55 protein-coding genes and 2 tRNA genes (2 of these 57 only partly in view) are annotated in these 56,394 nt (G+C 58.5%); 34 read left to right on the top strand and 23 right to left on the bottom strand.

All coding sequences use genetic code 11. From position 1 onward, the window contains the following. The 6 genes from DARO_RS15370 to DARO_RS15345 all read right to left on the bottom strand — a co-directional run. A protein-coding gene (locus DARO_RS15370; protein WP_011288728.1) for a hypothetical protein crosses the window boundary here: on the bottom strand, positions 1-794 show its start. Its footprint begins 829 nt before the window's first position; 794 of the gene's 1,623 nt are visible here — the first part of the coding sequence; its start codon is at positions 792-794; the stop codon falls past the left edge of the window. Between the two features lie 60 nt (positions 795-854). After that, entirely contained in the window at positions 855-1,079 is a 225-nt protein-coding gene (gene rpmE / locus DARO_RS15365; RefSeq protein WP_011288727.1) for a 50S ribosomal protein L31, read from the bottom strand. Between the two features lie 98 nt (positions 1,080-1,177). Then, entirely contained in the window at positions 1,178-2,437 is a 1,260-nt protein-coding gene (gene rho / locus DARO_RS15360; protein ID WP_011288726.1) for a transcription termination factor Rho, read from the bottom strand. Positions 2,438-2,594: 157 nt separating this feature from the next. Next, a complete protein-coding gene (gene trxA, locus DARO_RS15355; protein ID WP_011288725.1) occupies positions 2,595-2,921 on the bottom strand; it encodes a thioredoxin TrxA in 327 nt (108 codons plus the stop codon). Positions 2,922-3,028: 107 nt separating this feature from the next. Beyond that, positions 3,029-3,625: a response regulator gene (locus tag DARO_RS15350; protein WP_011288724.1), complete on the bottom strand. Its 597-nt coding sequence runs from the start codon at positions 3,623-3,625 to the stop codon at positions 3,029-3,031. Continuing rightward, a complete protein-coding gene (locus DARO_RS15345; RefSeq protein WP_011288723.1) occupies positions 3,622-5,610 on the bottom strand; it encodes a PAS domain S-box protein in 1,989 nt (662 codons plus the stop codon). The genes DARO_RS15350 and DARO_RS15345 overlap by 4 nt, the downstream gene beginning before the upstream one ends. A gap of 151 nt (positions 5,611-5,761) precedes the next feature. Here DARO_RS15345 and DARO_RS15340 point away from each other — a divergent pair, with 151 nt between their 5' ends. The 21 genes from DARO_RS15340 to DARO_RS15240 all read left to right on the top strand — a co-directional run bounded on the left by DARO_RS15340 (position 5,762) and on the right by DARO_RS15240 (position 26,585). Further along, positions 5,762-7,111 (top strand): dicarboxylate/amino acid:cation symporter, encoded by a 1,350-nt coding sequence (locus DARO_RS15340; RefSeq protein ID WP_011288722.1) that lies wholly within the window; start codon positions 5,762-5,764, stop codon positions 7,109-7,111. 157 nt (positions 7,112-7,268) lie between these two features. Continuing rightward, positions 7,269-8,273 carry a TRAP transporter substrate-binding protein gene (locus tag DARO_RS15335; protein ID WP_011288721.1) on the top strand — a complete coding sequence of 335 codons (1,005 nt, stop codon included), beginning with the start codon at positions 7,269-7,271 and terminating at the stop codon, positions 8,271-8,273. Between the two features lie 60 nt (positions 8,274-8,333). Beyond that, positions 8,334-9,116 (top strand): TRAP transporter small permease, encoded by a 783-nt coding sequence (locus tag DARO_RS15330; RefSeq protein WP_011288720.1) that lies wholly within the window; start codon positions 8,334-8,336, stop codon positions 9,114-9,116. Further along, positions 9,113-10,396 (top strand): TRAP transporter large permease, encoded by a 1,284-nt coding sequence (locus DARO_RS15325; protein WP_011288719.1) that lies wholly within the window; start codon positions 9,113-9,115, stop codon positions 10,394-10,396. Before DARO_RS15330 ends, DARO_RS15325 begins: the two co-directional genes overlap by 4 nt. 104 nt (positions 10,397-10,500) lie before the next feature. Continuing rightward, positions 10,501-11,187: a hypothetical protein gene (locus DARO_RS15320; RefSeq protein ID WP_041224444.1), complete on the top strand. Its 687-nt coding sequence runs from the start codon at positions 10,501-10,503 to the stop codon at positions 11,185-11,187. A gap of 72 nt (positions 11,188-11,259) precedes the next feature. After that, complete coding sequence (gene ndk / locus DARO_RS15315) at positions 11,260-11,688, top strand: nucleoside-diphosphate kinase (RefSeq protein WP_011288717.1); 429 nt, start codon at positions 11,260-11,262, stop codon at positions 11,686-11,688. A gap of 9 nt (positions 11,689-11,697) precedes the next feature. Continuing rightward, positions 11,698-12,792, top strand: coding sequence for a dual-specificity RNA methyltransferase RlmN (gene rlmN / locus DARO_RS15310; RefSeq protein WP_011288716.1), 1,095 nt, complete (start codon positions 11,698-11,700; stop codon positions 12,790-12,792). Beyond that, the gene (gene pilW, locus DARO_RS15305) at positions 12,789-13,589 is read left to right on the top strand and encodes a type IV pilus biogenesis/stability protein PilW (RefSeq protein ID WP_011288715.1); all 801 of its coding nucleotides are present in this window, start codon (positions 12,789-12,791) and stop codon (positions 13,587-13,589) included. The genes rlmN and pilW overlap by 4 nt, the downstream gene beginning before the upstream one ends. After that, complete coding sequence (locus DARO_RS15300) at positions 13,586-14,521, top strand: RodZ domain-containing protein (protein ID WP_011288714.1); 936 nt, start codon at positions 13,586-13,588, stop codon at positions 14,519-14,521. The genes pilW and DARO_RS15300 overlap by 4 nt, the downstream gene beginning before the upstream one ends. A gap of 3 nt (positions 14,522-14,524) precedes the next feature. Beyond that, a complete protein-coding gene (gene ispG, locus DARO_RS15295; RefSeq protein ID WP_011288713.1) occupies positions 14,525-15,754 on the top strand; it encodes a flavodoxin-dependent (E)-4-hydroxy-3-methylbut-2-enyl-diphosphate synthase in 1,230 nt (409 codons plus the stop codon). Next, entirely contained in the window at positions 15,751-17,040 is a 1,290-nt protein-coding gene (gene hisS / locus DARO_RS15290) for a histidine--tRNA ligase (protein ID WP_011288712.1), read from the top strand. The genes ispG and hisS overlap by 4 nt, the downstream gene beginning before the upstream one ends. Before the next feature lie 5 nt (positions 17,041-17,045). Further along, positions 17,046-17,684 carry a tetratricopeptide repeat protein gene (locus DARO_RS15285; protein WP_011288711.1) on the top strand — a complete coding sequence of 213 codons (639 nt, stop codon included), beginning with the start codon at positions 17,046-17,048 and terminating at the stop codon, positions 17,682-17,684. Then, positions 17,684-18,844, top strand: a complete 1,161-nt coding sequence (bamB, locus tag DARO_RS15280) for an outer membrane protein assembly factor BamB (protein WP_011288710.1) — start codon at positions 17,684-17,686, stop codon at positions 18,842-18,844. The genes DARO_RS15285 and bamB overlap by 1 nt, the downstream gene beginning before the upstream one ends. Beyond that, positions 18,841-20,172: a ribosome biogenesis GTPase Der gene (gene der / locus DARO_RS15275; RefSeq protein ID WP_011288709.1), complete on the top strand. Its 1,332-nt coding sequence runs from the start codon at positions 18,841-18,843 to the stop codon at positions 20,170-20,172. The genes bamB and der overlap by 4 nt, the downstream gene beginning before the upstream one ends. An 80-nt stretch (positions 20,173-20,252) precedes the next feature. Continuing rightward, complete coding sequence (gene hfq / locus DARO_RS15270; RefSeq protein WP_011288708.1) at positions 20,253-20,489, top strand: RNA chaperone Hfq; 237 nt, start codon at positions 20,253-20,255, stop codon at positions 20,487-20,489. Positions 20,490-20,552: 63 nt separating this feature from the next. Beyond that, a complete protein-coding gene (gene hflX, locus DARO_RS15265; RefSeq protein ID WP_011288707.1) occupies positions 20,553-21,707 on the top strand; it encodes a GTPase HflX in 1,155 nt (384 codons plus the stop codon). A gap of 36 nt (positions 21,708-21,743) precedes the next feature. Continuing rightward, positions 21,744-23,054, top strand: coding sequence for an FtsH protease activity modulator HflK (gene hflK, locus DARO_RS15260; protein ID WP_011288706.1), 1,311 nt, complete (start codon positions 21,744-21,746; stop codon positions 23,052-23,054). Then, entirely contained in the window at positions 23,054-23,941 is an 888-nt protein-coding gene (hflC, locus tag DARO_RS15255) for a protease modulator HflC (protein WP_011288705.1), read from the top strand. Before hflK ends, hflC begins: the two co-directional genes overlap by 1 nt. Further along, positions 23,938-24,123, top strand: coding sequence for a DUF2065 domain-containing protein (locus DARO_RS15250; RefSeq protein WP_011288704.1), 186 nt, complete (start codon positions 23,938-23,940; stop codon positions 24,121-24,123). Before hflC ends, DARO_RS15250 begins: the two co-directional genes overlap by 4 nt. Beyond that, the gene (locus DARO_RS15245; protein ID WP_011288703.1) at positions 24,120-25,274 is read left to right on the top strand and encodes an ATP phosphoribosyltransferase regulatory subunit; all 1,155 of its coding nucleotides are present in this window, start codon (positions 24,120-24,122) and stop codon (positions 25,272-25,274) included. Before DARO_RS15250 ends, DARO_RS15245 begins: the two co-directional genes overlap by 4 nt. Positions 25,275-25,277: 3 nt before the next feature. After that, positions 25,278-26,585 (top strand): adenylosuccinate synthase, encoded by a 1,308-nt coding sequence (locus tag DARO_RS15240; RefSeq protein ID WP_011288702.1) that lies wholly within the window; start codon positions 25,278-25,280, stop codon positions 26,583-26,585. 52 nt (positions 26,586-26,637) lie between these two features. Here DARO_RS15240 and DARO_RS21870 read toward each other — a convergent pair whose 3' ends face one another. The 3 genes from DARO_RS21870 to DARO_RS15225 form a co-directional block, all read right to left on the bottom strand. Continuing rightward, complete coding sequence (locus DARO_RS21870; protein WP_011288701.1) at positions 26,638-27,021, bottom strand: hypothetical protein; 384 nt, start codon at positions 27,019-27,021, stop codon at positions 26,638-26,640. Positions 27,022-27,207: 186 nt separating this feature from the next. After that, positions 27,208-27,292 (bottom strand) — tRNA-Leu (locus DARO_RS15230). A 170-nt stretch (positions 27,293-27,462) separates the two neighbouring features. Beyond that, positions 27,463-27,547, bottom strand: a tRNA-Leu gene (locus DARO_RS15225). A gap of 40 nt (positions 27,548-27,587) precedes the next feature. Between DARO_RS15225 and rnr the strand changes: the two genes are divergently transcribed. Further along, complete coding sequence (gene rnr, locus DARO_RS15220) at positions 27,588-30,005, top strand: ribonuclease R (RefSeq protein WP_011288700.1); 2,418 nt, start codon at positions 27,588-27,590, stop codon at positions 30,003-30,005. Positions 30,006-30,020: 15 nt separating this feature from the next. On the opposite strand, the gene DARO_RS21865 is transcribed toward rnr, so the two are convergent. Continuing rightward, positions 30,021-30,812 (bottom strand): HDOD domain-containing protein, encoded by a 792-nt coding sequence (locus DARO_RS21865; RefSeq protein WP_157037230.1) that lies wholly within the window; start codon positions 30,810-30,812, stop codon positions 30,021-30,023. Positions 30,813-31,008: 196 nt separating this feature from the next. Here DARO_RS21865 and DARO_RS15210 point away from each other — a divergent pair, with 196 nt between their 5' ends. After that, positions 31,009-31,572 carry a hemerythrin domain-containing protein gene (locus DARO_RS15210; protein WP_011288698.1) on the top strand — a complete coding sequence of 188 codons (564 nt, stop codon included), beginning with the start codon at positions 31,009-31,011 and terminating at the stop codon, positions 31,570-31,572. Between the two features lie 91 nt (positions 31,573-31,663). Continuing rightward, entirely contained in the window at positions 31,664-32,395 is a 732-nt protein-coding gene (gene rlmB, locus DARO_RS15205; RefSeq protein WP_011288697.1) for a 23S rRNA (guanosine(2251)-2'-O)-methyltransferase RlmB, read from the top strand. A gap of 76 nt (positions 32,396-32,471) precedes the next feature. Here the strand turns inward: rlmB and rarD are convergent, their stop codons facing one another. Next, positions 32,472-33,359 carry an EamA family transporter RarD gene (rarD, locus tag DARO_RS15200; protein WP_011288696.1) on the bottom strand — a complete coding sequence of 296 codons (888 nt, stop codon included), beginning with the start codon at positions 33,357-33,359 and terminating at the stop codon, positions 32,472-32,474. A gap of 6 nt (positions 33,360-33,365) precedes the next feature. Further along, on the bottom strand, positions 33,366-34,058 hold the full coding sequence (locus DARO_RS15195; protein WP_041224440.1) for a DUF599 domain-containing protein: 693 nt from the start codon (positions 34,056-34,058) through the stop codon (positions 33,366-33,368). Positions 34,059-34,215: 157 nt separating this feature from the next. On the opposite strand from DARO_RS15195, the gene DARO_RS15190 reads away from it, so the two are divergent. The 3 genes from DARO_RS15190 to DARO_RS15180 all read left to right on the top strand — a co-directional run bounded on the left by DARO_RS15190 (position 34,216) and on the right by DARO_RS15180 (position 36,135). Continuing rightward, a complete protein-coding gene (locus tag DARO_RS15190) occupies positions 34,216-35,352 on the top strand; it encodes a GGDEF domain-containing protein (protein WP_011288694.1) in 1,137 nt (378 codons plus the stop codon). A gap of 69 nt (positions 35,353-35,421) precedes the next feature. Then, positions 35,422-35,736, top strand: a complete 315-nt coding sequence (locus tag DARO_RS15185; protein ID WP_011288693.1) for a hypothetical protein — start codon at positions 35,422-35,424, stop codon at positions 35,734-35,736. 156 nt (positions 35,737-35,892) lie between these two features. Further along, positions 35,893-36,135 (top strand): hypothetical protein, encoded by a 243-nt coding sequence (locus DARO_RS15180; protein ID WP_011288692.1) that lies wholly within the window; start codon positions 35,893-35,895, stop codon positions 36,133-36,135. Between the two features lie 22 nt (positions 36,136-36,157). On the opposite strand, the gene DARO_RS15175 is transcribed toward DARO_RS15180, so the two are convergent. From DARO_RS15175 to DARO_RS15125, 11 genes are all read right to left on the bottom strand, one after another. After that, complete coding sequence (locus DARO_RS15175) at positions 36,158-36,730, bottom strand: DUF1415 domain-containing protein (RefSeq protein WP_011288691.1); 573 nt, start codon at positions 36,728-36,730, stop codon at positions 36,158-36,160. A gap of 50 nt (positions 36,731-36,780) precedes the next feature. Then, positions 36,781-37,299, bottom strand: a complete 519-nt coding sequence (locus DARO_RS15170) for a cysteine hydrolase family protein (protein WP_011288690.1) — start codon at positions 37,297-37,299, stop codon at positions 36,781-36,783. Between the two features lie 25 nt (positions 37,300-37,324). Next, positions 37,325-38,797: a M17 family metallopeptidase gene (locus DARO_RS15165; protein WP_011288689.1), complete on the bottom strand. Its 1,473-nt coding sequence runs from the start codon at positions 38,795-38,797 to the stop codon at positions 37,325-37,327. 11 nt (positions 38,798-38,808) lie between these two features. Continuing rightward, a complete protein-coding gene (locus tag DARO_RS15160; protein WP_011288688.1) occupies positions 38,809-39,381 on the bottom strand; it encodes a response regulator in 573 nt (190 codons plus the stop codon). 188 nt (positions 39,382-39,569) lie between these two features. Continuing rightward, positions 39,570-40,145, bottom strand: a complete 576-nt coding sequence (locus DARO_RS15155; protein ID WP_011288687.1) for a DUF4124 domain-containing protein — start codon at positions 40,143-40,145, stop codon at positions 39,570-39,572. 56 nt (positions 40,146-40,201) lie between these two features. Next, positions 40,202-43,291: an efflux RND transporter permease subunit gene (locus DARO_RS15150; protein WP_011288686.1), complete on the bottom strand. Its 3,090-nt coding sequence runs from the start codon at positions 43,289-43,291 to the stop codon at positions 40,202-40,204. 10 nt (positions 43,292-43,301) lie between these two features. After that, positions 43,302-44,471 carry an efflux RND transporter periplasmic adaptor subunit gene (locus DARO_RS15145; RefSeq protein WP_011288685.1) on the bottom strand — a complete coding sequence of 390 codons (1,170 nt, stop codon included), beginning with the start codon at positions 44,469-44,471 and terminating at the stop codon, positions 43,302-43,304. A gap of 228 nt (positions 44,472-44,699) precedes the next feature. After that, on the bottom strand, positions 44,700-45,368 hold the full coding sequence (locus DARO_RS15140) for a sulfite exporter TauE/SafE family protein (RefSeq protein WP_011288684.1): 669 nt from the start codon (positions 45,366-45,368) through the stop codon (positions 44,700-44,702). Beyond that, positions 45,358-46,416, bottom strand: a complete 1,059-nt coding sequence (locus DARO_RS15135) for a 4Fe-4S binding protein (protein WP_011288683.1) — start codon at positions 46,414-46,416, stop codon at positions 45,358-45,360. Before DARO_RS15135 ends, DARO_RS15140 begins: the two co-directional genes overlap by 11 nt. Beyond that, positions 46,416-47,246 (bottom strand): hypothetical protein, encoded by an 831-nt coding sequence (locus DARO_RS15130; RefSeq protein WP_011288682.1) that lies wholly within the window; start codon positions 47,244-47,246, stop codon positions 46,416-46,418. Before DARO_RS15130 ends, DARO_RS15135 begins: the two co-directional genes overlap by 1 nt. 9 nt (positions 47,247-47,255) lie before the next feature. Further along, positions 47,256-49,358, bottom strand: a complete 2,103-nt coding sequence (locus DARO_RS15125) for a TonB-dependent receptor (RefSeq protein WP_011288681.1) — start codon at positions 49,356-49,358, stop codon at positions 47,256-47,258. Positions 49,359-49,705: 347 nt separating this feature from the next. Here DARO_RS15125 and DARO_RS15120 point away from each other — a divergent pair, with 347 nt between their 5' ends. From DARO_RS15120 to DARO_RS21860, 7 genes are all read left to right on the top strand, one after another. After that, entirely contained in the window at positions 49,706-51,700 is a 1,995-nt protein-coding gene (locus DARO_RS15120; protein ID WP_497462984.1) for a TonB-dependent receptor, read from the top strand. 7 nt (positions 51,701-51,707) lie between these two features. Further along, complete coding sequence (locus DARO_RS15115; RefSeq protein WP_011288679.1) at positions 51,708-52,247, top strand: YfiR family protein; 540 nt, start codon at positions 51,708-51,710, stop codon at positions 52,245-52,247. Positions 52,248-52,389: 142 nt separating this feature from the next. Further along, entirely contained in the window at positions 52,390-52,932 is a 543-nt protein-coding gene (gene sigZ, locus DARO_RS15110; protein ID WP_011288678.1) for an RNA polymerase sigma factor SigZ, read from the top strand. Positions 52,933-53,004: 72 nt separating this feature from the next. Then, on the top strand, positions 53,005-54,060 hold the full coding sequence (locus tag DARO_RS15105) for a permease (protein WP_011288677.1): 1,056 nt from the start codon (positions 53,005-53,007) through the stop codon (positions 54,058-54,060). 10 nt (positions 54,061-54,070) lie between these two features. Further along, positions 54,071-54,310: a thioredoxin family protein gene (locus DARO_RS15100; protein WP_011288676.1), complete on the top strand. Its 240-nt coding sequence runs from the start codon at positions 54,071-54,073 to the stop codon at positions 54,308-54,310. A 402-nt stretch (positions 54,311-54,712) separates the two neighbouring features. Then, positions 54,713-55,816, top strand: coding sequence for an ABC transporter substrate-binding protein (locus DARO_RS15095; RefSeq protein ID WP_011288675.1), 1,104 nt, complete (start codon positions 54,713-54,715; stop codon positions 55,814-55,816). Beyond that, on the top strand, positions 55,813-56,394 hold the 5' portion of the coding sequence (locus DARO_RS21860; protein ID WP_011288674.1) for a hybrid sensor histidine kinase/response regulator. The gene runs 1,752 nt beyond the window's last position; 582 of the gene's 2,334 nt are visible here — the first part of the coding sequence; its start codon is at positions 55,813-55,815; the stop codon falls past the right edge of the window. Before DARO_RS15095 ends, DARO_RS21860 begins: the two co-directional genes overlap by 4 nt.

Raw genomic sequence — 56,394 nt, 5'->3', positions numbered from 1 at the left:
AGGAAACGGCTGCCGCCGCCGAAGGAGAACGGGGTCTTCAGCGGCGCCAGTTCAGTGGCTAGCCAGCCATGAAAACGTGCTGGTTCAAGGGTCAGCAGTAACAGTGGCCATGGCAGAATCAGCACCGTCGCGATGCCAAAACCGATGAGCAGTGTGTGCAAGGCCTTGGGGCGGTCAGGGGATAACCACCAGGCGACCGGGGCGATGGCAAGTAACGGCAGGGTTGGGGCAATGCCGGTGCCGAGCAGGCAACCGGCAACGGCCAGTCCGTAGTAGATGCCGGTCAGTCGTGGCTTGCGCCCAATCGCGGCCAAGCCACCCAGAGCGCCACTATAGGCGGCAAGCGCAATCAGCATCGGCTGCGCATCGTGGGCATGGAAGAGCAGGCCGGCGCAACCTGCCAGCAACATCGGGCTCGCGGCTGCAGAGTCCTCGCCGTACAGCTCGCGGCTGGCGTAGTACAGGCCCATCAAGGCCAAGGTGACCCAGATGCCGCTGGCGAGACGCATGGCCTCGTGGAGAGGGAGCAGCCAGCCGAATGCCTTGCCGGTCAGCGCGGCACTCCAGTAGTACAACGGCGGTTCGTGGAATGGCCGGCCGGCCAGGTCGGGAGACAGCCAGTCGCTGAAGTGCAGCATGTGCCATGCTGCACCGATGTGAATGGCGTCTTCGCCCTTCCACGGATCGCGGCCGAACAGGCCGGCCAGCACGTAGAAGGCGAGCATGGCGGCAAGCATCCAGCCGGCCGGAGGCAAGCGGATACCGCGACGGAGCAGGGTGCTTAATTCAGACATATTGGCCGGAAATGAAAAAGGCAGCCAGTCGGCTGCCTTTTATAACGCATTTCGGGCAGATCAGGCAGCAGACTTGCCGCGCATGGCACCGAACTTCTGGTTGAACTTCTCGACGCGACCGGCCGTGTCGACAATCTTCTGCTTGCCGGTGTAGAACGGGTGGCAGGCGGAACAGACTTCAACGTGGAAAGCATCCTTGCTCATGGTCGACTTGGTCGTGAAGGTGTTGCCGCAAGAGCAATTAACCTGGATTTCTTTGTAATTCGGGTGGATATCGGCTTTCATCTTTTGTCCTTTAATCTAGCGACCGGCGGATTTGGCCGATCTGGGAAGCCCGTGATTATCTTCGAAAAATCACGCGCTTGCAATAGTTTTTGTGCGGCTTAACCCCGACGCATGGCGTCAAAGAACTCCTGGTTACCCTTGGTCGATTTGACCTTGTCGAGCAGGAATTCCATAGCTTCGAGGTCGTCCATCGGGTAGCAGAGCTTGCGCAGCACCCACATTTTTTGCAGGACGTCCGGCTTGAGCAGCAGTTCTTCGCGACGGGTGCCGGAACGATTGACGTTGACCGCCGGGTACATCCGCTTTTCGGCCATGCGACGGTCGAGATGGATTTCGGAGTTGCCGGTACCCTTGAATTCTTCGTAGATGACTTCATCCATGCGCGAACCGGTGTCGATCAACGCAGTGGCCAGGATGGTCAGCGAGCCACCTTCCTCGATGTTGCGCGCCGCACCGAAGAAGCGCTTCGGCTTCTGCAGGGCATTGGCGTCGACGCCACCGGTCAGCACCTTGCCGGAGGCTGGCTGGACGGTGTTGTAGGCGCGGGCGAGGCGGGTGATCGAGTCGAGCAGGATGACGACATCCTTCTTGTGCTCAACCAGGCGCTTGGCTTTCTCGATGACCATTTCGGCGACGGCGACGTGACGGGATGCCGGTTCGTCGAAGGTCGAGGCGACGACCTCGCCCTTGACGGTACGGGTCATTTCGGTGACTTCTTCCGGACGCTCGTCGATCAGCAGCACGATCAGCACGACTTCCGGATGATTGGCCGTGATGGCGTGGGCGATGTTCTGCAGCATCACCGTCTTGCCGGTCTTCGGCGGCGCAACGAGCAGGCCGCGCTGGCCGCAGCCGATCGGGGCAATCATGTCGATGACGCGGCTGGTGATGTTTTCTTCGGACTTGATTTCACGTTCGAGTTTGAGGTGACGCGTCGGGTGTAGCGGCGTCAGGTTCTCGAACATGATCTTGTTCTTGTTGGCTTCCGGCGAGAAGCCGTTGATACGGTCGAGCTTGGTCAGTGCGACGTAGCGTTCGCCATCCTTCGGGGTACGGATTTCACCTTCGACCGTGTCGCCAGTGCGCAGATTGAAACGGCGGATCTGCGACGGGGAGACATAGATGTCGTCCGGGTTGGCCAGGTAGGAAGTGTCCGAGGAACGGAGGAAACCGAAACCGTCAGGCAGAACTTCCAGGGTGCCATCGCCGTAGATGGTGTCGCCATTTTTTGCCTTGGCCTTCAGGATGGCGTAAATCAGCTCCATCTTGCGCATGCGGTTGGCGTTTTCGATGACCAGTTCGGTGGCCATGTCCAGCAGTTTGCTGACGTGTAGTGTCTTTAGTTCGGAAAGTTGCATGTGGGGAGTGTGTGGCGCCGGATACAGAACGGGCGGTTGCCCGGTGGCCAGGGCGCAGATGCGGAGATCTTGGGGAGGAGAATGTGACGCCGGACGGTTGCCTGTCGCGTCTGCCTGAAGGCGCAGAACGCACCCTCAGGCCAGGAGACTACGGAGATTACAGGTTGCTGTCAATAAAAGCCGCGAGTTGGGACTTGGACAGTGCGCCAACCTTGGTGGCTTCGACGTTACCGTTCTTGAAGATCATCAGGGTCGGGATGCCGCGGATGCCGAATTTGGCAGGGGTGGCCTGGTTGTCGTCGATGTTGACCTTGGCGACCTTCAGTTTGCCGGCGTATTCGGTGGCAACTTCATCGAGGATCGGTGCAATCATCTTGCACGGACCACACCATTCGGCCCAGTAGTCGACGAGCACGGGTTGCTGCGATTGCAGTACTTCCGCTTCAAAAGTGTCGTCGGTTACGTAATGGATGTGCTCGCTCATGGTTGCCTCATGGGATGGTGAAACGACTGGGGGATATTGCGCCTGGGGGGGCGACGGGAATATTTTGTGATGCTAGCGAAAAAAGAAGCCGTAGGGAAGCATTGGCATCAGGGTTTGAGTAGATTGGCCAGCTCAACGGCGGTTTTGACCTGCATCTTGTCAAAAAGGTTCGCTCTGTGCACCTCGACGGTGCGCATGCTGATGTTCAGTTCGTCGGCGATGACCTTGTTGAATTTTCCCGCCAGTACCAGTTCCATGATCTGGCGTTCACGAGTGGTCAGGCAGGAAAGGCGGGCCTTGACCGAGTCGACCGTAGCGTTTGCTGCCCGTTGCTCGGCATCAAGCGCCATGGCTTCCTCGATACGGGTGACCAAGGCGTTGTCGTTGAGGGGTTTCTCGAAAAAATCAAAGGCCCCTTTTTTCAGCGTGGCAACAGCCAGTGGAACGTCGCCGTGTCCGGTCAGGAAAATGACTGGCAGGCTTGATTTGAGTTCGTGCAGCCGATCGAAGCAATCCAGCCCGCTCATGCCTGACATCCGCATGTCGAGGACGACGCAACCGCTCATTTCCTTGTTCCACGCGGCGAGGAATGTTTCCGCCGAGTCGAACGCGGTACTGGGCAGTCCGCGCGACTTGAGCAGCCAGGCGAGGGCGTCACGGATCGCCTCGTCATCGTCGACCAGATAGACTTGCGGCGTACTCATGCGCTTTCCAGGGGGAGAGTAAAGAAGAATATCGTACCGTTTCCTGTCGTTGAATGGGGGTTCTCTTCGGCCCACAGGCGGCCGCGATGGAATTCAATGATTGAACGACAGATCGACAAGCCGATGCCCATGCCTTCTGGTTTTGTGGTGAAGAAGGCAGTAAACAGCTTGGCACGGACTTCCGGGGCGATGCCACAACCTTGGTCGCTGACGCTTATACGCAATTCGTTTTCACTGACTTCGATGGAGATATGCAACAGGCGGTTGACTTCGCTGGTCGTGGCCATTGCTTCCATGCCGTTGCGAATCAGGTTGAGGAGTACCTGTTCGAGCATTAGCCGGTCGGCCAGGACCGGCGGCATGGGCGGGGTGTTGCATTCGATCCGGACATGGCGCTTGCGGGCTTCGGCCTCCATGAAGCCCAGGCAGTCTTCGATCACTTCGCCAAGCAGGCAAGAGGCGCGCTTGGGCTCGCTCTTGCGGACAAAGTCGTGGACGCGGCGGATGATCTTGCCGGCCCGTTGTGCCTGCAGGCCAATTTTTTCTAGCGCGGGCAAAATATCGTTCGGACTGGCTTTGCCGTCGTTCAATAAATTCAGGCAACCCGTGTTGTAGCTGGCGATCGCTGCGAGTGGCTGATTCAGCTCGTGGGCCAAGGTAGAGGCCATTTCCCCCATCGTTACCAGCCGCGAAGTAAATTGCAACTGTTCCTGCTGCTGGCGGGCCAGTTCTTCGGCGCGCTTCCTTTCGGTAATGTCGAGTACCGAGGCCATCCAGCCAGTGTGTTTGCCGTTTCCGTCAATCAGTTTGGCTTCATAGACCAGGGCTTGGAAACGTTCGCCGTTTTTGCGCATGAAGGTGATTTCGAAGCCGTCTAAAGGCGCTTCTCCGGCCAGCACGGTCTGGTGCATGGCATAGGTTTCTTCCAGTTGCTCGGGGGCCCAGTAAGGCATTGGTGGCGCTGCGCCGACCAGCTCGTCGGGGCTGAAGCCGGTCATCCGGCAGAATGCCGGGTTGACGTAGATGACCCGGCCGACGAGGTCGCGAGCGCGCATGCCGACGGTCAGCGAGTCTTCCATCGCTGCGCGGAAGGCGTGTTCTGCCCGTAGCGCCTCTTCGGTCCGGCTGTGCCTTTTCATCAGGTCGCGGACCAGCCACAGGCTCCAGAAAACCCCGATGGCGAGCAGGATGATGGCGGCAACCAGCAGGCGCTGCATCGAGTTGTCGGGCGTGTGGTAGCTGGTAATGCGGAGTAGCAAGCCGGCGCCGGGTGGGTCGAATGGGATTTCGTAGCGCTGGTCGCTATTTCCTTCGATACGTGTTTTGGTGGCGTATTGCAGGTCGTTATCGTCAACAATCTCGACCTTGTATTTTTCGGTAAACCACCAGGGAACCTGATTGTCGAGTAGTGCGTCTAGTGGGTAAAGCACGGCCAGCATGCCGCTGATGCGGTGTTCTTCGCCAAATACCGGGACGAGCATTTCAACGAAGGCCTGATTGCCTTCCAGGAAAAAGGGTTCGCTGTAATGCAGCTTGCCCAATCGGGTCGCTGTGTCAAAGGCCTTGGCCGTGACCGGTGGCCCGAATGACTCGATTTCGCTGTCGGGCGGGGTGCTCGTCGGTAGCGCATCGATGACCTGACGGTGGTTGTCGAGCCAAAGAATCTGGGCGATTTCCGGTGCGTTCTTGAGCATGTGCTCGGCCCGGAGTCGGAATTTTTTTTGACGGCCGGCCGGGTTGGCCATTTCCAGCGCCAATTGCTGGACTTGCTCTTCGTTGCTGTTCAGATGGAAGCGCAGGTTCTGTTCGAGCCACAGAACATCCTTGATCAGCGCCGCGCGATCTTCCTCTATCTCGCTACGGTGGAGTTGCCAGAGGAGAGCGAGCAGGGCGGCCAGCAGCAGCACGATGCCCAGCTTGGGCAGGGTGAGCAGCCAGCGCAGGCGGCGCGAACTACCGGGAAGGGGTGGAGGGGCTTGATTCATGCTGAAAATGGTACACCACGTTATTTCGGTGCGGACGATTGTGGTTTTCCACAATTCGGATAACCACAATGGTTTGATGAGGCCAGGTTAGGGATACTGCGTATCGTGTTCCGGATTTTCCCGGTTGAAGCTATTTAGGAGAGCATATTCCATGGCCAAAAAAGCGGTATTCAAGAGTCTCTATTTTCAGGTGCTCGTCGCCATTGCCATCGGGGTGTCGCTGGGGCATTTCTATCCGGAAACCGGCGCGGCGATGAAGCCGCTGGGCGATGGGTTCATCAAGCTGATCAAGATGATCATCGCCCCGATCATCTTCTGCACCATCGTCGTCGGCATTGCCGGTATGGAAGATATGAAGAAGGTCGGCAAGACCGGCGGTCTGGCGGTGCTTTACTTCGAGGTGGTCAGTACGATCGCGTTGGTCATCGGCCTGATTGTTGTCAACGTCTGGGCGCCGGGTGTTGGCATGAATGTCGATGTATCGACGCTCGATACCAAGGGCATTGCCAAATACGCTCAGCCGGGTCAGATGCAGACGACGACGGATTTCCTGATGAACATCATCCCGACCAGCGTCGTTGATGCCTTTGCCAAGGGGGACATGCTGCAGGTGTTGTTCTTCTCGATTCTTTTTGGCTATGCCATGCATTCTTTTGGCGAACGTGGCAAGCCAGTGTTCGAGTTGATCGAAAAGTTGTCGCACGTGCTGTTTGGTATCGTCGGCGTGATCATGAAAGTGGCCCCGATCGGTGCTTTCGGCGCGATGGCCTACACCATTGGCAAGCACGGCGTCGGTAGCCTGGCTCAATTGGCCAGCCTGATGGGCGCCTTCTACCTGACCTGCGTGATCTTCATTCTCGGTGTGCTGGGCAGCATTGCGGCTTTCCATGGTTTTTCAATCATCAAATTGATCAAGTACATCAAGGAGGAGTTGTTCCTGGTCCTTGGCACTTCTTCATCGGAATCTGCGCTGCCCCGCTTGATGGCCAAGATGGAAAACGCCGGTGCGCAGAAGTCCGTCGTTGGTCTGGTCGTGCCGACCGGTTATTCGTTCAATCTGGATGGCACCTCGATTTACCTGACCATGGCCGCCGTATTTATTGCTCAGGCAACCAATACGCCGCTTGATCTGCAACACCAGGTCACGCTGCTGGTCATCCTGTTGCTGACTTCCAAAGGGGCGGCTGGTGTGACGGGGAGCGGCTTTATTGTCCTGGCGGCGACTTTGTCGGCAGTCGGTACCGTGCCAGTGGCTGGTCTGGCATTGATCCTCGGTATTGACCGCTTCATGTCCGAAGCCCGGGCGCTGACCAACTTCATTGGCAATAGCGTGGCGACGCTGGTGGTCGCCAAGTGGTGCAATGCACTCGATGCCAAGCGAATGAATGCGGTACTCAACAATGAAACGTCCGATGAAGCGGAGAATCCGGAGCTGGTTCTCGATGACGCTCCCGACGTGATCATTCCTCACGTTCCGCGCCCAATCATCGATCACCACTAATTAAAATATTCGATTAAATCAAACCGCCGGCTAGCTCGGCGGTTTTTTATTGTCTATCGTATGTGGAAATCCACAATACGACTTGGTTCTGTATTTCGTAATACTTTTACTAAAGTGCAATTTTGTGTACGCGATTCGATAGAAAGAGGAGACGACAATGAATGTTTCAAAGCTGTTGATTGGCCTGTTTGCTGGTGCACTGTCGCTGGCTGTTTATGCTCAGCAACCCATTGTCATAAAGTTCAGCCATGTTGTGGCTGCTGATACACCCAAGGGAAAAGCTGCGGAAATGTTTGCCAAAAAGGCTGCCGAACTGACTGGCGGCAAGGTCAAGGTCGAGGTGTACGCTAATTCGACGCTGTACAAGGACAAGGAGGAAATGGAGGCGCTGCAGCTCGGCGCTGTCCAGATGCTGGCACCGTCGCTGGCCAAGTTTGGTCCGCTGGGCGTCAAGGAGTTTGAGGTCTTTGATCTGCCGTTTATCTTCAGCGACTATGACGCTTTGCGTAAAGTCACCAATGGCGCTGTTGGTAGGCAACTATTGGCCAAGCTGGAGCCCAAGGGAATCCGCGGCCTGGGCTACTGGGACAACGGCTTCAAATCCTTTTCGGCCAATACCCCGATCAGAACGCCGGCTGACCTGAAGGGCAAGAAAATGCGCATCCAGTCGTCCAAGGTGCTCGAGGAGCAGATGCGTTCGCTTGGCTCAATGCCCCAGGTGATGGCCTTTTCCGAGGTTTACCAGGCGCTGCAGACCGGCGTGGTTGACGGGACAGAGAATCCGATTTCGAATCTCTATACTCAGAAGATGCACGAAGTGCAAAAGTATCTGACGCTGACCGAGCATGGCTATCTGGGCTACGCAGTGATCGTTAACAAGAAGTTTTGGGACGGTCTGCCAACGGATATTCGCAAACAGCTTGAAGATGCGATGGAGCAGGCAACCCGCTACGCCAACCAGATTGCCAAGGTCGAGAACGATAACGCCCTTGAGGCTGTGAAGAAGAGTGGCAAGACGACTGTTTATGTACCGACCAAGGAAGAGCGTCTGGCTTTCAAGAAAGCACTGGTACCGGTGCATCAGAAGATGGAAGGGCGTATCGGCAAGGAGGTCATTCAGGGGGTTTATCGGGATACCGGGTTCAGGCCGGATGTCCTCTGATTCCTGAAAGTATATAAAAATTGGGGGCTTCGGCCCCCGGTATTACCGAGGGAGGCTAGCATGTTCAACAAGGCGCTCAATCACCTCGAGGAGTTGCTGGTTACGTTCCTGATGGGAGCGGCCACGCTGATTATCTTCGTCTCAGTGATGCACCGGTATCTGGCCGGTGTTGAAATCCCGGTTCTGCAGGACTGGTTGCTGACCCTCAATTTCAGCTGGGTCCAAGAGCTCTGCATCATCATGTTTGTCTGGATGGCCAAGTTTGGTGCTGCCTATGGTGTGCGGACTGGTATCCACGTGGGGGTCGATGTCCTGATCAATCGGCTTGATGACCGCATGCGCGGCAGGTTCATTGTTTTTGGCCTGCTGGCTGGCGCCTTGTTTACCGGTGTGGTCGGTGGCTTGGGGGGCAATTTTGTTTGGGAAAATGGCGCGCATTACGCCTTCTTCAATTTCTTCGGGATTCAGGGCGAGGATTTGTATGAGGGGCCGACCACGCCTGATCTCGAATGGCCGACTTGGATCGTCTACAGCGCTATTCCGCTCGGTTCGTCCCTGATGTGTTTTCGCTTCCTGCAGGTCACTTGGGGCTTCCTGAAAACCGGCGAATTGCCGCATCACGACCATGGTCATGTCGAGGGGCTGGAAGAGGAGGTGAAGCTGCCGGTCGATGTGGATGTTTATGGCATGGGCGATAACCTGCACATGCATGATCTGAAACATCCTCAACTCGGCGAACGCCGCAGTGGTGAGGATCGCCGGCGGGCTGGCGAGGCTGCCACCGACCATGAACGACGCCAATTGCAACGTCGCGGTGAAGAAAATCAAGGGGGTGAGCAATGAACGCGCTAGTGATTTTCAGTCTGCTGGCTGTCTTGATGCTGACCGGTATGCCGATCTCGATTTCGCTCGGCCTGACGGTGCTGACCTTCCTTTTTACAATGACCCAGGTGCCACTCGAATCGGTAGCGCTGAAGCTGTTCACGGGGATAGAGAAGTTCGAGATCATGGCCATCCCGTTCTTCATCCTGGCCGGCAATTTCCTGACTCATGGCGGGGTGGCGAAGCGGATGATCAACTTCGCGACCTCAATGGTTGGTCACTGGTACGGTGGTCTTGGTCTGGCTGGTGTGCTGGCGTGCGCCTTGTTCGCGGCGGTCTCGGGGTCCAGTCCGGCCACCGTCGTGGCCATCGGCTCCATTTTGCTGCCGGCTATGGTCAAGGCTGGCTTCCCGAACAAGTTCGGAGCTGGCGTGATTGCCACCTCGGGAGCGCTCGGTATCCTGATTCCACCGTCGATCGTCATGGTGATGTATTCGGTGGCGACCAATACCTCGGTGGGGGCGTTGTTCATGGCCGGGGTAGTGCCCGGTCTGGCATTGGCCGCGACGCTTGGTGGCGTGACCTGGTACCGGGCTCGCAAATTCGATTACCCGCGGCAGCCGAAAGCCAGCTGGGCCGAGCGCTGGAAATCCTTTCGCGCTTCTGTCTGGGGCTTGCTGCTGATTGTCGTCGTAATGGGGGGGATCTACACCGGGATCTTTACACCGACTGAGGCGGCTGCAATGTCGGCGGTCTATGCCTTTTTCGTCGCGGTTTTCGTCTATCGCGATATGGGCTTGAAGGATGTGCCGAAGGTGTTGCTCAATTCAGCCAACATGTCGGCGATGTTGCTCTACATCATTACCAACGCGGTGTTGTTCTCCTTCATCATGACCAACGAGAACATCCCACAGGCGTTGGCTGACTGGATGATGGGCCATGGTCTCGGGGTCATTTCCTTCCTGTTGATGTGCAATGTCCTGTTGCTGTTGGCTGGTAATTTCATGGAACCCTCGTCCATTGTGCTGATCTTTGCGCCGATTCTGTTCCCGGTGGCCATGAAGCTGGGAATTGATCCGGTCCATTTCGGCATCATCATGGTGGTGAATATGGAAGTTGGCATGTGTCATCCGCCCGTCGGACTCAATCTTTACGTGGCCTCGGGAATTACCAAGATGGGTATTACCGAGCTGACGGTTGCGGTTTGGCCATGGCTGCTCTCCATGTTGTGTTTCCTGGCGGTCGTTACTTACTGGCCCACCTTGTCATTATGGTTCCCAAGGCAGCTTGGAATGATCTAGGAACCACATTCATTTCTTGATAAACCCCGGTGGAAGCCGGGGTTTGTTTTTTGGTGGGGGCGGTATGGCACAATTCGGATCCCCGGACGGTTTATCAGGAAATCATGAAATTTGCTCTCTCCATCGTCGCGCTGATTCTTGTTGTATTGATCGTTCCGTTTTTGCTCCCGGGGGTGGGTAAGCAGGACGGTGTTGATCCGAACAGTAATCTGCCTTGGCAAATTGAACTCGATGGCGAGGGCGGAAGCACCGTTTTTGGGTTGAAGCCAGGTCTGAGTACTCTGGGCGACGTAAGACGGAAGCTGGGAAACGAAGTCGAGGTGGCAATTGTCGCTGAACCCGATGAAATCGGCCTTCTGGAGGGGTATTACGCTCAGGTGCCGCTGGGTTTCGTGCTCGCCAAGGTGGTCGTGACGCTCGACGCCTCGGGGGAGCTGGTTTCCGCCATGCGTGACCGGGCTTTGCGGGCCAAGCACATGGAAAGCACGACGCGCAAGATAACCTTGCATCCGGACGATTTTGTGGCAGTGGACAATCTGCCGGTCAAGGCGATCAGCGTGATTCCCTCGGTTAACCTCGATGAAGCCGCAGTGACTCAACGTTTTGGCGTGCCGGGCGAACGGCTGGTGGTTTCCGAAAAGGTGGTGCATCTGTTGTACCCGGACAAGGGGCTGGATGTCGTGGTCGATGGCGATGGCAAGGAGTTGCTGCAATACGTCGCACCGCGCAGCTTTGCCATGTTGCGCGATCCACTGAAGGCGGTTGCTGGCGAAAAAGCGCCAGCTCAGTGAGGCGGGCGTTCGTGTTTCGAATCTGCTAAAATTGTACGTTTATCAACTGACTAGCTTTCTCGGAGTAATCATATGGCTATCGAACGTACCCTCTCCATCATCAAACCCGACGCAGTTGCCAAGAACGTTATCGGCAAGATCTACTCCCGTTTTGAATCGAACGGTCTGAAGGTTATCGCTGCCCGCATGACCTGGTTGTCCGAGCAGGAAGCCGGCCAGTTCTACTCCGTGCACAAAGAGCGTCCTTTCTTCAAGGATCTGGTTTCCTTCATGACCTCTGGTCCGGTGATGATTCAAGCCCTGGAAGGTGAAAACGCCATCGCCAAGAACCGCGAGCTGATGGGCGCCACCGACCCGAAGAAGGCTGATGCCGGCACCATCCGCGCCGACTTCGCCGAATCCATCGATGCCAACGCCGTGCACGGCTCTGATGCACCGGAAACCGCTGCCGTGGAAATTGCCTTCTTCTTCCCGGGCATGAACACCTACGCTGGCCGCTAAGCAAAGTTAATGACCGTCAATCTGCTGGATTTCGATGGCGAAAGCCTGACTGCCTGGTTTGCCGAGCAGGGTGAAAAGCCCTTCCGCGCCAAGCAGGTTTTGCGCTGGATTCATCGTTCTGGCGTGGCGGACTTTGATGCCATGACCGATATCGCCAAGAGTCTTCGCGAGAAGCTCAAGGCGAAAGCGGTCGTGGCGCCGCCTGCCGTTGTTTCCGATAAGCTGTCGGACGATGGCACGCGCAAGTTTTTGATCGATGTTGGCAACGGCAATGCCGTTGAGACGGTGTTCATTCCCGAAGATGATCGCGGTACGCTGTGCATTTCGACGCAAGCCGGTTGCGCGCTCGATTGCGCTTTTTGTTCGACTGGCAAGCAGGGCTTCAACCGCAACCTGTCAGTGGCGGAGATCATCGGCCAGCTTTGGCAGGCTAATCACGCGCTGGGCGCGGTCCATGGCGACGAACGGGTGATTTCCAACGTCGTTCTGATGGGCATGGGCGAGCCACTCGCCAATTTCGAAAATTCTGTTGCCGCGCTGAAATTGATGCTCGACGACAATGCCTATGGCCTGTCGCGCCGTCGGATCACCGTGTCAACCTCTGGTTTGGTGCCGGTCATGGATCGTCTGGGTGATGAATGCCCGGTTGCTCTGGCTGTTTCCCTTCACGCGCCAAACGATAAGTTGCGCGACCAACTGGTGCCGATCAACCAGAAATACCCGTTGAAAGAACTGATGGCTGCCTGCCAGCGTTATCTGGAAAAGGCGCCCCGTGATTTCATTACTTTCGAGTACATCATGCTCGACGGTATCAATGATACCGATGCCCATGCCCGTGAACTGCTGGCGCTGGTCAAGTCGGTTCATTGCAAATTCAACCTGATTCCCTTCAATCCCTTCCCCGGCTCGCCATTCCGGCGTTCGCCAGCGGAGAGGGTGCGGCACTTCGCTGATATCCTGATGCAGGCTGGTATTGTGACGACAACGCGCAAGACCCGCGGTGATGACATCGATGCCGCTTGTGGTCAATTGGCTGGCCAAGTCCAGGATAAGACCAAACGAACCACTGGACGCGTGATTCCCCTGAAGGAGGCAAGATCGTGAAAGTCTTTTCGCTAAAAAGCCGGATTGTTGGTATCTGTCTGGGCGTGCTGTGCATTGTCTCCGCGCACGCGCAGTACAACTTCAACCCTTCCTCGACGGATCAATCCCAAGGGGCGACCGAGCCGCGCAATCGGGCCAAGATTCACACCGAACTGGGGTCGATGTATTTTCAGGCGGGGAACCCCGGGGTTGCGCTCGATGAGTTGCGCATTGCCCTGAATGCTGACTCCGGCTATTTTCCGGCATATAACGTTCGCGGATTGGTTCATTTGTCCCTGAAGGAATATGCCAAGGCGGAGGACGATTTTCGCCGAGCCCTGGATCTTGCCCCCAATGATCCCGAAGTTAATAATAATTACGGCTGGTATCTCTGTGAAACAGGCAAGGAACGTCAGTCGATTGCCTATTTTCTGAATGCCCTGAAGAGCCCTTTGTACGAAACGCCAGACCGTGCCTACACCAATGCCGGCACGTGTGCTTTGAAAGCAGGCGACCTCGAAGGGGCGCAGAATTATCTGCTGAAGGCCTTGCAGTTGTCGCGCGATGGCGCCGTGCAGGCACGCTTGCAACTGGCCAAGGTATTTTACCGGCGCGGTATTTTTGAAGAGGCGCGTGTCTATCTGAATGATGCGCTGCGCATGATGGAACCGCCGTCAGCCGAGGCACTCTGGCTTGGTCTTCGGCTCGAGCGAAAAATGGCGAACAAGGTGGCCGAATCTGGCTACGCATCGCAACTGCGCAGTCGTTATCCAACGTCGCCAGAGTATCAGGAATTCCTAAAGGGCAATTTTGAATGAGCGAGCAGGTCATTAGCGAAGACGCAGGCACCGAGGAAAGCGTCATTGTTTCCGAAATGCCGGTTGGTGAACAGTTGCGTCTGGCGCGTGAGGCGCGCGATCTTGAAGTCGCAGATATCGCGCGAACACTCAAGCTCGGGCCTCGGCAGGTCGAGGCTTTGGAGTGTGGCGATTGGCACGGCTTGCCCGGACAAACCTTCATCCGCGGTTTTGTCCGAAATTACGCGCGCCTGGTGCAACTCGATCCGGCCCCTTTGATGCTTCAGTTAAACCAGGTTCTTGAAAAACCAGCTGACAATCTGGCCATGCAGGAAGCTCGTCCAGCCTCAATGCCGAATTCCGGTTCTGGCGTTTCGCGACGAGATAGGGCGGTTGTGCTCGTAGGGGCTGGCTTGGTTGCGTTGGCTGGCTTGGTGTATTTTCTGATGCCCGCCGACCTGTCAGCCCTGCGTGAAAGCACCCAGTCGCTGCTTGATTCTCTGGCCCGGAAGGAAGTGCCAACCTCGGCTCCTGCGCCAGCCTCCGAGGGGACGTCTGCGGTTCCGGCCAGCGAGCCGGTTTTTCCGCCTGGAGCGACCCAGCAGCAGGTGATGTACCCGCAGGTTCTGGCTCCGGCCGAATCGCCTGCGCCATCTTCTGCCACTCCGCAAAAAGCCGAGTCATCTCCGTCGCAGCCAGCCGTGACTGCAGCGGATCAGCCACAGATGCGCTTCATCTTCGACAAGGAGTCCTGGATCGAAGTGCGGGATCGTGACAACAAGATCATCTTTTCCCAGCGTCTTGGTGCCGGTGCCGAGCAGGTAGTGTCTGGTCAAGGACCGCTGTCTTTGACGGTTGGTTATGCCCCCGGAGTCCGTCTCTTTTGGCATGGGCAAGCGGTTGACCTTGTCCCGCACACCAAGGGCGATGTGGCTCGCCTGGTTCTGGAGTAAGCCGTGAGTACAGTCATCAAGCGGCCGACCCGCGCTTGTGTCATTGGTCACGTCAAAATCGGTGGCGATGCCCCGGTGGTTGTCCAGTCGATGACCAATACCGATACCGCCGACTATCTCGCTACGGCCCTGCAAACGGCTGAACTGGCACGTGCCGGTTCCGAGCTGGTCCGGATCACCGTCAATTCGCCGGAAGCGGCAGCTGCCGTTCCCAAGATTCGTGAACATCTGGACCGAATGAATTGCAATGTTCCGCTGATCGGTGATTTTCACTACAACGGCCATCGCCTGCTGACTGAGCATCCGGCCTGTGCGGAAGCGCTGGCCAAGTATCGGATCAATCCGGGGAATGTAGGTTTCGGCAAGAAAAAAGACGAACAATTCGCCCAGATGGTTGAACTGGCTTGCAAGTACGATAAGCCGGTGCGAATCGGCGTCAATTGGGGGAGCCTCGATCAGGAGTTGCTGGCGCGCGTCATGGATGAAAACAGTCGCCGAGCAGAACCGCTCGATGCGACCGAGATGATGCGTCATGCCATGGTAACTTCGGCGCTGGAGTCTGCGGCCAAGGCGGAAGAAGTCGGCCTGGCCAGCGAGAAGATCATCCTGTCATGCAAGGTATCCAGCGTTCAGGATCTGATCGCCATCTATCGTGATTTGTCGCAGCGGGCCAATTACGCCTTGCACCTGGGGCTGACCGAAGCCGGTATGGGCTCCAAGGGTATCGTTGCTTCGACTGCTGCCCTCTCGGTGCTGCTGCAGGAAGGCATTGGTGACACCATTCGCGTGTCGCTGACTCCGGAGCCAGGCGGTTCCCGTTCGCAGGAAGTCATCGTCGCCCAGGAAATCCTGCAGACCATGGGCTTGCGCGCCTTCACGCCGATGGTTGCAGCCTGTCCCGGTTGTGGTCGGACGACCAGCACCTTTTTTCAGGAGCTGGCTGGCGAGGTGCAGGATTTTGTACGGGCCAAAATGCCTGAATGGAAGCTGCGCTACGACGGTGCGGAGAACATGACGCTGGCAGTCATGGGCTGTATCGTCAATGGGCCGGGCGAGTCCAAACATGCCAATATCGGCATTTCCTTGCCGGGAACTGGCGAAGCACCGTCTGCGCCTGTTTATGAAGATGGCGAAAAGACGGTCACCCTCAAGGGCGATAACATCGCCAACGAATTCAAGCAGATTATCGAGCGCTACGTCGAGCGCACTTACACCAAGAAACTGAAGTCATGAGTCAAACCTTGCAAGCCGTGCGCGGGATGAATGATGTCCTGCCCGACGAAGCTGAATTCTGGGAACTGTTTGAGGACACCATCCGTTCTTGGCTGAAGGGCTACGGCTATCGTCCGATCCGTATGCCGATCGTCGAGCCGACGCCGCTGTTCAAGCGTGCCATCGGTGAGGTGACCGATATCGTCGAGAAGGAAATGTATTCCTTTGTCGATGGTTTGAACGGTGAGGCACTGACGCTGCGTCCAGAAGGTACCGCTGGCTGCGTGCGAGCCGTCATCGAACACAACCTGGCCGCACGCCAGACGCAGCGGCTCTACTACATTGGCCAGATGTTCCGACACGAGCGGCCACAAAAAGGGCGCTATCGCCAGTTCCACCAGGTCGGTGTCGAGTCTTTTGGCATGGCCGGACCGGACATCGATGCCGAAATGATCCTGATGGGCGCACGCCTGTGGGCCGATCTCGGCCTGGATGGCATCGAACTGCAGCTCAACAGTCTTGGCCAGCCGGAAGAACGGGCCCTGCACCGTGCCGCGCTGATCACCTATTTCGAGGAAAACGCCGAACTGCTCGACGAGGATGCCAAACGTCGCCTGCATACCAATCCGCTGCGTATTCTTGATACCAAGAATCCGGCGATGCAGGAACTGTGCGCTGCGGCCCCGAAACTGATCGATTACCTCGGCGCCGAGTCGCTGGCGCATTTCGAGGGCGTCCAGCGCGTCCTGCGCGATGCCGGCGTGCCATTCACGATCAACCCGCGTCTAGTGCGTGGCCTCGACTATTACAACCTGACCGTCTTCGAATGGGTGACCGACAAACTCGGTGCCCAAGGCACGGTCTGCGCTGGCGGCCGTTACGACGGACTGGTCGAGCAACTGGGTGGCAAGCCAACGCCGGCCTGCGGTTTTGCCATGGGGGTCGAGCGCCTGATCGCCTTGATCCGGGAATCAGGCGGCGAACCGGCGGCGCCGGCCCCTGACGTTTACCTTGTGCATCAGGGTGAAGCGGCTGCCCGCCAGGCTTTCCGGGTTGCCGAAGGCCTGCGTGACCAGGGTATCAATGTATTGCAGCATTGCGGCGGCGGCAGCTTCAAGTCGCAGATGAAAAAGGCCGACGGCAGCGGTGCGACCTTTGCTGTCATCATTGGTGATGACGAAGCGGCGACCGGAGAGGCGCAACTGAAATCGTTGCGTGCAGAAGGCTCGGCACAATTGAAACTGAAAGTCGATGATCTGGCCGAGGCCATCATCGGACAACTGATTGATTCGGACGAAGAGGAATAAGCAGCATGGCGCATTACGACCTCGAAGAACAGGAACAGATCGACACTCTGAAAACCTGGTGGAAGATGTACGGCAACCTCGTGACGAACGTCATTGTCGCGCTGTCGCTGGCAGTGATCGGATGGCAAGGCTGGAACTGGTATCAGGGCAGCCAGGCCACCAAGGCCTCAGCGATCTATGGGGTGCTTGAACAGGCAGCGGCTGTTGGCGATGCCCAGAAGGTCAAGGCAGCCGCAGGCGAACTGGCCGAAAAATTTGGTGGTACCAACTACGCTGCCCTGGGGGCGATGCTTGCCGCCAAGCAATCCTTTGAGGCGGGGGATCTGAAGACTGCCAAGACTCAGTTGAGCTGGGTCGCGGAAAATGGCAAGGATGAAGTCAAGGATCTGGCTCGCCTTCGCCTGGTCGCAGTACAACTTGATGATAAGGCCTATGATGAGGCCATGAAACAACTCGATGCCGCGCACGCGCCAGTCTTCGATGCGCGCTTCCTGGAGCTGAAGGGTGACGTATTGTCGGCGCAGGAAAAAAAGGCCGAAGCCCGGACTGCCTACAAGGCTGCACTGGAAAAGATGACGGGCAAGCAGGGGGGCGGTCGTGAACTGCTGCAGCAGAAACTTGACGGCTTGGGCGAGGCGGCCTGATGTCACGCCAGCTCATCGCCTTGTTGACTGCAGCCGGCTTGCTGCTTAGCGGCTGCGCTACTATTTCCGATGGACTGGATGCGATCAACCCGTTCTCCAGTTCTGCGCCGAAGATGGCGCCTTTGCCGCCGCTAGTGGCGACCGCCGAGGTGCGCTCCTTGTGGTCGGCCAGCATCAGCAAGGCCGGGGACTACAGTTTTACACCTGCAGTGGTTGATAACGCGGTCTACGTTGCCGGTGCGAATGGCACGGTCAGCAAGATCGAGGATGGGAAGACCGTCTGGAAGATTGATGCTGGTCAGCCCCTGTCAGCCGGTGTTGGTGCCAATGCGCGTCTTGTCGTGGTTGCCACACCGAAGGGAGAAGTTCTGGCGTTCTCGCCGGAAGACGGCAAAGCGCTGTGGAAAGCACGTGTCTCGAGCGAGGTTCTCGCCGCGCCTGCGGTTTCTGATGATGGCGTTGCCGTGAAAAGCGGTGACAATCAGGTATTCCTGCTTGACGCTGGAGATGGTGGTCGGAAATGGGCCTATCAGCGTGCCACGCCGCCTTTGTCGGTACGAAGCGCCGGTTCGCCGGTCTTTGCCGATCGTTATTTGTTTGTCGGCTACCCCGGTGGCAAGCTGGTTGCTTTAGCCTTGCAGAACGGAGCTCCTGTCTGGGAAGGCGCTGTGGCCTTGCCGAAAGGTGCCACTGAACTTGATCGTGTTGCCGATATTGTCGCCTCGCCGGTTATCGAGGGACGACAAATTTGTGCCGTGGCATTCCAGGGGCGGGTTGCCTGCTTCGATATGGGCCAAGGCGGTGCGATGGTCTGGTCGCGTGACATTTCCTCGGTCTCTGGTCTCGCCATGGATGGCCGCTACCTGTTTGTCACTGATGACAAGGGTGTTGTTTATGCCTTGGATCGTCTTTCTGGCAGCAGTCTGTGGAAGCAGGACAAGCTGAAAAACCGTCGCCTTTCTGCGCCGGTCATTCGGCGTGGTCTGGTTGTCGTGGCAGATGCCGAAGGCATCGTGCATTTCCTTTCTCGTGAAGACGGCAGCTTTGCTGCTCGCCTGAAAACCGATGGCACGCCGGTTCGCGCGCCTCTTCAATTGCTCGGTTCCTCGGTTCTGGTTCAAACCTCCGGTGGTAGCGTGAGCGCACTCGAGGCTCAATGAAACCTACGCTCGTACTGGTTGGTCGACCCAATGTCGGCAAATCCACACTATTCAACCGACTGACCAAGTCGCGCGACGCTATTGTCGCCGACATGCCTGGGCTTACCCGTGACCGTCATTACGGTCATGGAAAGCTGGGCAAGAAGCCTTATCTGGTTGTCGATACCGGCGGTTTTGAACCGCTGGTCAAGGAAGGCATCCTGCACGAGATGGCGCGCCAGACCGAGCAGGCAATTGCCGAAGCCGATGCCATCATTTTCGTGGTGGATGGCCGTAGCGGCCTGACTCCTCACGACAAGGAGATCGCCAACAAGCTGCGCCGCATCGATCGTCCGGTATTTGTTGCAGTCAACAAGGCGGAGGGCATGAATTCCGGCATGGTTGAGGCGGAATTCCATGAGCTTGGCCTGGGCGAACCCAATGCCATTTCTGCTGCCCATGGTGAAGGTATCCGTGGTCTGGTCGAGATGGCGCTGGAGAGTTTTCCTGAGCCTGAAGAGGATGAATGGCACTCCGATTCCGTTCGCGTCGCTATCGTTGGTCGGCCAAACGTTGGCAAATCCACGCTGATCAACACCTTGCTCGGTGAAGAGCGAGTTATTGCCTTCGATGCTCCGGGGACGACACGCGACTCGATCGAGATCGATTTCGAACGTGGTGGCCGCAAGTACGTCTTGGTCGATACGGCCGGTATGCGCAAGCGCGGCAAGGTTTTCGAATCGATAGAGAAATTCTCGGTGGTGAAGACCTTGCAGTCCATTGAGGATGCCAATGTGGTCATCCTGATGGTTGATGCGCAGGCAGATGTTTCCGACCAGGATGCCCATATTGCCGATTTCATTCTGCAAAGTGGTCGCGCACTGGTGGTTGCTGTTAACAAGTGGGATGGCCTTGATGCCTATACCCGTGAACAGACGCGGCAGATTTTGCAGCGCAAGCTGAAATTCCTGGATTTCGCCAAATTTCATTTCATTTCGGCGCGTGACAACATTGGCCTTGGGAACATGTTCCGCTCGGTCGACTCTGCCTACGCTGCTGCGATGGCGAAAATGACTACGCCTCGTCTGACCCGTGTCTTGATTGATGCTGTTGCCAAGCAGGCGCCGGCCAAGCATGGGCTTTTCCGCCCGAAGCCGCGTTACGCTCACCAAGGTGGTTCCAATCCGCCGATCATCGTTGTTCATGGTAATGCGGTCGATCAAGTCACCGATAGCTACCGCCGCTATCTGGAACACACCTTCCGCGAAGCCTTTAAATTGCAGGGAACACCATTGCGCATCCAGTTCGTGACGGCCAAGAATCCGTTTGCCGACAAAGACAAGAAATAATCTGTAAATTTTTTAGCATCACCCCCCAAATTTGGGTACATTAGGACCCTCATAACAACTACCACCATGGAGTCCACACCATGAGCAACAAAGGGCAACTTTTACAAGACCCCTTCCTCAACGCTCTTCGTCGCGAGCACGTTCCCGTCTCGATCTACCTGGTAAACGGGATTAAATTGCAGGGCCAGGTTGAGTCGTTCGACCAGTATGTCGTGCTGCTCAAAAATACGGTTACGCAGATGGTATATAAACACGCCATCTCTACAGTGGTTCCGGCACGTCCGGTTAACCTTCAGCAGGAACAGGCGGCGGAATAATCGCCTACTGTCCAGCGCCCCGCCGAATTGGCGGGGCAGTGCTCAATACTCCAGGAAACGCCCATGATTGAACGACCCGCCGCCGGTGAACGTGCGGTGATCGTTCAGCTCGACTTCGGTCAGCTTGATCTCGAAGATCAGCTGGAAGAGGTCCGGCTGCTTGCCGAATCGGCGGGTGGGGTGGTGGTGGCTGAAGTTGGCGGTCGGCGGCAGAGTCCTGATCCGAAAACCTTTGCCGGCAAAGGCAAGGTTGATGAAATAGAGGCGATGATCGCTGCCACCAGTGCCGATCTGGTGATTTTTAATCATGACCTATCGCCGGCGCAGCAACGTAATCTTGAGCGGGCATTGCGCTGCCGAGTGATTGATCGAACCAGTTTGATTCTCGATATATTTGCCTTGCGGGCGTCCAGCGCGGAAGGCAAGTTGCAGGTCGAGCTGGCGCAGCTTGAGCATCTTTCGACACGATTGGTCCGTGGCTGGACTCACCTCGAACGGCAGCGGGGCGGTATCGGCATGCGTGGCCCGGGTGAAAAGCAGTTGGAAACAGACCGGCGCCTGCTTGGCAATCGCGTCAAGCTGTTGAAAGAGCGGCTAAACAAACTGTCCAGGCAGCGTGGCGTACAGCGCAAAGCCCGGAAGCGTGGCGATGTATTGAGTGTTTCTTTGGTTGGTTATACCAATGCCGGCAAATCGACACTGTTCAACGCGCTCACCCATGCTGGCGTTTATGCGGCGGACAAGTTGTTTGCAACACTCGATACGACTTCGCGTAAATTGTGGATTGAAGGTGCCGGCAATATCGTGATTTCTGATACCGTTGGATTCATTCGGAATTTGCCTCACTCGCTGGTTGATGCTTTTCACGCCACGCTGGAAGCGGCGACTGATGCTGACATTCTTTTGCATGTGGTTGATAGCGCCAGCCATGCCCGCGACGAGCAGATGATCGAGGTCAACAAGGTGCTTCAGGAAATCGGTGCCGATGCTGTCAGGCAGGTGATTGCCTGGAACAAGATCGACCTTACCGATGCCTCGCCGGGAGTGGAGCGGGACGAGTATGGTAATATCGCGCGCGTTCGAGTTAGTGCGCGCTCTGGAGAGGGCCTCGATTTGTTGCGTGAATCGTTGGCCGAATACGCCCGAGCCAAGGCCCAAGCCCGTCAAAAGGCATTGGCTGAGGCCGAAAAACAAGCACAATACGACTATATCAACTGAACCCCGACATCCATGATTCCGACCCTAGGTATTTTCATGTCGCTCAATGACCCGCAGTGGGGCAACCGTGGCAGCAATGACGGTGACAAGCCCAACGGCAATGGTCCGCGCCGACCCAACGATGGCCCACCGGATCTCGAGGAGCTCTGGCGCGACTTTAATCGCAAACTGTCCGGCATGTTCGGTAATAAAGGCGGCGGCGGTGGCAATGGCGGTGGCGATGGGCCCCGCATGCCGAATATCGATTTCAACCCGAAATTCCTGGGCGGTGGCCTGGGGTTGTTGGTTGGGCTGGCGGCGGTGGTCTGGCTGGCCTCGGGTTTTTATATTGTCGATGCCTCGCAACGCGGATTGGTGCTCCAGTTCGGCAGTTTCAAGGAGGCAACCGAACCTGGTTTGCGTTGGCGTTTTCCTTACCCGATTCAGTCGCATGAACTGGTCAACCTGACGGGGGTGCGCACGATCGAAATCGGCTACCGCGGCAGCGAACGCAACAAGGTGCTCAAGGAAGCACTGATGCTGACCGATGACGAAAACATCGTGAACATCCAGTTTGCAGTTCAATACATCCTGAAGGATCCAGTCGAGTATTTGTTCAACAATCGTTCTCCGGACGAAGCGGTGATGGGGGCTGCCGAAACGGCGGTTCGTGAGATCGTTGGCAAGAGCAAGATGGACTATGTGCTCTACGAAGGTCGGGAGCAGATCGCCTCGCAGGCATCCAAGTTGATGCAGGACATCCTTGACCGTTACCAGAGCGGCATCCTGATTTCCAAGGTAACGATGCAGAATGCGCAGCCGCCCGAGCAGGTGCAGTCGGCTTTTGATGATGCGGTCAAGGCTGGTCAGGATCGTGAGCGCCAGAAGAACGAAGGTCAGGCCTACGCCAACGACGTTATTCCGAAAGCCAAGGGCACCGCAGCACGCCTGCTGGAAGAGGCTAATGGCTACAAGCAGCGCGTGATTTCCTCGGCCGAAGGTGATGCCTCGCGGTTCAAGCAGGTGCTGACCGAATACGCCAAGGCGCCGGAAGTGACGCGTCAGCGCATGTATCTGGAAACCATGCAGCAAATTTACGCCAACACCAGCAAGGTGATGGTGGATGCCAAGGGGCAGGGCAACCTGTTGTACCTGCCGCTCGACAAGTTGATGCAGGCGACCGGGGCCGCGACTGCTGCTCAGGCTGCTCCGGAAGCTTCAATTGCACCGTCGACGGCACGCCCTTCGGCACCGCTATCATCCGAGGCGCCGCCGCAATTGGAGACGGCACCCAAGGTGGGTGGAGGCTCATATTCTCAGAGTTCGCGCGATGGTTCGCTGCGTTCGCGTGATCGGGAGGGGCGTTGATGAGTCCGCGTATCAATCTGTTGGGTGTAGTAATCGCTACCGTGCTGGTGGTGATGGCGATGTCGATCTTTACAGTCGACCAGCGTCAATACGCCGTGGTTTTTCAGTTGGGTGAAGTCAAGCGAGCAATCGCCGAGCCCGGACTCTACTTCAAGGTGCCGATGGTTCAGAATGTGCGCTATTTTGAAAAGCGCATCATCACGCTGGATAATGCCGACCCGGAGCGCTTTATCACCTCCGAGAAGAAGAACGTCCTCGTCGACTCCTATATCAAGTGGCGCATCGTCGATCCGAAGCTGTATTACATTTCGGTCGGTGGCGATGAATCGCGTGCCAAGACCCGTCTGAATCAGACAGTTAATGCTGGTCTGCGCGAGGAGTTCGGTAAACGTACCGTGCACGACGTGGTTTCCGGCGAGCGCGACAAGATCATGGACCAGATGCGCGAAAAGGCTGATGCCGATGCCCGCAAGATTGGGGTGCAGATCGTCGACGTCCGTGTGAAGCGTGTGGAATTGCCGACTGAGGTCAGCGAAGCGGTTTATCGCCGGATGGAAGCAGAGCGCAAGCGCGTCGCCAACGAATTGCGTTCGGAAGGTTCTGCCGAGGCGGAAAAGATTCGCGCCGACGCCGATCGCCAGCGCGAAATCATCGTTGCCGAGGCCTACCGTGATGCCCAGAAGATCAAGGGTGAAGGTGATGCCAAGGCGACCAATACGTACGCTCAGGCTTTTGGCCAGAATCCCGAGTTTTATGCCTTCTATCGTAGTCTCGAAGCCTATCGCGGCAGCTTCAAGAGCAAGAGCGATGTGCTTGTTCTTGAGCCCAACTCTGATTTCTTCAAGTACATGAAGGGAGTCGGGCGTGGGAATGACAAGGTTAAATGAGCTCTACTATCCTTCTTGCCTTCGCGCTGATGCTGGTGCTCGAAGGATTGATGCCTTTCATTGCGCCGGCGGCCTGGCGTGAAACCTTTCGCCGTCTAATTCAATTTTCGGATGGGCAGATCCGCTTCGTTGGCCTGACCTCGATGCTGATCGGCCTGATCCTACTGATGCTTTTCTCATGAACTGGTTGTTACCTGAATACCTTGCTGATGCCTTGCCTGCAGAGGCCGCCCGCATCGAGCGCTTGCGTCGTACCGTTCTTGATCATTTCCGCAGTCGCGGCTTTGAGCTGGTCATGCCGCCCATGCTTGAATATCTCGAGTCTTTGCTGACTGGTGCTGGTCAGGACCTGAAGCTGCGAACCTTCAAGCTGGTCGATCAACTTTCCGGTCGGACCATGGGGGTGCGGGCTGATATCACGCCGCAGGCAGCTCGTATCGACGCGCATCTGCTCAATCATCAAGGTGTGACCCGTCTCTGTTATTGCGGCAATGTGCTTCACACCTTGCCGGCGACGATTTCCGCCGGTCGCGAGCCGCTACAGATTGGCGCTGAGCTCTACGGCTATGCTGGCATAGCCGCCGACCTTGATGTCATTCGATTGATGGCAGGGGCTTTTGATCAGATCAAACTGCCGATTCGTCGCATCGATCTCGGGCATGTCGGTATTTTCCGAGCGCTGGCTGAAGCGGCTGGTTTGCCGCAGGAGGCAGAAGATAGTGTATTGAGCCTGCTGCAGACCAAGGATGTGCCTGGCCTGATCGAAGCCTGTGCCAACGTGCCATCGCCCTATCGCGAAGCGCTGCAGCGCCTGCCGCAACTGTACGGCGGAGCTGATGTGCTGGAACGAGCCGCTGCCGAACTGCCGCCGCTGCCAGCAATTACTGCTGCTCTGGAAGGCTTGCGCCACCTGCTGGTCGGCGCACCTGAATTGCCCTTCTCGATCGACCTGTCCGACCTGCGTGGCTACCACTATCACAACGGCGTGGTCTTCGCGGCCTATTGCGATGGTTATCCGGCAGCCATTGCGCTGGGCGGCCGTTACGATGGCGCTGGCAAGGCCTTCGGTCGTGCTCGTCCGGCGACCGGTTTTTCGATGGATTTGCGCGAAGTCGCTCGTCTGGTGACTGTCGGCAAGTCGAATGGCGCGATCCTGGCGCCCCATGCTGGACAGAACAAGCACTTGGCGGCTCACATTGCCGCGCTGCGCGAACAGGGTGAGATTGTCGTCGAACTGCTGCATGGTGAAACGGCGTGCGAAGGTCCGCTCTGCGACCGGAAGCTGGCGCTGGTCGGCGAACACTGGATTATTGAAGCAATACAAGAGGATTAAAAAATGGCAAAGAATGTCATCGTGGTGGGAACCCAGTGGGGCGACGAAGGTAAGGGCAAAATCGTCGACTGGCTCACCGATCACGCCAAGGGCGTGGTGCGTTTTCAGGGGGGGCATAATGCCGGCCATACGCTGGTCGTCGGCGAACAAGTCTACAAGCTGAACCTGGTGCCTTCCGGCATCGTTCGCGATGGCGTCGAGTGTTATATCGGCAATGGCGTCGTGCTCGATATTCATCACTTGCTCTCGGAGATTGCAGAGCTGGAAAAGGGCGGTATCGACGTTCGTTCCCGCCTGAAAATCAGCCCGGGATGTCCGCTTATCCTCCCGTATCACTCTGCTATCGACAAGGCCCGCGAATGTGCCAAGTCGGAAGATAAAAAAATTGGCACCACCGGCAAGGGTATTGGTCCGACCTACGAGGACAAGGTTTCTCGCCGTGGCCTGCGCGTCTATGATCTGTTCAATCCGGAACGTTTTGCCGAAAAGCTGAAGGAAGTGCTGGAGTACCACAACTTCGTGTTGACCCAGTATTTCAAGGCGCCGGCCGTTGATTTTCAGACGGTTTACGATCAGGCAATGGCCGATGCCGAGCAGATCAAGCCGCTGGTTACCGATGTGTCAGCCGCGCTTTACGCGGCCAACAAGGCCGGTTCCAATCTGCTGTTCGAGGGCGCGCAAGGCACGTTGCTCGATATTGACCACGGGACCTATCCGTTCGTCACCTCGTCCAACTGCGTGGCTGGCCAGGCTTCGGCTGGTGCTGGCATTGGCCCGGGCATGCTGCATTACGTGTTGGGCATCACCAAGGCTTACTGCACGCGCGTTGGTGGTGGCCCGTTCCCGAGTGAGCTGGATATCGAAACTGAAGGTGCGCCGGGTTACCAGATGTCCCAGGTTGGCCGCGAGTTTGGCACCGTGACTGGTCGCAAGCGCCGTTGCGGTTGGTTCGATGCTGCTGCGTTGCGCCGTTCAGGTCGGATTAATGGGCTGACGGGGCTGTGCATTACCAAGTTGGATGTGCTTGATGGTCTAAAGGAATTGAATATTTGTACCGGCTACAAGCTCGATGGCAAAATCATTGATCTATTGCCGATTGGTGCAGATGAGGTTGTCCGCTGTGAGCCGATCTACGAAACCATGCCGGGGTGGACTGATACGACCTTTGGCGTCAAGCGCTGGGAGGATTTGCCAGTGAATGCTCAGTCTTATTTGAATCGCCTTGAGGTGTTGTGTGAAGTGCCGATCGCCATTGTGTCGACTGGCCCGGAGCGTGACGAAACAATCCTCAAACAGCATCCGTTCAAGTAATTTTCTTCGCCGACTTGCATGAATAACGGGCTCATCGGGCCCGTTTTTGTTTTTAGCGTGCCGGGACGACTTGCCAGCCTTCGGGGCAGGCATTGGTATAGGGGTAGTACTGGTCGGATGATCCGCAGTAGTACCACACGTCACTCCGTGTTGGTGGGGCAGCGTAGGCCGGGGCTTGTTGTACGTAGACCGGAGCGGAATAGACTGGTGCCGGGGCTGCGTAGGCGTTGCTGTAGGCGGCGGCGCCGATGGCCATGCCTGCGATGGCTAGTACGGCGGCAGGTCCGACCCATCCGGGACCACTGCGATGGTGGTTCTCGTACATTGGCATCGGCGGGCGGAAATTACCGTGGTGGCGACCCCAGTCGGCCTGCGCCGATGTGTTGACGGTCATGGCCAGGGCGGCGGCGATGCAGAGGGTGGTGGTCTTCTTCATGGTTCGGCTCAAATGTGTCGTTTGGACAAGCCAAATAACGATTCGCCGAGGACTGCGATGACCCGCGTTGTGTACGGATGTGTGAGCAATTGTTGCTGCAGTCGTGGGTTTGGCTGGTTTGCGGAAGAAAACTGCAGCCGGAAATGAAAAAGGCCTTGTTTTAACAAGGCCTTTAATCAAAATCGCTGGTGCCCAGGAAGGGACTCGAACCCCCACGGAGTTACCCGCTAGTACCTGAAACTAGTGCGTCTACCAATTCCGCCACCTGGGCACAGGTGCGAAGAGCGCGCATTTTACACGATTTTGGGTTGGTGTAAACTGTTTTCGTATCGAGATTGAATTCGGGGTTTTCATAGTGCTGTGAGACAATCCGCGCAGTTGTTCGGCGAATGCCGAAAAGAAAAAAGGCTTCGATTGCTCGAAGCCTTTGATCCGAATCTTTGGTGCCCAGAAAGGGACTCGAACCCCCACGGAGTTACCCGCTAGTACCTGAAACTAGTGCGTCTACCAATTCCGCCACCTGGGCACAGGTGCGAAGAGCGCGAATTTTAGAGGAAATAAAGTTAATGTCAAGAAAGAAACTATCCAAAATCCGGCGAGCCGATCCCTTTTTCGAGCGTGAATTAGCCCGCTACGAATTCCCTTTACCGTCACGCGAATATGTTTCACAGGTGCTGACGGATGAGGGGCGGCCGCTTGAGCTTGCCGAATTGATTGAGTTGCTCGATATCACCAGCAGTGAGCGCGAAATGTTCCAGCGCCGGCTTGGCGCCATGGAACGCGAAGGGCAGTTGTTGCGTAACCGCAAGGGGGCCTACATCCTGCCCGAGCGGGCCAGCCTGACGCCGGGCCGGGTGCAAGGGCATCCGGATGGCTACGGTTTCCTGGTGCCGGATGATGGTAGCGCCGATATCTTCCTGGATCAGCACCAGATGGGTAAAGTGCTGCACGGTGACCGGGCGCTGGTCCGGGTGACAGGCATCGACCGCAAGGGGCGTCCCGAAGGCGGCATTGTCGAGGTCACCGAGCGGGTCAATACCAAGGTGGTGGGTCGGGTATTCGTCGAGCACGGTGTCGTGTTCGTGGTGCCCGAGAACAAGCGTATTTCGCAGGATATTCTCGTGCCACCGGAGAAGAAGGCGAAGTTCAAGCCGGAGTCCGGGCAGGTGGTGATGGTCGAGATCATCGAGCAGCCAAGCAAGTACTCCAAGCCTATCGGGCAGATCATCGAAACACTGGGCAACTATGCCGATCCTGGCATGGAGATCGAGATTGCGCTGCGTAAGCACGATCTGCCGTTCGAGTTTTCGAAGGCGGCGCTGGAGGAGAACAAAGCGCTGCCGGACAAGGTCAAGAAAGCCGATTACGCTGGTCGGGAGGATTTGCGCGAGTTGCCATTGGTGACCATCGATGGTGAAACGGCGCGCGACTTCGACGATGCGGTGTTCTGCGAGAAAAAAGGGCGCGGCTGGCGGCTGGTGGTGGCAATTGCCGACGTGTCGCATTACGTCAAGCCGGGGATGGCACTCGATAAGGAAGCCCTGGAGCGCGGCAACTCGGTCTATTTCCCACGTCGGGTGATTCCGATGCTGCCGGAAAAGCTGTCAAACGGCATCTGCTCGCTGAACCCGGATGTCGAGCGGATGGCCATGGTCTGCGACATGGAGATCAGTTCAAGCGGCAAGATAGGCAAGTATCGTTTTTACCCGGCAGTTTTCCGCTCGCATGCGCGATTGACCTACAACCTCGTCTGGTCGTGGCTTAATGGTGAGAAAAAGCCGGAAACCGAGGCTCATATTAGCGTTTTGCCGCACGTTCAGAATCTCTACAAGCTGTTCGGCGCCTTGCATAAGGCGCGCGGCCAGCGGGGTGCAATCGATTTCGAAACGACTGAAACCCAGATGCTGTTCAATGAGCAGGGCAAGATCGAGAACATCGTGCCGGTGGTACGCAATGATGCGCACCGCATCATCGAGGAGTGCATGCTGGCCGCCAACGTCTGCGCTTCGGACTTCCTGGCCGAGCACAAGCAGACTTGCCTCTATCGTATCCACGAGTCACCTTCCGAAGACAAGCTGAAGAATCTACGCGCCTTCCTCGGTGAGTTCGGCCTCGCCCTCGGTGGCGGTGATGAACCGCGGGCCAAGGATTACGGCATCCTGCTTGAAAAGGTCAAGCTGCGTCCGGATTTCCAGCTCTTGCAGACGGTAATGCTCCGCTCGCTCCGGCAGGCGATGTACAGCCCGGATAACGTTGGTCACTTCGGCCTGGCCTATGAGCATTACACCCACTTTACTTCGCCGATTCGCCGCTATCCCGATCTGCTGGTGCATCGGGCGATCAAGGCGGTACTGGCTGGTCAGAAATACGTGCCGTCACGCGAGTGGGATGATATTGGCCTGCAATGCTCGTCGACCGAGCGACGGGCTGACGAGGCGACGCGCGATGTCGAGAACTGGCTGAAGTGCTTCTTCATGAAGGAGCGTATTGGCGAAGAGTTTGACGGGACGATTTCGGCGGTCACGGCCTTTGGCTTCTTCGTTGCGCTCGACACCATCTACATCGAAGGTCTGGTGCACGTGTCGGAGCTGGGCTCCGATTACTTCCAGTTCGACAATATCAAGCACCAGATGCTTGGCGAGCGTACCGGGCAGCGTTTCCGCCTTGGTGATCGGGTGAAGGTCAGGCTGGTGCGGGCCAATCTTGAGTCGAACCGGATCGACTTTGTGCTGGCCGGGGATGACAAAGCATCGCGCGGCGGAAAATCGGCGGGGAAATCTGCCGGCAAGACCTTCGGCCGCCCTGTCGTCGCCAAGGCCTCGGTCAAGCCTGCGCGCCAATCGGTCTCAGCAGTCAAGGCAGTGGCCAAGGCGCCAGCCAAGGCGGCAAAGAGCGCATCCAAGCCGGCGGGCAAGAAGGCGCCTGCCAAGGCCAAGGTCGGGATGGCCAAACCGGCGCGGAAACCAGCTACCAAGCGGCGTTGACCACAGCGTTCGCGCTCAGTGGTGGGTCGGGTCGAGCAGGTCGCTTGCCTTGAGGGCGATGTTGGCTACTTGCACTTCATCGAGGCCGGGCAATTGCTCGGCCAGCCATTCGAGCGAGGCACTGGGGATGATGTGCTTGGCTTCTGCGATGTCGGACGGCAAGGCGGGATCATCCGGCCCCCCCGAAGCCAGATGCCGTGCGGCATCTACGCATAGTCGTGAGAGATTGGAACGCGGGTTGTCAACGCCGCGGATCAGTTGGGTAAGCAGAGAGGGGAGGTGCCAGATCGTGGCGCACTTCAGCGTCAGATCCTTGAAGCGGAACCCACAAGTATCCAGCTGCGCCTGAGCGGAGCGCGAAGCGCGACCGGAGTGCAGGGCGGCTTGGGCTGCCTCGGGCAACTCGCGGGCAAACAGCCAGAGTAATAGCTCGCCAAGTTCCGACAGTAAGGCGGCCATGGCAACTTCGTCCGGGGAAATGTCGGCGCGGGCCGATCCCCAGCGCAGCGCAAGGTGCCTTGCCAGATAGGCGCTGGCTTCGCAACGGGCGAGGCCGATTTCGGATTCATCGGTTTCCTGGCTGTTGAGCAGCAGGCGGCGAAAAGTATCTGTGCCAAGTTGCATCACTGCAGCAAGAGGCGTGGTGGTTTCGTGTCCCAAACGCTGCGCGCGGCGGTTCTCTGCTTCGCGAAGCACCCGCAGGCAGAGGAAGGGGTCACCCGCAGCAATGTCGGCGAGCTCCCGGGCGGCAAGTTGTTCGCCCTGACAGCTTTCAAGGGCAAGCAACATGGCTTTGGAGCGTGGCATGCAGGGTAGTTCCTTGCTGCTCAGGAAGGCTGCCCACTGATCGACACCCCAGCGTTTTTGATTATCCGACAGCAAGTTTTTCCCGGAATTGGTCTGATGTTTTATTAACGGCAGTATCTCTCAGAAATGAATAGGCCTGCTTCAGTTCAATAAAATCATATTAAAATAGAAATAGTTAATATTTTTTGGAGTGGTAATGACGAAACAGCGGGCGGTTTCGATCCCGACTCGTAGGGATGAGTCCGTCAGTGCGCTGTCCGATATTACCGCTCACTGGCTGACAACCGGGGCCTTGCCTCCGGAATTGGTGACCGGCCATAAGCTCATTGATTTTGAGCATCGTTTTCTGGTTTCTGCGATCGCAAATCTGCGCAAGGTTTGCATTGACCACGAGACCTTTGCCGATTGCAGCGGTTGTGGGCATGAGTCCCAGCTGCGCTGCGAAAACCAGTTGATTGGCTTGCTTGGTGATATATTTTCTTTCATTCTTGATCACTTCAAGACGGAAGAAAGCATCATGCGAGATTCGCTGATGCTGATGGTTGATCGTGATATGTGCCAGGCGCATATGGAAGATCATGCCGAGATCGCCGCCAAGGTACAGGAAATCGTTTCCTCACTTGATCAACTTCATGTCGTTTCAAGAATTCGCGAACTTGAGAAATTGCTGGCGCGCTGGATAACCAATCACATTGCCTTGCATGATCTCCTGTTGGCGCGCTGGATTTCCCGTGAGGACTCCCTGCTGCAGGGATTTTGAACCTTCGCTGATGACCTGTTTGAGCAAGGCCAGTTTCCGGTGCTGCCGGCTGGCGCGGTAGAATTCGGCATCCTGAATTTCGAAAGCAGTCATGTCCTCCCGCCTGATCTACGGTTTTCACGCCATCACCGCCAAACTTCGTCACGATCCGGGGGCGGTCAAGGAAATCCTGATTGATGCTTCTCGGCATGATGCCCGGGCGCGTGACTTGCTCGGCCATGCCGAGTTGCAAGGAATCAATGTGGTGGCCTGCGATGGCAAGCGACTTGACGGGATGGCCCCGGGGGCCAGACACCAGGGGGTGGTCGCTCGTATTGAAGGCGGACGCAAGGTCGCGCATCTCGACGACGTACTGGATACGCTCGAAGAGCCGGCTTTCCTGCTCGTGCTCGATGGCATTACCGATCCGCGTAATCTTGGCGCTTGCTTGCGGGTGGCCGATGCGGCCGGTGTCCATGCCGTCATCGCACCCAAGGATCGCGCCGTTGGTCTGACCGATGTGGCCGCCAAGACGGCCTGTGGTGCTGCCGAAACGGTGCCCTATGTGATGGTGACCAATCTGGCTCGTACGCTGCGAGAGTTGCAGGAGCGCGAGATATGGGTGATCGGTACTGCCGGTGAGGCGGAGAGTGATCTCTATGCCGCCGAGTGGCCAAAAGCGACGGCCTGGGTGCTGGGTGCGGAGGGGGAAGGCATGCGCCGCCTGACCCGGGAAAATTGCGATCAGCTAGTCAAGATTCCAATGCACGGTACTGTCGAAAGCCTGAACGTGTCCGTGGCGGCTGGTGTTTGCCTGTTTGAGGCACGCCGGCGTCTGGGGTAAATCCGGGGCACCAGAATCCTCTGGTGCGCCAAGCAGTGCCGGGCGATGACTTCGCTGCCCTGCGGGGAGCGCGAGATCACACGGTCCGCCGGTATTTCTCCCAGGCACTCCAGCTAAAGATGAAAAGACCGAGCCAGATCAGCGCAAAGCTGGCCAGGCGGGCCGGTTGGAGTGGCTCGCCAAAGACAAAGATGGCGGTGACGAATTGCATGGTCGGGTTGATGTACATCAGCATACCGACGGTGGCCAGATCCAGTCGTTGAGTGGCAGCAGCAAATGCCATCAATGGCAGGGCGGTCAGGATGCCGGAGCCGATCAGCAAGGCCGTGCTTGTGCCATCAACCAGGGTGAACACGGCATGTCCTTGCTGCGCTTGCCAGCCGGCGTAAAGCAGGCAGATCGGCAGCATGGCCATGGTTTCCAGCCACAGGCCGGAAATTGCATCGACCGGCACTTGTTTGCGCAGAAGACCGTAGATGCCGAAGCTGCCGGCCAGAAACAGCGAAATCCACGGCAGCGTACCAAGGGCGATCAGTTCGTTGCCAACAGCGACGATGGCGAGTGCGATGGCCAGCCACTCCTTGGCGTTCAGTCTTTCTTTCAGGACCAGCAGACCAAGCAGGACATTGACCAGCGGCGTCAGGAAATAGCCGAGGCTGGAGGCAACGACCTGGTGGTGATTGACTGCCCACAGGAAACCAAGCCAGTTGCTACCGAGCAGCATGGCTGCGATGCTCAACCGGATGACGTGGCGCGGTGCGCTAAACAGGGCAAAGACGTTTTTCCAGCGCTGCCTGAGGGTGAGCAGGATCGTGACGAACACAAAGGCCCAGGCGGTGCGGTTGGACAGGATATCCATCGGCGAAATCGCACCCAGCTGGTGGAAATAGAGTGGGAAGAAGCCCCAGATGACGTAGGCGAGCAGGCCGTAGCCAATGCCGGCCAGTTGCTTTTTGGGAGACATTGCCAATCAGGCCTGTTCGCGCAGGACGTGCAGGGCGGGGGAGCGGTAATCGCGCCGGAATAGCACGATCAGCACGATGATCGACAACAGGCTGAGGGCCAATGAATTGAGCAGCCAGCCAGAGGCGGCAAGGCCGAAGTAGTAGGCGCGAATCCCCCGGTTGAAATCATCTCCTGCCAGATTGTTGGCACCGGCTACCCGCTGCGCGTAAACGTCGATATCCGCTTCTCCGGCTTTGCCAAACGGGGCTCCGCCAACCAGGATGGAGAGCAGGTTGAACTGACGTAGGGACCAGGTGAACTTGAAATAAGCGTAAACAAAACTGGCCAGCACCAGCATCAGCTTGATTTCAAGCAGCTCGCGGTTGCCAGTGTTGCCGAAGGGAAGGTCGGCGGTGAAGCTGATCAGCTTGTCAGAAGCGCCGAGGGCGGCGACCAGGCCGGCGATGATGTAGATGGTGGTGTTGGCGTAGAACGAAACACTGGTCACCAGATTGCCGATCAGCGTCGAATCCGTCACCCGAACGTCGCGCTCAAGCATGCGGTAGGCCCATTTCAGCCGATACTGCTGGGTGGTGCGGATCAGGCCGTTGGAGCCCCATTGGCTGTGTTCCGAATACCAGGCATAACCGGCCCAGCAGGCGAAGAACGCCGCAAGGGACAGCCAATCGACAATGCTAAGGTGGGGCAGGGCATGCATTCCCGCATATTGCCATAGAGCCCGCGCTTCGGATATTGGGGAAAAAATCATTCTCGCCCGCCTGCGGCAGGGACTATGCTGTTGGTTATATTCGAGAGGCATTCTTAGATAGTGCCCCGCTACCCACAGAGTGAAGTTCCTTCAAGGCGCGTTGAAGATGAACAGAGTGCATCCGCTGACGCTCAGCTTTCGTGACTCCGCGACGGAGCGAGCCTTTGCCCGGCATCTGATGCCACGCCTGCGTCTGCAGGGCCGGGCGGCGATCGTGGTAGGCATCGTTGTCTATTTTTCCTATGGAGCGCTGGAGCATCTGTTCGTGCCGCCCGAGCAGCTTGGACAGGTCTGGCTGATCCGTCTGGCGACCTTGCTGGTGCCGGTGTCCGTTCTGGCGCTGACTTTCTCTCCATGGTTCGAAAAAGCCAACCAGCTACCACTTGCCCTGGTCGGATTTACGGCCGCGCTTGGCTTGATTGCCATGCTCTGGCATCTGCCGTCAGGAAGCAGTACCTACTACTACCCTGGCTTGATGCTCGCCACCTTCTATACCTACAACCTGATCGGGGCTCGCTTCATTCAGGCGTTGGTCGTCAATCTCGTGGTGCTGGTTCTCTACAACATTCTGTTCGGTTTTGTGCGGCAGTATCCGGAGGGAATGCTGCTTAGCCAGAATTTTTTCATCATTTCGGCCAACCTGATCGGTGGTGCTGCCGGCTATCTGGCCGAGTATCAGCGACGCCAGCTTTTCCTTCGTGAATTGCAACTCGATAACGAGCGGCTGCTTCACCTTGAACGTTCACTGCATGACCGGCTGACCGGCTTGCCCAACCGTGAGCTGCTCGATGACCGGATCAATCAGGCATTGGCTCTGGCTCGCCGTGACCTGGCCCGCCATGCCGGGTTTTTTATCGATCTGGACGGGTTCAAGGATGTCAATGACCAGCTTGGTCATGATCGTGGCGACATTGCACTGCGCGAAGTGGCGAGGCGATTGGCCTCGTCAATGCGTGAGACCGATACCGTGTCACGGCTGGGGGGCGATGAGTTTTTTCTCCTCATTCAGGACATCGGTTCATGTGATAGCGCCGCCCATCTGGCCGACAAGTTGATCTCATTGGTCGAGCGGCCGATTCCCGGTTTGCCCAAGACCCAGACGCTCAGCGCGAGTATCGGCATCTGCCTGTTTCCCCGAGCCGGGGGCGCAAACACCCCGGAAGGGATCATTCGCTGCGCCGACCTCGCCATGTATCAAGCCAAGTCGGAAGGCAAGCGACGCTTCTGCTTCGCCGAAGAGTGAGTCCGTTCCCCGGTGGGCTGCGAAATTCCTGTATCCTGCCAGCCTTTGAAATTTCTGGGGGGAACAGACATGGGACAAGCTAAAAACCGCGGTACGCTGGCACAGCGCGTTGCTCAGGCTCAAGAGAAGATCGAGGCGACGCGCCCGGAAAAGCTGGTCTGCAATGGCTGCAAGGCAGATGTGACGGCGATTCATCCGGTCAGCACGCGCGGCCTGCGCGGCATCGAAGCGATCTGGGTTGGCCAGTGCGAGTGTGGCCAGACGACGTTTGCCGCTTCCGGCGAGCCGAAAGCGGTCGAAGCCTTTTTCTTTGCCCTCAGCGAGAACACCGAGCTGACGCTGGGCAGCCAGCGCAAGGATGGTGGAGAGCACGAAACAGCCTGATTCCCGGTTGTCGGGGAAGCGTATTGGCGGGCCGCAGTCGCGGCCTGTTCCTTTGATACTGACGGTATTTGCGTTTTGCCTGCTGCAACGCCTTGATTCACCAAGCCAGACGGCGCAGACTTGCTCTGTTACCCAGCCGACAGAAGGAGGCGCACCATGACCGATTCGCAACTCAAGGAAGCCGTCCTGGGGCCATGGCCCTTTTTTGGTGTCAGTTCGCGTGGCGAGGTGTTCGCCCGCTATATACCCAGCGGGCCGGTGTTCCGCTGGAGCTGGAACCAGATGATTCCGATGCCCGTGCAGGGCAGTGATCTTGTCTGGCTGCTGCATGCGCAGGGCGAGGAAGACCAGCCAAGCGATTCCGAGCCAGCGAAAGGGCCGACTGCCAAGGGCAAATAAGCGACTGCTCCGGTCCGGGAGATCAACTCAGCCAGAGTTTCTTCCAGCCCTCGTGGCCGAGGCGCTCCATGGTTTCGATATTGCGCTCGAAAATCGCTTCCGCATCGGGAAAGGCCGCAACGGCGCGGTCGATGCTGCTTTCGCGCAGCAGGTGCAGTGTCGGGTAGGGGGAGCGGTTGGTGAAGTTGGCGATGTCGTCCGGCTCGCTGCCAGCAAATTCGTACTGCGGATGCAGGCTGGCAATCTGGAAAACGCCCTCATAGTCCAGGTTACGAATCAGGGCATCGACTTCGCCGAGGAAAAAGTGGAAGTCTAAAAAATCCGTCATCACCTGCGGATGAATCAGCAGCGTGGTGTCCAGTTCGGCCGGATCGGTTTCGGCGAGCCGGGTCAGTTCATGTTCCAGTTCGGCCAGCAGTTGATCCGCCGTGCTGGCCCCAGTCACGGCATAGCGCACCTGCTTTTTGACGAACACGCTCTTGGCGAAGGGGCAAAGGTTCAGGCCAATCACGGCACGCTCCAGCCAGGTCTGGGTGTTGGCGATGATTTCTTCGGTGGCGGGTGCGTCGGTAAACGGCGTGAGAACCTGGGGCATGGCGTGAGTCTCGGAAGTGCGGTGGTTCGGTTAAAAGATCCGGCGATGGCCTAGAGCAGGTCGGCGGCCAGGCCGACGGTCAGCCGGGTCGATACGGCATTCAACGCGATCTTGTGCAGGATTTCGCTGACGGTCGTGCAGCAGTCAGCCACGATGCTGACCTTGTACGTGTCGGCCGCCTTGGAAATGGCGGTATGGGTCACACAGTTCTGGGTCATCATGCCGCAGACCAGCAGTTCGTCTGCGCCGAGTTGAGCCAGCGTCGCTTCCAGGGTGGTGTTGTGGAAGCTGTCGGCAAATGACTTGATGACGATAGGCGCATCCGGTGCAGCGGCGAGGATGCGCGGATGGATGTCGACGCCCGGCGTGCCGGTGTTGAAGAACGGCGCCACCCCTTTGCTGCTGTCGGCAACGTGCTGAACCAGAATGACCGGGATGCCCTTGGCCCGAGCGTTGCCAATGGCCTGCTCGACGTTGGCCAGCGTGCCTTCGGCATTCCACAGCGGAAACCGGCCATCCGGGAAATAGTCGTTCTGCAGGTCGATGACGATCAGGGCGGGCTGAGACATGGTGCTTTCTCCAGTGGGCAGGGGGCTATTGGGCAGTGGATTCGAGTTTGGCCCAGGCCGTCAGGAAGCTGATGCCCCAGGCGACGCCGAAGCCGGTCTGGTCGGTCGCGATGGCGCCCAGGCCATCCTCGCAACTAGCCGCTGACAAGTCCATGTGCAGCCACGGGAGTTCGCCGACAAAACGTTTCAGGAAGCGTGCGGCATGAATATGGTCGGGGGCATCGTCGTCCAGACTGCACTGGCAAATGTCGGCGACCTTGCTGTCGAGGGCATCTTCGTAGTCGGCATCCATCGGGAAGGTGCATACCCGCTCGCCGCTGGCCGATCCTGCGCGCACGGCCAGGGCGCCGAGCTCGTCGCTGCTGGCGAAGATGCCGGAGTAGCGGCAGCCGAGGGCGTTGATCATCGTGTAGGTCAGCGTGCCGAAATCGATGATCAGGTCGGGCTTGCTGCGCCCGGCCAGGGCCAGCGTGTCGGCCAGGACCATGCGGCCCTCGGCGTCGGTGTGGACGATCTCGATGGTCGTGCCATTGAGCGCCGTCACGATGTCGCCCTGGCGGCTGGCGCGGGGGGAAATGTCATTGCTGGCCAGCGCCAGCCAGGCATCGATGCGTAGTGGCTGGGTTTGTTGGCTGGCAGCGAGCAGGATGCCGAGTACGGCAGCCGAACCAGCCATGTCTTCATGCATGCCGATCATCGAATCGGCCGATTTCAGGTTGTGGCCACCAGTGTCGAAACAGATGCCCTTGCCGACCAGGGCGACGCGAGCCTTCGCATTGGGCGGGATCAGCGAAAGCCGGACGATGGCTGCGTCGTTGGCTTCGCTACCCTGGGCGACGGAAGCGAAGGCACCGGCCCCCATCTCACGTAGTCTGGGCAGGTCAAAAACTTCCATTTCCCAGCCATGCTGGTTGGCCAGCTCGGCGATGCGCGCCCGGTAGGCGCTTGGTGTCAATTCGTTGGGCGGTAGTGCGGTCAGGCTACGCGCCAGCAGATTGCCGTCGGCCAGTGAGCGGGCGTGCTCCGAGGCATGATCACTGCCCCAGATGTTCAGGGATTCCATGGCGCGTGGGGCGTCTTCCTGTTTTCGGTTGGGCAGCGGCGTGCCATTGGCCAGCCCGACGTAGGTGGCCAGGTCGGCCATCCAGCCGGAGGTCGCGGTTGGGGCGCAGATCAGCACATTGACCGTGGCGGGTTCCTCATCGAGCAGGATTGCCATGCCTTCGCGCAACAGGCTCAGATTGTCGAAAGTCGATTTGGCCGGGTCGAGCCTCAGCCAGACCCGCAAGCCGCCTTCGGCTGAATTGGCTGATACCGGGGCATCGCTCAGTTCGTCGGTATCAAGACGCCGTCGGGCCAGGGTTGCCATCAACGAAGCGCGACCTGGGCAGTCGGCCGGAATTTCCTGCATTGCTGGCAATAGCACCAGCACGTGGCTCATTCCAGCCTGGGCAGCGGTTTCCGGAAGGGCGGGAAAGGTCTTGAGCGTGGCGATCATGGCCGGAGGAGTCAGGGGGTGGGCGTGGCGGGCGTCGGCTGGTCGGCTTTCGGGAGAACGCGGCGCGGGACCAGGTTTTCATCGAGTAGGCGTTCGATCCGGAAAAAAATCTCGTAACGCGAGAAAGGCTTCTTCATGAAATCATCGGCCCCGATCCGTGTGCCGAAGAACTGCTCCATGGCCTGCTCGTTGCCGCTCATCATGATGACCGGGATGTCGCGTAGTTGTGGGTCGCGGCGTATCGTGCGCAAAGCGGCAAACCCGTTCATGCCGGGCAGCACGATGTCGAGAAAGACCAGTTCCGGTCGCTGTTCCTGCATCAGTGCCAGGCCTGACTCGGCATCAAATGCTTCGAGTGTTTCGTAACCGGCCGAACGCAGAAATTTCTTGAGGGCGACAACGATGGTTTTGGAATCGTCGATGATCAGAACTTTCGTCCCTTCGCGAGCATTGACCCGAGCCCGTTTGCGGCGTTCGGTGATCCCTGGCTCGGGGAGGCTCTCTTCCTTCACCTGTGCCGGAGCATGGGTCTGCGCTTCGGGTTCGCCTCCGAACAGGGTCTTGAGTTTGTCGAGTAATCCCACCCTTTTTTCCCTTTTGATGTCGGCTGCAATTTGCCAGGGGGCAATCCTCTGGCTCGTTGCAAGTCGGTAATTCGTTCCTGACCGCTCTTTTGGGGTCGCTTTGCCCTGCGTTCAAAGCGTTCTTGCCGTTTGCATACGGCTGCGCAGAATTGTACGGGAATGCAGGCCGACGTTGGTCAGTGTCTCGCTTATCGAGCGCAATTCTTGTTGTTGGGCGGGCAGATCACGACCGAGGGCGCTGGTGGCTGGAGCGGGGGGGCAGGTTTCGGCTGAGGATGGAAGTGGTCGTGTTGCCGGGGAGGTACGCCATAGATCGGCACGTAGACCGGTTGCAGCGTGCTTTCGGGTGGTTTGACCAGGCTGCGGCATTCGGCTTCAAGCTGGGCGCGCTGTGAGGCTTCCAGTGCCTGCTGGCTTAGATCGCGCAGGCAGGCAGCCGGGTCGCCGTAGGTGCGGGGCGGCGCGCTGGTAGCGCTCTGGCGCTGGATGGCTCGTTCCTGCCGGTCGGCCGCTTCTTCGGCCCGTTGGCTTGCCTCGCGCTTTTCGACGTAATTGCGCATGCGTTCGACGTCGCGTTCGGCCTGCTGGCGTGTGGCTTCGGGAACCGCTTCGTCTGGTCGCACGGAAACCATGCTGCCGCTTGGGCAGGGGGCGTTGGAAATCTCGGTCTTGCCATCTGGCAGGCGGCATTTGTAGATTTCCGCGCCGGCCGGTTGGGCAAGCAGGGCGAAGAAGGCGAGAAGGATGAAGCTTGGTCGGCACATGATTTATATATAGCTTAACGCGGCCTAAAGTGCATCCGTTGACGCCTGTGGGTCGGTCAGCTTGCCGCCGCCGTTTCGAGCGGTGCTTCGGTCTTGTCGGTAAAGCGGTCGAGATAGAGGTAGATGACCGGTGTCAGATACAAGGTAAGCAACTGTGACAGCATCAGGCCGCCAACGACGGCCAGACCCAGCGGCTGGCGCACCTCGGCACCGGCGCCGATGCCCAGGGCGATGGGCAGGGTGCCGACCAGCGCGGCCATTGTGGTCATCATGATCGGCCGGAAACGGATCAGGCTGGCCTGGAAGATCGCTTCGCCGGGCGGCATGCCATCCTTGCGCTGCCGCTCGAGGGCAAAGTCGATCATCATGATGGCGTTTTTCTTGACGATACCGATCAGCATGATCACGCCAACGAAGGCGTAGAGACTGAGGTCAACCTTGAAGATGAGCAGGGTGATCAGGGCGCCGAGACCGGCCGAAGGCAGGCCGGAAAGAATGGTCAGCGGGTGGATGAAGCTCTCGTAGAGCACGCCGAGTACCAGATAGACGACCAGTACGGCGACCAGCAACAGGACGCCAAGGCCTTGCAGCGAGGACTGGAAGGCTTGCGCCGTGCCTTGCAGGCTGGTGGTCAGCGAGACGGGAACGCGGATTTCCTGTTCCAGTGCCTTGATCCGGTCCACCGCATCGCCCAGTGAAACGCCGGGTAGCAGGTTGAAGGAAATGGTGACTGAAGGCAGTTGGCCCTGGTGGTTCACGGTCAAGGCCTGCGTCTTGCGCGTGAAGCGTGCCACGGTGTCGAGCGGGATCAGCTTGCCGTTACCGCGCACATAGATGCGCGACAGGGCCTGTGGGTCAGCCTGGAATTCCGGGGAAACTTCGAGGATCACCTGGTATTGCGCCGTCGAGCCGTAGATCGTCGATACCTGGCGGGCGCTGAAGGCGCTCTGCAGGGCGTCTTCGACCTGGCCGAAGGTCAGGCCCAGCGTGGATAGCTTGTCACGGTCGATGTCCAGCCCGACGACCGGGCTGAGGTTGTTCAGGTTATTGGCAACGTCGACGAAACCGGGCAACTGGCGGATCTTCTGGGTCAGCGTTGCGGTCCATTGGTACAACTCATCGAGATCGGTGTCCTGCAAGGTGTATTGGTACTGGGCGGCAGTAAGCTGGCCACCGATCCGGATCACCGGCGGGTTTTGCATGTACACCTTGATGCCGGGCACCGCCGCCAGTTTCGGACGCAGGCGCTGGATGATCTGATCCGGCGTCGATTTGCGCTCGTCGAGTGGTTTGAGAATCATGAAAACGGTGCCGGTGTTGGCGGTTGGCCGGATGCCGCCGGCGCCGACCGACGACATGAAGGAAGCGATGTCCGGTTCCTGTCCGACGATTTCAGCCACGGCGCGTTGATGCGCGACCATTGAGGTGAAGGAGGCATCCTGTGCGCCTTCGGTAAAGGCGATGATCTGGCCGGAGTCGCCACTGGGAATGAAGTCCTTGGGCACCAGCGTGAACAGATAGCCGGTCATCAGCAAGGTGACAAAGAAACTGGCGAGGATGGTGCGCGGATGCGCCATGGCCTGTTTGAGCGTTCTTTCGTAGGCGGCGAGCACTGCGTTGAAGAAGCTTTCGAACATCTGGAAGACGCGGCCGTGTGAGTCCGGCTCGGCATGCTTGACGTAGCGGCTGCACAGCATCGGCGTCAGGGTCAGCGAGACGAAGCCGGAAACGAGAATGGCGACGCAGATGGTCACTGCGAATTCATGCAGCAGGCGACCGACGATACCCTGCATGAACAGCACCGGGATGAACACGGCAATCAGCGAGATGGTCATCGAGATGATCGTGAAGCCGATTTCCTTGGCTCCCTTGATTGCGGCCTGGAAGGGCGGCTCGCCGGCTTCAACGTGGCGGACGATGTTCTCCAGCATGACAATGGCGTCGTCCACGACAAAGCCGACCGACAGCGTCAGGGCGAGCAGCGACAGATTGTCGAGGCTGTAGCCGAGCACCGACATCATGGCGAAGGTGCCGACCACCGAAATGGGCAGTGCCAGGCTGGGAATGACCGTTGCCGACAGATTGCGCAGGAAGAGCAGGATGACCATGATGACCAGGAAGCCGGACAGAATCAGCGTGAACTGGACATCATCGATGGCGTGGCGGATCGAGTTGCTGCGGTCGAACAGTACTTTCATCGTCACCGCGGCTGGCAGTTTGGCCTGGAACGAGGGCAGGATGCGTTTGATCGCATCCACCGTTTCGATGGTGTTGGCGCCGGGCTGGCGCTGGATGGCGAGCACGATGGCGCGCTTGTCGACGTTCCAGCTGGCGATGCGGGTGTTCTCGACGCTGTCGATCGGTGTCGCGATGTCTTCCAGCCGAATCGGTGCGCCATTGCGCCAGGTGACGATCAAGGGCCGGTAGGCGGCGGCGTTGCTGAGCTGGCCATTGTCTTTCAGCGCGAAGGTCTGGCGGCTGCCATCGAGCTGGCCGACCGGCTGGTTGACGTTGCCCTGAGCGATGGCCTGCTGCAGTTCATCGATGCCGATGCCGCGGGCTGCCATCTGGTCCGGGTTGGCCTGGACGCGGACAGCAAATTTCTGCGAACCGTAAATCTGCACCTGGGCAACGCCGGGAACGGTCGAAAGCCGTTGGGCCAACTGGGTCTCGGCATATTCATGGACGAGGGACAAGGGCAGCGTCGGCGACGACATCGCGATGTAGAAAATCGGCGAATCGGCTGGGTTCACCTTGCGGAACGACGGTGGCGTCGGCATGTTCGGCGGCAGCTTGCGCAGGGCTGCCGAAATGGCCGACTGGACGTCCTGAGCTGCGGCGTCGATGTTACGGTCCAGCGAGAACTGCAGCGTGATGGTGGCCGAGCCTTGGGCGCTGGTCGAGGTCATCGAGTCCAGTCCTGCGATGGTCGAGAATTGACCTTCGAGCGGCGTGGCGACGGCTGCCGCCATGGTTTCCGGCGAGGCACCGGGCAGGTTGGCGGTGACTGAAATGGTCGGGAAGTCGACGGCCGGTAATTCCGAAACCGGCAGGGCACGATAGCCGATAACGCCGAAAATCAGCAGGGCGACCATCATCAAGGTGGTCATTACCGGACGACGGATGCAGAGCTCGGGTAGATTCATTGCCAGACCCTCAGCGTGCCGGAGGGCTTGGTTCGGGTGCCTTCGACTTGGCTGCCTCGGGATTGACCGGCTTGCTGCTGACACTGGCGCCTGGTGTCAGCCGGAGCTGGCCATCGGTGACCACCGTTTCGCCGACGGCGACTCCCTTGGCAATGGCGGAATTGCCCTGATAGCTGGCGATGATCTCGATCTTTCTGACTTCAACCGTGTCGTCGGGCTTTACCGCGTAGAGGAAATTGCCATCGGCCCCCTGTTGTATCGCTTCGTTGGGCACGAGGACCGCCTCGGCCAGCTTGTCGAGCACCATGCTGACATTGAGGAACTGTCCCGGCGTCAGTCGGGCCTGCTTGTTGTCGAGCAGCGCCTTCATCTGGATTGTGCCGGTGGTCATATCCACGGCGTTGTCGATGAATTTTGCCGTGCCTTCGAACGGCGCATCCTTGCTTCCCGGCAAGGCGATCTGAACGCTCATCGCGCCCTTGCTCATGGCATTCCGCAGTCGTTGCAGGTGGCGTTCCGGGATGGCAAAAGTGACGTAGAGCGGGTTGATCCGGTTGACGACGGCCAATGCCGTGTCATTGATCTTGACCGAAGAGCCAGGGAAGACCAGCCGGGCGCCGACGACGCCAGCGAAGGGGGCGCGGACCGTGGTGTAGGAGAGTTGCAGGCGGGCCAGTTCGAGTCCGGCCTGATCTGCCTTCAGTGTTGCTGCCGCAGCGGCTTCGTTGGTTCGGACTTCATTGACCTTCTCGTCGGACACAAAGCCGCGTGCCTTGAGTCCAGAGTAGCGTTCGACGTCGGCCTGCGCCTTGGCCAGTTGTGCCTGATCCTTGGCGACGATGGCTTCGGCCTGCGCGACCTTGGCGTTGAAATCGCCCGGATCGAGCCTGACCAGAACATCGCCTTGTTTGACTGCCTGCCCTTCCGTGTAGGCCACAGCCAGGATCTGGCCATCCAGGCGTGATTTGACGGTGACGCCCTCGTAGGCTTCGGCGCGTCCGACAACATTCAGGTAAACCGGCATCTCGCCGCTTTGCGCCTTGGCAACGGTGACTGGCACCGGTCCCGCCGCCTTGTTTTGAGTGGCGGGAGTGGCCTTGTGGCCGGTCCATAGCCAGTATCCTCCGCCGAGTATGGCGGCAACAACGAAGGCAATGAGCGGCTTGTTGATTTTCTGCATGGTCGAAAGGCGGGGAGGCGCGAAGGTAGGAACGGACGTGGCGATGCAGCCGGGCAGGCAGCATTAGGCTGCCTGCGGGGCCAGTAGAAGCGAATCGTAACATTCTACCGGTGGCGTGCCGGTGCAGATGAGCACTGGCAGGCTGCTGCCGGCACCTCCCCTTTGAAACCCGTTGGCCGGAAAAGGCAAACGGGGATGGCGCCGGGTGCTGCGCCCGATCGTATCCGGCTAAGCCAGCAGGCGACGGATGCCGAGCAGGATCAGTACGGCGGCTGAAGCCCAGACCAGCCAGCGCGACAGCCAAGGGCGACCGGCGCGCAATTCGCGGCCGAGGCGGCCGGCCAGGGGAACGAGAATCAGGATCGGCGTCATCGCAGCGCCCAGACCGAAGGCCAGGCCATAGCCGGCACCGGATGCAGCGCTGCCACTCTGGGCAGCGAGGGCGAGCAGCGAGGCGAGCGGCGTGCATGGGGTGAGGGCCAGCGTGGCGCCCAGCGCGAAGGGCGGGGCTGCATCGGCCCGGCCGTGGAAACGCAGCGGCTGGACGGCAGGCCGTTTCGGAGTGCAACCATGGCGATGGGACTTGAAAAGCAGCCACAGCCCAGCCCCGATGCTGGCGCCACCGATCAAGGAGTTGCCCCAGGAGCCGCCCAGAGCCTTGGCCAGGCCGAGCCCGGCCAGCCCGGCCGAGGCGGCGAGGAGCGTATACATCAACACCCGACCGGCCAGGAAGACCAATGCATGGCGGAAGGCTTCGGCGGTGCTGCTCGCCCGGCCGAGCGCCCAGGTGCCCATGAAGGGCAGGCAGGTGACGGTGCAGGCAGTCAGGCCCATCGATACGCCGAGCAGCCATACGGTGCCGAGGCCGACCTGGCCAGCGGCGAGTTCATCGACCATCGCCTGCCTCGCTACGCTTCATGAAGCGCACTGGCTTGACGCTGCCATCCGGCCATTCGCCCCGCACTTTGTTCTTGTAATAGTCGCGGCGCGACGAGAACAAGGTGATCGGCCCCCACTTGATCCGGATCGTGCCGTCCTGCGGGCAGTATTCGGCACAACGGCCGCACAGCGTGCAGTCCTCGGTGTAGGCCTTGCGCCCCTCCTGCAGCGAGATTTCCTGAATATCCATCGGGCAGGCCTCGCTGCAGATCCGGCACTGACCGCAGTTCTCGTGCCGCGTCTTGACCAGGCGCAGCGGCGACAGGCGCTGGAACAGCGCATTGAAAGCGAGCAGGGGGCAGATGCGGCAGAAGGGCTGGCGAATGGCCAGGGCACCAACCAGCATGAAGCCGATCAGGAAATCGGCCGTGGCGCCGAGCGCGAAGCTCCAGCCATCGCCGACGCGTAGCGCCAGCTGGTCGGTGTTGCCGGTGAGCAGCGAGGTCGCCACCCGCGACGGACAGATATCGCAGTACGGATTGCCGAGCGAATGCGGCGTCACACCCAGACCGGTGAGCAGGGGCAGCAGGAGTACCAGGCCGAGCAACAACAGCCACTTGACCGGGCGCACCCGGCGTGCCGCGACCAGGTCGTCATCCTCCAGCCGGCGCAGGCCGAAACCGAAGCGGCGGCCGATCATGCCGACTGTTTCCTGCAATGTACCGAGCGGGCAGATCCAGCCGCAGAAGGCCTTGCCGAGCACGAAGAAGAAGGCGAAGAAAGCCAGGAAGCTCATCAGCAGCGGCAGGATCATCGTGAAGGTGAGCTGCTGGGCGCGTACGATCGCTTCGCCAATGCGATGGTGCAGGATGTGCTGGGTCGGGATCAGTACGCAGTAGCCGCCGTTCATCTGGTCATAGGCGCAGGACAGCGCTGGCAGCGCGTTGGATATCTTGCCGGCCATGTAGGTGCCGACGATAACGCTTCCATATACCGTGACGAAGAGCATCACCAGCTGTACCGTGAAGCGCAGCCGGGAGAGGGTGGGAAAGAGGGTTTTCAGCATCATTGCTCCTTGCCGTTCTGACGGCGACGCAGCAGCGGCAGGGCGCCGAGCATACCGGCCAGGCCGAAGGCCGCGCCCCAGCCGAGGCTGCGGCCGCGCTCGCCATCCAGGCCGTAGATGTGGTTGAAGGCCGTGACGAAATGACGGTCGCCGTCCCGGTGCTCGGTGCTCAGCACGAAGCCGGCATTGGCGTGGTTGTGCCCTTCGCCCTTGGCATCCGGCGGAAAATCGCGGGGGAAAAGTACAGTGGCGACGCCCTCGCTATCCGTCGTGAAGCTGGTTCGTGTGCCACGCTCGGTTTCCATCCGGACTAGCTGGCCGGCTAGTGGCTGCCCGGCGTAGCGGACGATGAAGCGCCATTTCTCGCTTTCGCGATAGTTGGCGTGCTCGCGCGGCAACGGGTCGGGCACGATCTCCAGTTCGTTTTTGGCATGCTGCAGCAGGTCGACCGGGGCCGGGCCGGGGTTGCTCGAATACCAGACGGTCGTGGCGACGGCGACATGGGCCGGTGTTTCGGCCCGGGCGCTCAGCCAGTGGTAGTTGCCGGATTCGGGGGCTGGGCTGCGCAGGCGGGTCGCACCGGCCTCGACCGGGAAGGCCTGTTCGCCGCCGCGCGGGCCGAAGACGCGGATTTCGGCCGCCGGCAAACCGACTGTCCGGAACTGCGCCGCGGCGCGTTCACCGCGGCCACCCGGTACTGCCACGATCAGCGGCTGGGTCGTCCAGGCCGTTGTCGCCGCGGCGGGCGGGCGGCCGTGCTGGTCATGTTGCTGCGCGAATGCCGAAGCGGTCGCCGCCAGCAGCGTCAGCAGGAGTGTTGTGCGATGCATGGTGCTCTCCTAGCGGAAGTCGTAGCGGTAGGTCAGCATCAGCGCACGGGGGGCGCCCACCGTGTAGGTCACCTTGCCGGTCGTATCCTTCTTGGCCTCTGCCGCATAGCGCTCGTTGAACAGGTTGTCGGCGTTCAGGGTCAGCGAATGTTGCTGGAGCTGATAGCCGAGCGAGGCGTTAACGATCCATTCCCAGCCTTCATACTTCTGGGTATTGGCACTGTCCATCCAGTATTCGCCCCAGGTGTTGGCCGAGACGCGAGCCCGCCAGCCGCCCTGCTTCCAGCCGGCGAAGACGCCGTACTGGTTGCGCGGCACGAAGGGCAGGGTGTTGCCGGCCCGTTCCTGGTTAACCGTAATCGCGCCAACGCGCACCGGCTCGGAGAATTCCGTGTAGCGATACTTGGTGTAGCTGTAGTAGCCGCCCAGTTCCCAGTGCTTGTCCAGCGCATAGCGACCGGCGAACTCGAAACCCTTCTTGTCGGTCTTGCCGGCATTGAGGTAGGTCGTCACGCCGCCGTTGCTCTGCTGCACGATGTCCTTGCTTACTGGATTGACGTAAACGCTGGTGTCGAAGGACCAGTCGGCAGCCCGGGCCTTCAGGCCGACTTCGTAGTTACGGGCGACCGGCGCTTCCAGTGCCGGGTTGGTCGACACTTCGCTGAATGAGGGAATCTGGCCGGCCTGGGCGGCCATCGCGAACAGGTTCAAGCCAGGCAGCAAGCGGTAGCTGGCAGCGATTTTGGGGGCCGGCAGGTAGAAGGTCTTGCTGATCTGCGTCGAACCGGCGCCGGCTACATACTTGCCGGAGGCGTAGTCGTACTTGCGGAATTGCTGGTTGTTGTCGTCGAAGTCGACGATGTCGTAGCGCATGCCGGCATCGATGATCCAGCGCTCGTTCGGGCGCCAGGATTCCTGGATGTACGCGCCCGTCAGCAAGGTCGTCGCGTCGTCGATCTCAGCCAGTCTTCCCTTTGCATCGGAACGCGTGGCGACGATACGGCCACCGCCGCCGGTGGTGACATCGCGGTATTCGTACTTGCGCGAATCCGGGGCGCGCTCCTGGCGGGCCGTGATGCCGGCGACCAGGGTACCCTGGGCATGGCGGTAGTTGCCTTCGAGGTCCATGCCCAGGTTGGAAACCCAGGATTCGGTTTCGTTGATGATGCCGGTAACCGGATGGTAGTGGTACCAGGTGTTGTAGTAGATGCGCGGCTTGAAGGTGAAGTTGCCGCGCTGTACTTCCAGACGGCTGTTGAGGAACCAGACCTTGGAGTAGCGGCCGGAGTGCCTCCATGCTTCCGAGGTGCCGTTCTGCTTGCCGGTCTGCTTGAAGGTCTGGAACATGGCTTCATCGACCGCGCCCGGTAATTGCATGTCGGATTCAGCGTAGGAGGCCTCGCTCTCGAGAATGTCGCCGTCGCCCAGCTGAATGCCGTGCTTGAGCGAGGCTTGCGTGGTCTCGAAGCGGTTCCAGGTGCGCCAGTCGTTGTCCATTTCGCGACGGGTCACGGTCAGGGCCAGGGCCTGCCGGTCGTCGATCATGCCGCCGACGCGCAGATGGTAGTTCTGGGTGCCGAGGTTGCCGGCGCCGATCTTCAGGTTGTTGGCCCGGGCATCGAATACCGACTTCGAGATGATCTGGATCGCGCCGCCGGCACTGCCCGCCGCGAACAGGTTGCCCGGTCCCTTGGCGATCTCGATGCGCTCGATGTCCTGCGTGTCGACGAAATCTAGGCGGGTGAAGCTGTCCGGATCGGACAGGGGAACACCGTCGCGCAGCACCTGAATCTCGCGGATGCCGTAGGCCGCCTTGAGGCCGGCACCGCGGATGATCAGGCGGGCATCGGAGCCGCCGTTCTTGCTGTCGATCAGCACGCCGGGCACTTCCTGCAGCGCTTCCTTGACGTTGAACATCTTCTTGTCGGCCAGCGTTTCCTTGCCGACGACGGCGATCGCCTGCGGCACTTCGCCGGTCGAGCGCGTCTCGCGCGTTGCAGTGACCGAGACCTCGTCGAGCATTCTGGACGCTTCGTTGGCCAGAACCCCCGTTGATGCCAGTGAACAGGCACACAACACCCCGAAAGGTGCTATTCCCCTTTTCTTTTTCATGAGCTCCCCTTGTTTGCTTTTTTAGAAAGTGGGGAATATTAGCTATGACTTACGTGGTAACTCTGTGGCATGTTGCCACATGCGGCAACGTGCCGCAGCGGGCTGTTAAGGGGGGGATGCCTGTCCCGAATGCGTTTTTTTAACGGCTTGCAGGGAATATTGTCCTTTCAGGATTAACGGCAGCTGATGAGCTGTGCATAATTGGCACCTTTATTTTTTCCATGCTTTGCGGCTTACCTGTGGGTGCCCGTCAAGTTTTACGCTGTCCGGTTTTTCCGTCGCCTTGTCATGAATCCATTCCTTTTCGTCACGCCTTCAGTTGCCTCGCGCAACGCTTGGGGCTCGCATTGATCGCTGTTCTCAAGCCCTCACCGTCACCGCACCGCTTGTGGTGGCTTGGGGCGATGAGCTTGGCGCTGGCACTTTTCCATCATCCGCTCCGAGCGACCGGAGCAGAGGATTTGGCGGTTCTTCCCTTCGAGCAACTGGTCAAGCGCGAGGTTGTCACCGGGTCTACGCTGGTTCGCCAGATCAGCGACTCGCCATCCGCCGTCGCCATCGTCACCGCCGAAGATATTCGGGCCTATGGTTACCGGACGATTGCCGATGTGATCAACAGCATGCGTGGCCTATACACCACCTCTGACCGCCGCTACCAGTACATGGGCGGGCGCGGTTTCGGGGCGCCGGGTGACTACACCGGGCGGATCATGGTCCTGATCGACGGTTACGTGACGCAGGACAGCCTGTTCAATCAGGCCTACATCGACGAATCCGGGCTGCTCGACCTGGCCCTGGTCGAACGCGTCGAGTACGTGCCGGGTACCGGCTCGGTGACCTACGGCAACAATGCCATGCTCGGCATCATCAATATCGTCACCCGCAAGGGGGGCGACTTCAACGGCCTGCAGCTCTCCGGCGAAGCGGGTAGCCACGATACATACCGGCAGCGGGCGACGTTCGGCAGGCGCTTCGAAAATGGTGCCGACCTGCTGCTCTCGGCCTCGGCAATGGACTCACAGGGCCAGAACCTGTATTTCCCGGCCTACGATACGCCGGGCAACAACCACGGCTGGGCGAACGGGCTCGACGACGAGCGCAACAAGCGCTTCTTTGGCAAGTTCTCACTCGACGGGCTCAGTATCGAAGCGGGCTATGTCGATCGCCGGAAGAGCGTGCCGACCCAGCCGACACAGTTCTCGGTGTTCAATACGCCCTTCACGATCGACGACGAAAACAGCTACCTCAACGCCAGCTACGAGACCGATCTTGGCTTGCAGCTGTACTCGGCGTCGCGCTTCTATTATGGCTACTACGCCTATGAGAACCGGCGGGTCATCAACGATCCGGACCCCTATGCCCAGCGACGGCATCAGGCGCAGTGGTGGGGTGTGGACCAGAAGTTCGTCGGCAAGTGGTTTGCCAACCATTCCATCCTGTTCGGCATGGAATATCGCAACGATTTTCGTCAGAACCTGCGCCGGACTTATTACTCGTCGGGCTGGAATGTCACGAGCGATCTCCAGGAGTCGTATTCACGCAACATGACCAGTGTCTACATGGCGGACGAGTACCGTTTCCATGAGCGCTGGCGCCTTAATGTCGGAGCGCGTTACGACAAGGCCAGCGATCTTGAAGGTAACTGGAGCCCGCGCATCGCGCTGATCTACCAGCCGGATTTCCGGACCACGCTCAAAGCCTCGTATAGCGAAGCGTTCCGCATGCCCAATGCCGACGATCGATCCATCTATGGCGCCGGAGCGGTGCCCGAATATGTGGCGGCGAAGGAACTTGTGGTGCAGCACGACCTAGATCGCAACATGCGGATTACCGGCTCGCTCTACGAGTATCGCCGCAGCAAGCAACAGGTCTACGTTGATGCTCTGGGTGACTATGCCCCGGTAGGAAACAGCCTGTCCAAGGGCGGCGAGCTCGAATTCGAGGCGCGCTGGGACAACGGCATCCGGGCCAGAACCAGTGGCGCCTGGCAGCATTCGCACGACACGAGCGGGCAGGATGCAGTCAATTCCCCAAACCTGCTGGGCAAGTTTCAGCTGACTTCACCCTTGCCCGGTGAGTCGATTCGCGCCGGCCTGGAGGCCCAATACCTCGGTTCGCGCCTGACCACCGAGCGACGCCGTTTGGGAGGCGTCGCGCTGGCCAACCTGACTTTCTCCAGCGAGCGGAAATGGCATGGGCTTTCCGCTTCATTCAGCATCCGCAACCTGTTCGACCGCAATTACGAAGTGGTGTCGCCCTTTGGCTGGGCCCCGGGAACTGGCATCGATGCCCTGCGCATGGACGGTCGGACCTACTGGTTCCAGCTCAACGTCGACCTCTGAAATAGCCATGCGCGCCCTGATCCTTCTTCTCTTGTTCTGTTTCAGCCTGGCGGCAAACGCCCAGGTGGTGGCCGAGCATGAGATGAAAGCGGCTTATTTGTACAACTTTGCCTACCTGTTCGATTGGCCGGACTCCAAACGGGCCAACTTCCACGTCTGCATCCTCGGCGATGAGGAGGTGGGTGTTGCGATGCAGAATTACTACGAACGACGGGTTAACGGGCAGCGTATGGTGATCGCCCGACTGACGACGCCAACGCCAATCCGCTTGTGCGACATCCTTTATGTCGGGGCCGGCGAGATCGTCAATTTGCCCAAAATCAGAAACATCCTCGGTAACCAGCCAACCTTGACGGTAACGGACAAGGGAAGCCTGCAGGCAGTGGGCATCACGCTGGCACTGGAAGGCAAGCGGCTGATGTTCGACGTCAATCTGGAGTACTGCGAACGGGCCAATCTGAAAGCTAAGCCAACCTTGCTGGAACTGGCGCGTAGCGTGCGCAAGGCGACCGATGGGGAAATAAAAACTTCACCTGTCGGAAAGTAAGACGCTGACTATTGATGGCGGGGTATTACCGGTCACAAGCGGTCTCTTACGGATATGGTCTGTCAGCAATTTGAAAAAGCTGCCGCACGAACACAATAATTTTCCGGCACACTACTATCTGGCAGAGCAGTAGTGAGTACTGATGAAATGTATTATCGACGCTTGGGATGAGCATCGGAGTGAGTTGCTACACTTCGTAGCTAACCGCATTCCGGATTTGCAGGAGGCGAACGATGTCGTTCAAGAGGTCTTTCTGCGAGCAACGCGTCTGGAGCGTGGTCTGTGCGGTATCGCCAACCGGAGAGCATGGCTGTTTCAGGTTGCCCGTAACCTCCTAATCGACCGCTATCGGTTGACCAGATACGAGGTCGTGCTGGATGAGTCCCAACTTACGGCAGTGGATGCGGAGCCAATTACTCCCGTCGATTCGCTATCTCAATGCATCCCGAGAGTCCTTACCGAACTCTCCGTTGAGGACCGCGAAGCAATAACGCTATGTGACATCGAGGGAATATCACAGCAGGACTTTGCCGACCGGATTGGAGTGACGCTTCCGGCGGCCAAGTCGCGGGTCCAGCGTGCTCGAAAACGACTTCGAGAACAACTCGTAACTGCGTGCCAAGTCCGATTTGACGAGGTTGGTCAGGTTTGTTGTTTCGTGCCGCGGGGGCCCAAAGAAAATTAATTTTGGCAAACTTGCATCCTTTGACTGACATCCACGTCTTCAGTGGTAACAGAGACTTACAAAGAGCATGCGATGAAACTCGAAACCTCATTTAACACCAGTGCCCCGAACCAAAACCAGCGGTGGGCGGCCGGCATTACTGCCTCAACAGTTATCTGGTTTGTGGCCTACACCCATCTAACTGATTTCGCCGATTTTGGGCTGAGCCTGCTTGAATTGAGCCGAAGCAGCGCGTTAGGTGAAGCCATCCACTTCTTCTTCTTCGATACACCGAAGGTCATGTTGCTTCTGACCGGTATCGTCTTCGTGATGGGGGTTATTCAGACCTTCTTCGCACCTGAACGAACTCGAGCACTACTTTCAGGAAAGAGGATGGGGGTTGGCAACATTCTAGCCGCCTCACTCGGTATCGTGACGCCGTTCTGCTCTTGCTCTGCGGTGCCAATCTTTATTGGCTTTCTGTCGGCAGGTGTTCCACTGGGAGTAACCTTTTCGTTCCTTATTTCGGCCCCCATGGTCAATGAAGTTGCCCTGGCGCTGCTGTTCGGGATGTTTGGCTGGAAAGTTGCAGGTCTCTACTTAGGATTGGGTCTTCTGGTTGCCATTATTTCCGGACTGGTTATCGGGCAGCTGAAGATGGAGCGTTATCTCGAAGACTGGGTAAAAGCTATCCAGGCCAAAGCGGACCAAGAATACGAAGGGAGTTCGATGACCTGGGTCGAACGTGGCGAGGCTGGCCTCGGTCACATTCGGGAAATCGTCGCCAAGGTATGGCCGTACGTCGTTGCCGGTATCGCACTGGGGGCAGGTATTCACGGCTATGTACCCGAGGACTTCATGGCGTCCTTCATGGGCAAGGATGTCTGGTGGGCCGTACCTGCTGCCGTGGTGCTCGGCGTGCCAATGTACACCAACGCGGCCGGCATCATCCCGATTGTTGAAGCGCTGATTGGCAAGGGCGCTGCCCTCGGCACCGTACTGGCCTTCATGATGAGTGTGATAGCACTCTCAGCTCCAGAAATGATTATTTTGCGCAAAGCTTTGAAGCCACAACTGATTGCCACCTTTGCCGGTGTCGTTGCCCTGGGCATTCTGATGGTCGGCTACGTATTCAACGCAGTTCTATAAGGAGAACACCATGAAAGAAGTCAAAATCCTTGGCCCGGGCTGTGCACGCTGTAAAACCCTGACCGAAATGGTTAAGCAAGTCGCTGAGCAGACCGGAGTCGCTATCAACCTTGAAAAAGTTGAAGATATGGCCGTTATCATTGGTTATGGCATCATGGGCACCCCCGGTCTGGTTATTAATGGCAAGGTTGTTCACTCTGGCAGTTTGCCGGACCCGAAGAAGGTAGCTGCCTGGCTACAAGAAGTCTGAATATTGGCCATGTTCACTCATCTTCAAATGAAGAAGACAGTCATCACCACGCAAGCGTGATGAACTACGGCGGGGCATGCGTTATGCGGCATGAGTAGTTGCAAAAGCAGACCGACTGTCCAATGCAGTTGAGTGACAGCATTGGGCACTCACCAATCTGATCGCCTCGCTAGCACACGTCATCAGGCAACAACCGGTCGGAGTATTTGTGCAAATAACGCGGCATAAGCGACCTTGCGTCGCTAGCTGGCGGAATGTCCGTTATTGAGAGCGAACCAGATTTACTTGTTATGAATATTCTGGAGATGCTTGTTGACGACCCTGCCCCTAACTGACTAGCCTAGACGATAAAAATAAGCTGTAACTGCAATAGCAGCCGCGTTCCAGGGGGCAAACGCAAACGTGAAAATACGATGGATTTATCTTGCTTTGGGCCTATCCCTGCTCGCAGGGTGCCAACCTAAGGAACCGATCCGCATCGGCCTGTTGGCCGGCTTATCCGACCGTGGAAGCGATTTTGGCGAGAGCGTTCGCAATGGCGTGATCCTCGCGATTGAGCAGCAGAACGCAGCTGGCGGCATCGATGGCCGCAAAATTGATTTGAGCGTTCGTGACGACGGGCAGGACAAGGTTCAGGCCAAAAAAGCGGCGGAAGAACTGATCGCGCTGCATCCTGATGTGATCATCGGGCCGGTCACCAGTTCGATGGCCACGGTGGTCGTGCCGATGATGAATGAGGCCCACCAGGTGATTATCAGTCCGACAGTCGCCTCAACCTATTTCAAGGGCAAGGATGACTACTTATTTCGTGTCAATTGCACGACGAGAGAAGCGGCCATTCAGCATGCGCGGGTACTTTATGAGCGGGGCATCCGCCAGCCCGCGCTGGCATTCGATGCCTCGAACGGCCCTTTTTCAGATACCTGGATAGCGGGCTTTAACGAGGAATTGACCCGCCTTGGGGGGCGCGTCAGCGCCACCGCCGGTTTCGAGTCCGTCGCGAGCACGCGCTTTGCCGACGTGATCGGCAAGTTGCTAGAACACTCGCCTGATGCGCTGATCTTTGTCGCCAGTACGCTCGATACCTCGCGGCTGGCACAACAGGCACGCCGACTGGCCCCTAACTTGCCGCTCAGTTCGTCCGAATGGGCAGCTTCCGGAGAGGCCTTGAGCGAGATGGGCGGACGGGCCGTCGAAGGTCTGCTGATGACGCATGCCTACAACCGGAACGACCAAAGCGTTGCCTACCAGCAGTTCCGCGATGCCTTCAAGCAACGTTTCCAGCGTGAGTTCGGCTCCTTTTCGCTGCTCGCCTACGATACTGCCAAAGTAGTGATCGCCGCGCTGCAGAAAAAGCGCGACGGTGAACGCATGAAGGAAGCCCTGCTCAAGTACGGCCCCTATACCGGCGTACAGCAGCAAATCCAGTTCGACGCCTATGGCGACGCCACCCGGGAAGTCTTCTTTACCGAAATCCGCAACGGCCAACTGGTGCAGCTCAAATGAAGGCATCGCGACAACGCGAATGGCGTCTACCCGTCTATCTTGGCTTGTTGCTGACCCTGACCTCGGTACTCACCTTCCTGATTGTTGGCGGTGTTTTTCTGCTCACCCGCATTCCGCAGATGGAAGAGGAAATCCGTGCTCGTGGCGAGAGCGAAGCGCGCGAACTGGCTTTCCGCATCGAGATGCAGATGCTAGCCCAACAGGAACAAATGGCGCTGGTGGCGACAGCCTTGCGCAACACGCAGTCGCCATCAACGCTCATCGCCGACGCCATCGGTGAAGGCAAAGTCTTTCGTGCGCTCTACCTGATCTCGTCTCAAGGCGACGTGCTGGCGGCGGGACTCACGCCGGAATACCGGCATCTGGAAAGCGAAGTCATCGGTAGCGACCTCTCCGGTACCCCGCTTTTTCAGGAGGTGCGCCAACGGCGCGAGATCGTCTGGAGCGACAAGTATCTCTCCGCACTGAGCGGTGTCATCACGGTGGGCCTGGCCATTCCCATCGCAGGCGACCAGGTTCTGCTCGCCGAAATACCGATCAACTACCTGCTCAGCATACTCGACCGCAACCCGGCCAAT

The organism is Dechloromonas aromatica RCB, from assembly GCF_000012425.1.
Note: the sequence above shows the minus strand (reverse complement) of the source record. Positions and strands in the feature narration are given on the sequence as shown.

Coding starts and splice junctions, on each gene's coding strand:
- rpmE (WP_011288727.1), bottom strand. CDS start 1,079: ATGAAAGCCGATATCCACCCGAATTACAAAGAAATCCAGGTTAATTGC.
- rho (WP_011288726.1), bottom strand. CDS start 2,437: ATGCAACTTTCCGAACTAAAGACACTACACGTCAGCAAACTGCTGGAC.
- trxA (WP_011288725.1), bottom strand. CDS start 2,921: ATGAGCGAGCACATCCATTACGTAACCGACGACACTTTTGAAGCGGAA.
- DARO_RS15350 (WP_011288724.1), bottom strand. CDS start 3,625: ATGAGTACGCCGCAAGTCTATCTGGTCGACGATGACGAGGCGATCCGT.
- DARO_RS15345 (WP_011288723.1), bottom strand. CDS start 5,610: ATGAATCAAGCCCCTCCACCCCTTCCCGGTAGTTCGCGCCGCCTGCGC.
- DARO_RS15340 (WP_011288722.1), top strand. CDS start 5,762: ATGGCCAAAAAAGCGGTATTCAAGAGTCTCTATTTTCAGGTGCTCGTC.
- DARO_RS15335 (WP_011288721.1), top strand. CDS start 7,269: ATGAATGTTTCAAAGCTGTTGATTGGCCTGTTTGCTGGTGCACTGTCG.
- DARO_RS15330 (WP_011288720.1), top strand. CDS start 8,334: ATGTTCAACAAGGCGCTCAATCACCTCGAGGAGTTGCTGGTTACGTTC.
- DARO_RS15325 (WP_011288719.1), top strand. CDS start 9,113: ATGAACGCGCTAGTGATTTTCAGTCTGCTGGCTGTCTTGATGCTGACC.
- DARO_RS15320 (WP_041224444.1), top strand. CDS start 10,501: ATGAAATTTGCTCTCTCCATCGTCGCGCTGATTCTTGTTGTATTGATC.
- ndk (WP_011288717.1), top strand. CDS start 11,260: ATGGCTATCGAACGTACCCTCTCCATCATCAAACCCGACGCAGTTGCC.
- rlmN (WP_011288716.1), top strand. CDS start 11,698: ATGACCGTCAATCTGCTGGATTTCGATGGCGAAAGCCTGACTGCCTGG.
- DARO_RS15300 (WP_011288714.1), top strand. CDS start 13,586: ATGAGCGAGCAGGTCATTAGCGAAGACGCAGGCACCGAGGAAAGCGTC.
- hisS (WP_011288712.1), top strand. CDS start 15,751: ATGAGTCAAACCTTGCAAGCCGTGCGCGGGATGAATGATGTCCTGCCC.
- DARO_RS15285 (WP_011288711.1), top strand. CDS start 17,046: ATGGCGCATTACGACCTCGAAGAACAGGAACAGATCGACACTCTGAAA.
- bamB (WP_011288710.1), top strand. CDS start 17,684: ATGTCACGCCAGCTCATCGCCTTGTTGACTGCAGCCGGCTTGCTGCTT.
- der (WP_011288709.1), top strand. CDS start 18,841: ATGAAACCTACGCTCGTACTGGTTGGTCGACCCAATGTCGGCAAATCC.
- hfq (WP_011288708.1), top strand. CDS start 20,253: ATGAGCAACAAAGGGCAACTTTTACAAGACCCCTTCCTCAACGCTCTT.
- hflX (WP_011288707.1), top strand. CDS start 20,553: ATGATTGAACGACCCGCCGCCGGTGAACGTGCGGTGATCGTTCAGCTC.
- hflK (WP_011288706.1), top strand. CDS start 21,744: ATGTCGCTCAATGACCCGCAGTGGGGCAACCGTGGCAGCAATGACGGT.
- hflC (WP_011288705.1), top strand. CDS start 23,054: ATGAGTCCGCGTATCAATCTGTTGGGTGTAGTAATCGCTACCGTGCTG.
- DARO_RS15250 (WP_011288704.1), top strand. CDS start 23,938: ATGAGCTCTACTATCCTTCTTGCCTTCGCGCTGATGCTGGTGCTCGAA.
- DARO_RS15245 (WP_011288703.1), top strand. CDS start 24,120: ATGAACTGGTTGTTACCTGAATACCTTGCTGATGCCTTGCCTGCAGAG.
- DARO_RS15240 (WP_011288702.1), top strand. CDS start 25,278: ATGGCAAAGAATGTCATCGTGGTGGGAACCCAGTGGGGCGACGAAGGT.
- DARO_RS21870 (WP_011288701.1), bottom strand. CDS start 27,021: ATGAAGAAGACCACCACCCTCTGCATCGCCGCCGCCCTGGCCATGACC.
- rnr (WP_011288700.1), top strand. CDS start 27,588: ATGTCAAGAAAGAAACTATCCAAAATCCGGCGAGCCGATCCCTTTTTC.
- DARO_RS21865 (WP_157037230.1), bottom strand. CDS start 30,812: ATGCCACGCTCCAAAGCCATGTTGCTTGCCCTTGAAAGCTGTCAGGGC.
- DARO_RS15210 (WP_011288698.1), top strand. CDS start 31,009: ATGACGAAACAGCGGGCGGTTTCGATCCCGACTCGTAGGGATGAGTCC.
- rlmB (WP_011288697.1), top strand. CDS start 31,664: ATGTCCTCCCGCCTGATCTACGGTTTTCACGCCATCACCGCCAAACTT.
- rarD (WP_011288696.1), bottom strand. CDS start 33,359: ATGTCTCCCAAAAAGCAACTGGCCGGCATTGGCTACGGCCTGCTCGCC.
- DARO_RS15195 (WP_041224440.1), bottom strand. CDS start 34,058: ATGCATGCCCTGCCCCACCTTAGCATTGTCGATTGGCTGTCCCTTGCG.
- DARO_RS15190 (WP_011288694.1), top strand. CDS start 34,216: ATGAACAGAGTGCATCCGCTGACGCTCAGCTTTCGTGACTCCGCGACG.
- DARO_RS15185 (WP_011288693.1), top strand. CDS start 35,422: ATGGGACAAGCTAAAAACCGCGGTACGCTGGCACAGCGCGTTGCTCAG.
- DARO_RS15180 (WP_011288692.1), top strand. CDS start 35,893: ATGACCGATTCGCAACTCAAGGAAGCCGTCCTGGGGCCATGGCCCTTT.
- DARO_RS15175 (WP_011288691.1), bottom strand. CDS start 36,730: ATGCCCCAGGTTCTCACGCCGTTTACCGACGCACCCGCCACCGAAGAA.
- DARO_RS15170 (WP_011288690.1), bottom strand. CDS start 37,299: ATGTCTCAGCCCGCCCTGATCGTCATCGACCTGCAGAACGACTATTTC.
- DARO_RS15165 (WP_011288689.1), bottom strand. CDS start 38,797: ATGATCGCCACGCTCAAGACCTTTCCCGCCCTTCCGGAAACCGCTGCC.
- DARO_RS15155 (WP_011288687.1), bottom strand. CDS start 40,145: ATGTGCCGACCAAGCTTCATCCTTCTCGCCTTCTTCGCCCTGCTTGCC.
- DARO_RS15150 (WP_011288686.1), bottom strand. CDS start 43,291: ATGAATCTACCCGAGCTCTGCATCCGTCGTCCGGTAATGACCACCTTG.
- DARO_RS15145 (WP_011288685.1), bottom strand. CDS start 44,471: ATGCAGAAAATCAACAAGCCGCTCATTGCCTTCGTTGTTGCCGCCATA.
- DARO_RS15140 (WP_011288684.1), bottom strand. CDS start 45,368: ATGGTCGATGAACTCGCCGCTGGCCAGGTCGGCCTCGGCACCGTATGG.
- DARO_RS15135 (WP_011288683.1), bottom strand. CDS start 46,416: ATGCTGAAAACCCTCTTTCCCACCCTCTCCCGGCTGCGCTTCACGGTA.
- DARO_RS15130 (WP_011288682.1), bottom strand. CDS start 47,246: ATGCATCGCACAACACTCCTGCTGACGCTGCTGGCGGCGACCGCTTCG.
- DARO_RS15125 (WP_011288681.1), bottom strand. CDS start 49,358: ATGAAAAAGAAAAGGGGAATAGCACCTTTCGGGGTGTTGTGTGCCTGT.
- DARO_RS15115 (WP_011288679.1), top strand. CDS start 51,708: ATGCGCGCCCTGATCCTTCTTCTCTTGTTCTGTTTCAGCCTGGCGGCA.
- sigZ (WP_011288678.1), top strand. CDS start 52,390: ATGAAATGTATTATCGACGCTTGGGATGAGCATCGGAGTGAGTTGCTA.
- DARO_RS15105 (WP_011288677.1), top strand. CDS start 53,005: ATGAAACTCGAAACCTCATTTAACACCAGTGCCCCGAACCAAAACCAG.
- DARO_RS15100 (WP_011288676.1), top strand. CDS start 54,071: ATGAAAGAAGTCAAAATCCTTGGCCCGGGCTGTGCACGCTGTAAAACC.